A 57,671-nucleotide genomic window follows, 5' to 3' on the forward strand; every position below is an offset into this window, starting at 1 on the left:
CTGAAGAAAAAGGCTCCGGCAGAGCTCTTCCTCCCAGAAGGCGCCTTCGACTTCGTGCAGTTCTGGCAAAATCCTGCTAAGTTCACAAACGTTGCACTTGGCGCTTGAATCCGCCCTGCTTCTCTACCGAAATCTTTCAGGGCCGGGGCCATTAGCGTAGCAAAGACTAAGTCGACACTCGCCTATGCGTCACGCACGACCTGGAAAAAATCCTCATCGCCCATCTGTCCACCCTTGAGTGCAAGTTCGATATCGAGTGCACCATGCGTGCGGCAAAGAGGAACGCCGGTATGAAGATTGGCCTGCCAGGTAAGTGCCCTGAGTCCAAGCTGCCGAACCGCGTGCGAGCTGGTATCGCCACCGCAAAGCAGAACACGCGAGATGTGAGTAGCCTGCACAATCTGACGCATCATGACGCCGAGGAGTTCGCCCAGGGTTGACCCCGATGCCGGCCCGCTGACCGGCCCCATCGCACTGTAAAGCACGGTATCCCTTCCCTGCCCTATGGACTGAATAGCCTGAGCAACCACGGCCTGCTGACGGCTTGCATCTCCAAGGAGTTCCTCTGGATCGAGGGCGATGCCTGCGAAACCATGCGCTAGTGCCCAACGAAGTTGCCGTTCTGTAGCAACAGAGCAGGAGCCGCTCAGAGCCAGGAGAGGTCCTCGCACCTTCGGGGGCAATGACACGTCTGATCTAGAAACAAAATTCAAGCCGACATCGCGCCACGCCTCTACCAAAGCTGCGGTCAACCCTGAGCTTCCAACCGCAAACATCTGCTGTTGTCCGGCGGCCCGCCAGAGAAGCTTGCCTATCGTCCTCAGTTCGGGTGCATGCACTGTATCAAAGAGCACGGCATCCGCACCTGCGGTCGTGGCTTTCGCAAAGGCGCCGAATCCATCTCCTCTGCGAATGTTCCGGTAGTCCACATGGTCTATCCGGAGTGTCGTCTGTGCACAGAGATGTTTGCGCAGATCCGCTTCCCGCATCGGCGTCACAGGATGACGGCTCATCGCGTGCCGATCGATACGCAACACCCTGCCATCAGGGCCGGCAGCGTACAAGCGTCCTCGCCACACATATCGCCGAAGATGAGGAGCACCCACAACGATGGGCACCGTGTGTCCGTCAAAGCTCTCTCGGCCGATCTCCATCGCGCAGCCGATACTCCCGATCGACGGTGACGAGTCGAAGGTGGAGCAAACCTTGTAGTGCGTGATGGGAGCGCCCGCTGCCCGCGACGAACGGAAGACTGCGGGAAGGTTTTGCTTCATCCACTCCGGTGACTGGGAACGGCTCTCTCCGGCGATTCCATAGGCGCGGAGCTCCGGAACCAATGCCAGGTCTTCAACCGTCGGTGGAGCGAAAAACAACGCGGCAGGAATGCCACCGCGGGCAAGCTGCTCCAGCACATCAGTGGAACCAGTAAAGTCGTCGCCGTAATAGGTATAAAGCAGGTCTCGCATGCGACTCAGGCTCCGAAGAGCTCAAGGGCCTGTGCCAGCTCGTGATGGCGGGTTGCGAACGCAGCCAGAGAGACGCCTTCAACAGCAGCCTGCCAGGCCTGCTGCAGACTGCGCACACCTGCAGCCGGACCTCCGGGATGTCCCATGATTCCTCCGCCACAGGCATAGATCAGATCTGTGCATCCAAGGGCCTTATAGGTATCGGGCGCCTGACGCGCACTTTGTCCCGATGAGAAGACAGGCATGATCTCGCAGCCGGGCGAAGGCGCCGGAAACATCGGCGTAAGGCAGGCTCGGGCGGACGCAATGACCGACTCATCGCTCTCGCAGAATTTATTGCGCAATCCATTCACATGCGTGTGATCGATGCCGGCAAGCCGCCACAGCTTGCTGAAGGCAACGAAGCTCATCCCCAGGACAGGCGATCGGCCAAGCATTCCCCAGCCATTGCGATGGCCGTGGATCGGAACCTGTGCATGTGCGCGAAGAACCTTCATCGCCGGCAGACCGATAGAGTTCATGCTCACCATGACAGATAGTCCGCCTTCGGCGACAACGTGGTCATGACGCCGCAGCATCTCATCGATCTCCCCGGTCAGATTCGGCGCGTACATCACCTGCTTCCCTGTCCGCTCCGCAAACTCCCGCAAGACACGCATCACTGCCGAGACGCGCTCTTCAAACGGACAGTGCACTCCATCGGTCTGCAGCTCATCATCCTTGATGAAGTCGATGCCCGCTTCGGCCAGCACGCGTACTTGCGCAGCCGTAGTCTCCGGATCCATGCCGATGCTGGGCTTGATGATCGTGCCGATCAGCGGTCGCCCGTACACGCCTGTCAGCGACCGCGTGCCTTGGACGCCAAACTGTGGCCCCTGGTACCGCGAAAGAAATTCGGCCGGCAGTTCCAGATCCAGAAGTTTCAAACCGGAAAACGTCTTCAATTCCGAAAGATTGCCGGCAACAGTTGCGAGAAGATTCGGCAGTGAAGGGCCGATATTCTCAAGCGGCCATGAGAGCGTGACTTCTGCCGTACGCCGAACCCCATCCCAGTTCTTTGGTGTTCCGGCGCCTGGCAACGAGGGAACAGCGACCGCCTCTCTCTCGACGATGAGTTCGACCTGCGCGGCAAAGCGCTCACGCAAGGCCTCCGTCTCTCCAGGAACACGAAGAAACGTTCCCGTGGACTGCTCACCGGCCATGGTCTCCGCTGCCTGCTCCAACGGAAAGGCTGTTTCGATGAAGTAGCGTGCACAGATACGCGGATGAGTGCTCATTCGGACCCCTCCTCAGCCGCGATAAAAATAGCTCGTGTAGCGCTCATTCTCGACGCGGTAAAGCGGAACAAAGACAGCATCCCGCCCCGCATACCGTTCGGTATAAGCCTGTGGGCCCGCGGCCTTCAGATTGGATGGCAGCGGTAGCTTCGCGTGTGCCTCGGCGGCGGGGATATTCAGCGCAACATACTGCACCGGGCCGCGCATCAGGGCGACCACATCCGGGTTCCGGTCATCGATGCTTTCGGTGCGGAAGTCCTGGGGAAGCATCAGCTCCACGCGATCCCCCGCCTTCCAGCGGCGGCGCAGCGCATAGAACGTTCCAGCGGAAGCACTGGCCGTTTCCACCTTTCCGTTCACACGGATGGTGGCAGGCCGCTGCAGCCAGCCGGGAATACGAAGGTGCAACGCAAAGGTCGCTTCCCTGGCAGGGTACACAGTCAGCATTACGTGATCGTCGATGGGATACTGCGTCTCCTGGGTCAGAACGACAGCAAGATCCTTCACCTGGGTCTGTACGCGAGATGGCGCATAGAGCGTGACATACAAGCCATCGTCCGCACCGAAGTAGAGATTGAGCGGGTAATCCGCTACCGTCTGCACCAGCGTGCCGGAACAGCAGGGCTACTTCTGCTTGTAATAGACCTTCTCCGCGTAGGGCCCGTAGGTGGAGTAATACGGATAGCGGCCCTCTGAATCTGGCCGCTTCACTCCGAGTATTGTGTTGAAGAGAACGCGCTCCAGGTTGTCGGCATAGGCCGTGTCCTGCGGAACTCCGGTACGCAGCAGATACCGCGCAAGCTTGGTTGCAGCATAAGCGCCACAGGGAGTCTCAAAGTGATCGACCGTGCTGCTGAGCGATGCATACAGCTCGCCACGATGGGGAGTAATGAAGGTCTCGTTTGGTCCCCAGCCGCCGCTGGAGAACTGCTGCGTCATGGTCAGCAGCAGAAAGGCATGGCGCATGGCATCGCGGTACTTTGTATCTCCAAGCGCGAGATATGCGCTGCCTCCGGAAGAGAGCGCAATCGCGTGCGAGTACGCATGCTGGCCGGGGAAAGGATCTTCCGTACGGGCAAGCCGATCGAAGAACTCGCGGTCTAGCAGATATCGCACCGCATACTCGCGGAACGCCGGGTTCCCCGTGGCCTCGGCCGCAGCGAAAAGATTCTCCGGCATGATGTATGTCTCGTCATACGGAGGGTCTTTCTTACCGATACGATCGCGTCCCTGTGCCGGCAGAAGAGGCTTCGCTCCATCGAAGACACGATTCAAGAGGTCGTTCGTACCGGGAACCCTGGACAGCGTTCCCGCATCCAGCAGGCCGATCAAGTGCTTGTCGAGCGTGTAGCAAGTCCAGAGATTTGTCTCCGGCCGAAGGATACTGACATTCTGCGGTCCAAGCGTCGCTGCAAAGCCTTCTACGAGATCATGAGCTTTGGCGTGGCAAACCTCATCTCCTGTAGCTGCCCCCATACGGGCCATACCGGAGATGTACTGCCCAAGACTGTGGCCAGGAACGAAGCCATCGCGGTCATACCAGCCGCCCATATCGTCACCGGGCGCAGGCAGACCTGCACGCTGCCGATAGACCTTCAGCAGCCGGTCGTTCGAGAGGGAAAGGTAATGTGCCTTGAGCGCAAAGTATTGCTCGGCAAAGGGACCGCCCGTCAACTGTACTTCGCCGTACTGCAATTGGCGCAGCGGAGCACGATCGGCGCTCTGATCCACCGCAGCTTCAGCTCCGATCGCCGTTGCGGCAACGGTCATCGCGGAGGTCTTCAGAAATTCTCGACGGGTAAAGCTTTTTCCCTGTAGGTGTGGAGTAGGGCATCCGCATCTGTGGGCGTTTTCCGCAATGAAAACGCCGCTGCACTCCTCTTTCGGGCTACCCAGCAACAGGGAAAATGCTCTAAAGCTCACGGTCTCTCTCGTTTCCTGCTACGCAACGGAAGGATAAAACACGGTGAAGATGATTTGCCGCATGTGCTGACATTCAGAACACGATTCCGGGATGCGGAACTCCATTTATGTCAGGTTTTATGCCAGGTCTTCAGCCACATCCAGACCGCGTGTGCAGTCCACACGTGCAAAGATCACCGCAGCCAGCAGGATCATGGCGGCAATCATCCGCACTGGAAGATCGTAGTTCCCGGCAAACTTCACGACGTAGCCGAAAACGATGGTGCATACCCAGCCACCGAGGTTTCCCGCGGTATTCATCACGCCGGAGGCGGTGCCGCCAAAGTTGCCGCCAAGCCCCATCGCCATGGCCCAGGCCGACGGCAGCATCAGGTCCATCACACCGAAGCCCGCTGTCGCCAACACGATGATGCCTGTGTGTGTCTGGACCGCGGTCATGCCATACAACAAGCAAGCCGCAACACTAAGGCAGATTGCCGTCACCCAGCGATAGGATCTGCGCCGGCCAAAGCGTATGACCAGCCACTCCGACAGCACTCCACCTGTGAGATTGCCTGCCAGTCCCATCAGGAATGGCAGCGATGCCCAGATGCCCATCTCTGCCACAGTGAAGTGGGCACTGCGCACCAGCCAGGTCGTAAACCATCCAAAGAAGAACCAGCTCCCCCACGCATAGCAGAAGTAAGCCACTGATAGCAGCCATAGATCCGGTAGACGGAAGAGCCGCGACCACGGAACCTTCTCCTGCAGCTCTGAATCTTGATAGCCGGCCGAGGTGACTGTTGGGGAACCGATTTCAATCAGCTCCTCCATGTCAATGCCGGGCATAGTCTCTGGGCTTTCGCGAAACAGAAACAGCCATAGGGCAACCCAAACAAATCCGATCGCGCCCATGCACCAGAAGATTCCACGCCAGCCCACAGATCGCGCTAACGGCACAAGCAGCAGCGGCGCCAGCGCTCCGCCAAGCCTGCTGGCGCCCCACACGAAACCCTGCGCACGCGCATGTTCCTTTTTAGGGAACCAGCGGCTGATGACACCGGCCGCGTTCGGATAGGCTCCTGCGGCTCCCATGCCGAAGAGGAAGCGTGACGCCGCGATCTGCAGAAAACTGCGGCACCATCCCGTCATCGCTGTGAAGAAGCTCCACCAGGTGACGATGCGTGCGAGCTCTTTGCGTCGGCCGTGCCGGTCTCCCATGGCTCCGGATGGAATCTCGAAGATGGCGTTTGCCAGGATGTAGGCTCCGAGCACCCATCCCCACTGCTCTTCCGAGAGATGAAGATCGTTGCGGATGCCGCTCTCGGCAACCGGCAAAGCCAGCCGGTCCAGAAACGTAATGATGCTGAGGGCACACAACAGCATCAGCACCATGTGGCGCTTCTTCAAACAGCAACCTCCACAGGCTTGCCCAGCAACACGTCGCAAGCGTGCAGCACATCCCGAGCGCGCAACACGGCAAGCTCAGGCGAGCTCAATACGGGTATGGGCAAAGCGCCCGGTCCCATGGCCTGCACAACTCGCGCCATGCTGGCCTGCGCCAACACAACAACATCCACGTTCTTCATCTCCTCCAGCAATGCCTTCGACAGAATACGATCATGAGTCGCGGTATCGCCGGCGAGCACGGCTTCGAACGCTCCATCGCAGAGCGATGAGACCAACTCTACTTTCTTTCCTGCCGCATCAGCCTTGTCGTGTAGTAGCGCCAGCGTCGGCTCCAACGTGGTGCGCAGGGTCGCCATGACACCGATGCGGCTTCCACGCCGCACAGCCTCTTCGGCCATGGCATCATCCACGCGGATCACGGGAATATCCATCACCTGCCGCCCAATACGAACACCTGCCCCAATAGAAGAACAGGTCACCATCACAGCATCCGCGCCTGCGTCCTGCGCCGACTGCAGCGTGGCCAATAGACGCCGGATCGTCACCCGTCGCAGCGCACCATGGCGGATGGTGTCTTTGATCAGGCTCTCATCCACCATATGAAAGACATTGACCCCGCTCAGATGCTGCGAGCACAGCGCGCCAAAGATAGGCGTTAGCGTAGGGCTGGTATGAATCAGAGCGAGTGTCTGGGGCACGAGAAGGACTCCTTGCAGAAGGTAGGTCTGGTTCTATCTTGCCCTTCATCGGATGTAAAGCGTGCAGTGCAGAAATCCCGCAATCATTCCGCTATGATTCACTCCGGAATTCCATCTTGCGGAACTCCCATGCCCAGGGACAGGCAAAGAACCAAAGCTTTGAGAGAGATCACCGTTGCACTTGCCACTCGGCGCAACCCACGTGTACTTCTACTGTGAACTGTGGAGACACAATGATTCGCACTAACCGCCGCGAGTTTCTCGCCATGGTAACCGCCGCCGCACTTTCGCCGGCGGCAATGGCACAGGATGATCCGGCCGCTCCGTTTCGGACACCGTACAAATATCCAAAGCTCATTCTCGCTCCAGCCAATCCGTCCATTCCGAGTAATGCTCCCGCCGGAAGCGAGGTCTTCGACTCACGCGGAGTAGATGACCCAATCGTCTTTCGCGCCGGCGGCGCCTTCTACATGCTGTACATCGGCTTCGACGGAATCGGATATCAGACCGGCCTCGCCAGCAGCAATGATCTCGTGACATGGAAACGCGAAGGAAACGTCGGCCCACGCGATCCAAATTCGAAGTACACACGGTTCAACCTGGCGATCAGCACGATTCTGCGCGATAAGAACCTTCATGGACGCGGCGACGCAATTAAGGTCGATGGTCAGTATCTCGCGGCCTGGCATGCCTATCCTGCTGCCGGTTACGAGTCCGGTCCCGCCGTCATCGGCCTGGCGCGCTCTCGCGATCTTCGACATTGGACACTCACGGAACCGATCCTCCGCCCTGAAGAAGGAGCGGCGTGGGAACGTGGCGGCCTGTACCGTCCGGACGTCTTCGTCGACGAGTACGAGGGGAAGCGGACTTATTTTCTCTACTACAACGCGAAGACAGAAACCCTTCCGAAGGATGAGGGCGGAGGTTGGCATGAGCAGAGTGGAGTCGCTACCAGTACCGATCTGGTGCACTGGACACGATCGCCGCTCAACCCTCTTTTGGAGAATGGCCCCCGTGGGGCGGGAACTTATCCTAAAGGCAGCCCAATTGCCGCGAGCGCTCCTTCTGCCGACGCGCGTGACAGCCGCTTTGCCTCAAACCCGTACGTCATGAAGTGGGGTTCGAGCTATGCGATGTACTACTTCGGTTTCAACTACGAACGCCCGGGTCGCGCCCGTGAGCTGCTCGCATTGGGCCTCGATCCCTTTCATTTCCAGAAGGCGCCGGAGGTGCTGATCGATACCGGTGCGCCGGGTTCCATCGACGAGACGTTCGCCCATAAGCCATCGCTGATCTATCACGAAGGTGCGCTTTACCACTTTTACTGCGCCGTCTCGGGCAAATATCCAAATGAGGTTCGCGGCGTCGCCGTCGCACGGTCCAAACCATGGTGAGATTCACTCTTTTGAAGAACACGGCCATTACGGGTTTAGCGGCCTTGCCATTCATCGCCGCCTCTGCAGTGGCCCAGACACAGGCAATCCACGACAAGACAGTCGCGGCACAGGTCAGCAGGGTGCAGCGTTACACGGCAGCGGCCAAGCCATTCGCAGCCAACTGGGACTCGCTGGCGGCCTATCGCACACCGACATGGTTTCAGGATGCGAAGTTCGGCATCTTCATTCACTGGGGCGTCTACTCCGTTCCTGCCTTCGCCAACGAATGGTACTCGCGGAATATGTACGTCCCGGGCAACAAGGCCTACGAACATCACATCGCCACCTACGGACCGCAAAGCAAGTTCGGCTACAAGGACTTCATCCCGATGTTTCGTGCGGAGCACTTCGATGCCAATGCCTGGGTTGACCTTTTCCAGAAAGCTGGAGCGCGCTATATCGTTCCCGTAGGCGAACACTGCGATGGCTTCGCCATGTATGCCTCCGATGTAACACCGTGGAATGCCAAAGCCATGGGGCCGCATCGCGACATCGTCGGCGAGCTTTCCGCCGCGACGCGATCACACGGGCTGAAGTTTGGTGTCTCCTCGCACACCGCCGAACACTGGTGGTGGTATGGCCTTGGCCGCACCTTCGACTCCGACGTGCGGGCCATGAGCTCCACTGCGTCGAACGGACTGCCACCCACATCGCTACTGTACGGCCCCGCATCCCCAAGGAACCTTCCCGCGGCAGACGGCGCCGTAGACGATCGCAAAGAGCCTGATCCCGATCATCTTGAACGCTGGGCGCCTCCCAGCCAGGAGTTCCTGAACGAATGGCTGGCAAAATCAACCGAGATCGTCGATAAGTACCACCCGGACTTCATGTACTTCGATTGGTGGATTGGCCAACCTGCTTTCAAACCCGCACTGCAGCAATTCGCCGCTTACTACTATGACCGCGGCGCCGAGCGGCACGAACAGCCGGTGCTTACCTACAAACAGGAGTCGATGCCCGCCAACGTTGCCACCCTGGACATCGAACGTGGCAAGCTCGACACCCTTCGCCTGCTGCCCTGGCAGACAGATACCTCGGTCTCCATTCACTCCTGGGGATATGCAGAACATGATGAGTACCGCACGGCGAAATCACTCGTGCATCAACTCGTTGATACCGTCTCCAAGAACGGCAACCTGCTGCTGAACGTTGGACCGAAGGCCGATGGCACCATTCCCGAAGAAGCCAGAACGGTTCTGTCGCAGATAGGCGACTGGCTGCGAGTAAACGGCGAGAGTATCTACGGAACACGCCCCTTTACCGTCTTTGGCGAAGGCCCAACCAAAGCGCCAAAGAACGCAACCGAGAAGAACAACGATATCCAGAACTACACGGCTCAGGACATCCGCTTCACCGTCTCGCATGGCCGCAGCGAGCCATTGCTCTATGCCACTCTTCTGGGATGGCAATCCGAAACCGTCATCCACACACTCTTCGCAGGAAATCCATACCTTCCTGGCACGGTGTGTGCTGTCGATCTGCTAGGTGGCCAATCAAAACTGACCTTTCAGCAGCGGCCAGATGGATTGCACGTCACCATGCCGTCCGCAGAAGGACTAGGCGATATCGCATACGTGTTGCGCATCCATACGCGTTGCAAGTAAGCATGTCGACAAGTCCGGGATACCCATACCCTGGGTACCCCATCTCCCCTTAGGGACATGGGCATTCGAGCTACGCCAACAGACTGGGTGCCCCATATCTGGCGGCTTCATCGCCAGATGTGGGATGAGCGTCACGAAAATCCAGGCATTCCGCAAAACCCACATCTCGGCTGCGCCGAGATATGGGGCACCCAGTGCTTCAGGGATATGCAGACGTGGATCCCCCTGATCCTTGGACCCTACGCGTAAATTTAGTGATTGGTGGCGGTGGACAGAATCGAACTGTCGACCTACGGGTTATGAGTCCGTCGCTCTAACCATCTGAGCTACACCGCCGGCGCTTGGAAGGAACTGACGCACCAAGGTGGCGCAACCAGCTAAACTTCATTTTACGGCAAAACGCCGCGAACGGAAACCTGCATCCCGATGTCTACAAAACCACACGTCCTTGGTGTCATTCCTGCACGCCTTGCATCCACGCGACTCCCACGAAAAGTTCTGCTCCCTATCGCCGGCAGGCCTATGCTGGCGTGGGTCTATGAGGCCGCGAAGGCCTGCCCCGGGCTCGACGACCTGATCGTCGCCACCGATGCCGAAGAGGTCGCGGACTTGTGCCGCGAGAACGGATGGCCCGTCGCTATGACCGCCTCCGACCTGCCCAGCGGCACTGACCGCGTTCGCGAGGTGGCCCGGCATCACTCGGCCGATATCTATGTCAATATCCAGGGCGATGAGCCCCTGCTCAAGCCGGAGCACATCGATGCTCTTCTGGCGCCCTTCCGCAAGCCCGACGTCGACGTCACCACCATCAAGACGTTGTGCACGCCGGAGAATGTCCACAACCCGAATGCCGTAAAGGTGGTCACCGCTCTCGATGGCCGTGCGCTCTACTTCTCGCGCGCCACCATTCCCTACCACCGCGACCGTATCGGCGACGTACCGTACTGGAAACACATCGGGCTCTATGCATATCGTCGACAGACCCTGGAGCGTTTCACAGAGCTCGGCCCCTCCGCACTGGAACAGACCGAGCGCCTGGAACAGCTACGCCTGCTCGAAAACGGCTTTGCGCTCTACGTGGAGCCCGTCCACTTTGACACCATCGGAGTCGACACTGAGACCGACCTGAAGGCCGCCGAAGCTGTGCTGTTGAAACGCGAAGGTTAAATGCGAGCGGGGACCTCGCGGGTCCCCGCTCCCATGACAGACTTGCGCCGGATCAGATGGTGAGAATCTCTTTTTCCTTCGCCTTGAAGAGCTCATCGATGCGCTTGATTTCGGCATCGGTCAATTGCTGGACCTCTTCAGTCGCACGCTTTTCATCGTCAGCCGAAATGGCTTTATCCTTGGCGGCCTTCTTGATCTGATCGTTGCCGTCGCGGCGAATGTTGCGGATAGCGGTCTTGTGGTCCTCCACCGTGGAGGAGAGCTGCTTGACTACCTCTTTACGGCGGTCTTCGGTCATCGGCGGAATCGGCACACGGATGATCTTGCCGTCGTGCATCGGGTTGAATCCCTGACCGCCGGTACGGATGGCCTTCTCGATCAAGCCAACAACGCCAAGATCGAACGGCTGCACCACGATGAGCTGCGGCTCCGGCGTGTTGATCTGTGCAAGCTGATTGATGGGCATCTCGCTGCCGTAGTAGTCCACGCGGATGTTGTCGAGCATGTGCACGCTGGCTCGTCCGGTGCGAACGCCAAGAAGATGCGTGCGGAATTCCTCCACCGACTTCTCCATGCGTCGCTTGAGATCCTGGTGCAGATCCTTGAGCGCGGGGATATTTGCCATTACCGATGCCATACAGTCTTCCTCAATGCGCGGATGCGCAAATGTTGATTCTAGAGGATTGGCCTGATTTTGTGGGGCTTTGAATCGAATCCGAGTATTTTTGTTACACCCTGTGTCCATACCACACAGGACCTATGGAGCAGTGCCCTCCCCCTGATGGAGATCGATATGACGTCTGTCCCTCTCTCAGAGGAGGTTGAGAACAGAATTCGAGCCATGTTCTCAGGTGAAGTCGCTCGCGCGTCGGCGCGCAGCATGCTGCTGGAATACCAGACCGAAGCGTGGCACGGCGAGGTGGAGCGCGTCAGGATCGGGGTTCTACAAATCTGCCAGGGCAACCTGGAACGGATGCGACGCTTGGTTGACGTCGCCAAGAGAGACTACCGGGATTTGCTGATGCTGGCCGAATACATGCCGGCCGACGGCAACAAACCAATCAGCCAGCGAAACGCACGCAGAGAGACGCCCGACGAGTAGAAATCTGATCTTGGGCTGCGCCAGGTTAGACCAGGCCGGTCGACTGTGCCTGTTCATGGGCGTGGTAGCTGGAGCGCACCAGCGGACCGCTCTCCACATGCCGGAAGCCCATACGCAACGCCTCTTCCTTCAGAAACGCGAACTCCTGCGGGGTGTAATAGCGCTTCATTGGGATATGGTCTTTGCTGGGGCGGAGATATTGTCCGATGGTCAGGATGTCCACCTTGATCGCCGCCAGGTCACGAAATACCGCGAGCAGCTCATGCGTCTCCTCGCCCATGCCGACGATGATGCCGGTCTTGGTCACCTGATTCGGGTTCAGTTCCTTCGCCAGCCGCAGATAGTCTATGGAGCGTTCGTAACGGCCACCCGATTTGGCGACACGATAGAGCCGCGGGACGGTCTCGATGTTGTGATTCAGCACCTCAGGCCCTTCAGCGACCACCATATGGATAGCCTCTTCGGTGCCCTGAAAATCTGGCGTCAGCACCTCAACCTGGCACCGTGGGGCCAGCCCGCGAATCTGGCGGATGACCTCAACAAAAGCCCGGGCAGCGCCGACGTTGTCATCGTCGCGATTGACGCTGGTGATAACGGCATGCTTCAGGCCGAGCGTCGCCACAGCCTCCGCGACGCGGCGCGGCTCATCATGATCGATCGGTTCGGGCTTGCCGCTCGGCACCGCGCAGAATCCACAGCGGCGGGTGCAGCTATTGCCCAACATCATGAAAGTGGCTGTCTTATGATTCCAACACTCGCCGATATTCGGGCAGTGCGCACTCTCACACACGGTATGCAGCCCAAGCTCGCGCGTAAGCTTTTTCAGCGCATGAAAGGTCTCGCCCATGGGAGCGCGCGCCTTCAGCCACTCCGGCTTGGGAGCAGGCTTACGCGGAGAGAGATCAATCTGAATCAGGTCTGACGCGGCAACAGGAGCCATCACCCTCTATTGTAGCCCCAGCTTCTAGTGCACCCGATCGCGGACCTCTGCCCGGATCAGGTACAGGAAAAACACCATGCCGAACCCGGCCATCACGATCAGGCGAAAGTCGCGAGTGGCCGTGAAACCAAAGAGGTAACCAAGGGACAGCAGCAATGAGCCGGCGGTCACAATGGCCCATCCCCAGCGGCGCAGCCGCAACAGGCCAAAGACGCCGACGACCAGCAGGCTGGCGATCGGCAGCACAACGTACCTGCCCTGCTGGTTCCACGCTCCGTTGATCGCGCCAAAGACGCCGAACAGAGCTACCACCAGCATGAACACACAAATCATGGCCATGCCGGGCAGCATGCCCGAGACGCGAGGAGCAGGTTTCTGAGGAACATCACTCATAAGGTATGCAGATAGGCCAGCAGATCGGCCATGTCCTTCTCATTTACGCTTCCGCCCATGGCGGGCATCATGTTACGGCCGTGCAGGACCGTGGACTGTACGCGCTCGTCGGTCGCCGCCGCCCCGCTGGGCAGATATTTCTTCTGGTAAATACCCATAAGGGCCGGGCCCTGCAGAGGTTTGTCTTCGCGATCGTTGTGACACTGACGGCAGCTTGTCTGAAAGACCCAGTACCCGCGGGTCTGCTGGTCGTTCAGCTTCTGCAGCGAAGTCGGCGGGGCAAGGTGACGACACCCCAGTAATATGGTCGCGACAACAGCGGCCGTCAAAACAATGGATATCTTCTGCAGCGGCATGCCCTTCTATTGTCGCATCACAGTTCCTGGTGCATCACCGTTTGCGGTGCATCACCGCTTCCGGCTGCGGCATGCGCACACCGGGCGACGCAATCAGGTGCAATCGCCGCAGTACCTTGCGCGCCAATCCGGTCAACGGAAGATCAGCGAGTTGCCCCAGGCGGCACCACTCATAGTCGCGGATCGATAATGGCAGTTCCCTGACCAGAGTCTTGTCAGCCGTGAAGACCTCGACATAGTAGTTCGTATTCGTAATCGAGTGCCGGACGCGCAGCGTCGGCGTATGTTCTCCTGCTCCCTCCAAAGGGAGCTCCGGCAGCTCATACATTCCCGGCATCAGCGAAGCATCCGTGGGACGACGATGCAGCATCACCTCGATGGCGGAACCGCGCTTGCGCTGATGCAGCAGATAGGCCACCCGCCGGCTACGCATCTTCTCGCGCGCCTCGGTCTTATGCTCCCCCTTCGTAAGGCAGAAATCATAGACCGGACATTGCAGACACAGCGGACCTTTGGGGAGGCAGATCGTAGCCCCAAGCTCCATCATCGCCTGATTGTGGTCTCCGGGAGCGTTGGTTCCCGATCTCCGCTGCGGGACCAGGACAGCCGCCTGCTCGGCAACAAACCGCTTGCTTTCTGAGGTGGTCTCCTCTGGCCTGCCAGTCAAGCGAAGCAGGACACGCTCTACATTGCCATCCACCACAGCAATGCTTTCGCCAAAGGCAATACTGGCGATGGCCGCCGAGGTGTACTCTCCAATGCCGGGCAACTTGCGCAGCTCAACCGAGGTTGACGGCAACACTCCGTCCAGTTCCGCGGTGATGAACTGCGCCGCCTTGTGCAACATGCGCGCACGCCGGTAGTAGCCCAGGCCGCTCCACACCGCCAGCACGTCCGCCTCCGGCGCCAGCGCCAGAGAAACAATCGTGGGAAACTTTCTCAGGAAACGCGCATAGTGTTCCAGAACGGCGTTTACCCGTGTCTGCTGCAGCATCACCTCACTGACCCATATGCGATATGGATCGCGGGTCTCGCGCCACGGAAGTGCGCGCGCGTGCTGCTTGTACCACCTGGCGAGCACCCGCCGGAACTCGGCAGCCTGCTCGGAAGGTAAATCCGTATTCGGCATAACGACTGATTTTAAAGCTTCAACCCCAAAGGAAGGTTTTACCAAACAAGATATTGTTTCCTATATGAAACGAGGTGATTAAAGCAGGTCCTTCGCTCTCCCACCTGCGTTTCCAACTGGCAACTGTTAACTGGCAACTGCCGTTAGCAACTGGCAACTGCTTTTAGCAGTTCTGGTACTTCCAGTTTCTCTGCTTGCCTTCAGCAATCCAGGTCACGGCTTGTTCGATGCGCGTAGTGCGGGTGGCATCACGCTTGGCTTCGTTGATCCACTCCAGGTATTCGCGTTTGCAGGAGGGGCTGAACGCCTCATAGACCTTGGTCGCGGCCTTGTTCTTCTTCAGGGCTGCCGCAAACTCCGGATGGATCCCCGGCAGAGCCTTCGGCGCGGTCTTCTTCCGCTTCATCAGGCTCTCGCCGCCTTCAACTGCCGTGGCCGCCTCTTTGATCAGCTTGAGCAGCATCCTGTCGGAGGGAAGGTCTTTTACCGAGGTGATCCGTCCCAATGTTCCCATCGATCCATCCGACTCGAAGCCCGCCGCCTTCAGCTGCTCACGAACGCTGGAAGCCCAGACACCGAAGCTGCAATGCGCCTTGAACGCCGCCATGTTGGCAACGATCTTGCCGCCGGGAGTCGTAAAGAACGGCATGCTCCACTTGATCGTCTCCTGCACGTCGGGCAGCGCACGGTGCATGGTCTCGCGGATATGGTTCAGAATCGGCTGGGCAAAGGGCTGTGCCTTTGCAATGTAGGCATCGACGCGCGCGTCCATGCGCACCATCATACGGTCGGAGAACCGCAACCGGTCGGAAAACCGCAGCGGTTAACTAAATTCTGCCGCTACAGCTCATGCGGCCGGCGATCTGTTTCCTTCCTCTGAAATAATGTCAGAACGTGGAGAAGAAGCCGCCAAGCCGCCGTAGCGAGTCGATCGATAACTATCTGAAGGCCATCTTCTCCCTGGGTGGCGGAGATGATCATCTGGTGGGCTCCAAGCAGATCGCCGATCGCCTGGGAATCGCTCCCGCATCCGTAACCAACATGCTGCAGCGTCTTGCCGGGCAGGCACGCCCGATGGTGCGCTATGAACGACACCGCGGCGTGAAACTCACCGCCGTGGGACGAAAGAGAGCCCTGGAGATCGTGCGCCACCACCGGCTGATCGAGACTTTTCTCTTCGAAGTACTCGGCTACCCGATCGAGGAGCTTCACGACGAAGCCGAGCGCCTGGAACACTTCATCTCAGAGCGGTTCGAAGAACGTGTCGCCTCACGGCTCGGCAACCCGACACAAGACCCGCACGGACACTGCATTCCCGCACTCGACGGCTCCATGCCGCCGCAGCACCGCGCCGGCTGCCGCTGCTATGTCTAGACGAGTTGCTGGTTCCTAGTTCCTGGTTGCTAGTTTTCCTGGGGTATCACTAAATCCAAACAGCCCATACACCCGGTGTATGGGTAATCCCGCTACTTCACGGAAGGAAAAGTCAACCTCAGTCCATCTTCGGACGCCGTGAACTGCACCTCATCCAACGAGGGCACAATCCAGTCCGCCTGCGACAGCTCTTCCTCGGTATGCGTTCCCAACACCGCCAGAACCCTAGCTCCCGCAGCCTTGCCTGCACCCACCCCGGCGGGAGCATCCTCAATCACGATGCATTCCTCGGGAGCAAAGCCCAGAAGCGCGGCTCCACGCTGATAGGGTTCCGGATGGGGCTTACCATTGGTCACCATGTCGCCGGCGACCAATTTCTCGGGCCACGGCAGACCCGCAGCTTCCAGGCGAACCTCCAGCAGGCGACTGGTGCAGGAAGTGACAATGGCCCAGCGCTCCGGCGGAAGTGTAGTCAACAGATGTCTTACTCCGGGCAACACCTCGATATCGTCGGTGTCGGCCATCTCGAGGTCTTCAATCACCCGCAAGCCCTCTTCCGGATCGATATCGGGGCGGAGACTCTTCACCGTGTCGATGGCGCGCGCACCGTGGGGAACGTTATAGTTCTCGGCGTCGGGAACGCCGTACATCTTCGCCCACTGGCGCCAGCAGCGGTTCACGCTGCCGATGGAACTGATCAGAACTCCGTCATTGTCGAACAACAGGCCTTTGGCAAAAACGGTGATGCGCTCAGCCATGCAACACGAACTCCCGCGCAGCCTCCAAAACCTTGTTTACTGACTCCACCGAGCACGACTCGCAGTAGACACGCAGCAACGGCTCCGTTCCGCTGGCGCGCAGCAGCAACCAGGTCTCCGCTGCATTCGGCTTCGTCGCGGCCTCCGGATTGTCCAGGAAGAACTTGATGCCGTCCATCGTCTCCACCCGCAGTACCTTCATCCCAGCGAAGGCATCCACGCCAGCCTTGGCGCGGTTGATGGCGCTCTGCTTCAGGCTGTCATCGATATGCATGTCGATGCGGCCATACTGATGCTCGCCGTACTCAGCCTGCAGCGAGGCCACAAGCTCACCCAGTGTCTTCTTCTCGTCGGCCATAATATTGGCCAACAACAGGCTGTTCAGAAGGCCATCGCGCTCCGGCAGGTGCTTGGAGATACCCATGCCGCCGGACTCTTCTCCGCCGATCAGGATCTCCTTCTCCAGCATCAGGTCGCAGACGTACTTGAAGCCGATGCCATGCTCATTCAGCTTTCTGCCGTGCTTGGCGCAGATGCGGTCAATCATCTTGGTGGTGTTAAAGGCGCGCGTTACCTCACCCGGCCACTGCTTGCGTTCAATCAGCCACTTCAGCAGAACGCAGAAGATCTTATGAGCGTCCACCACATTGCCATGCTCATCAACGGCGCCGATGCGATCTGCGTCTCCGTCGGTGACCAGGCCGGCATCGCACTTCTCTGCGACGACCACCTTCTGCGTCAGCGCAATGTGCGGAAGAATCGGCTCGGGGTTGATACCCGGGAAGCTTGGATTGATCTCGCTGCGCATCTCGACATTGGGGATACCCGCTTTATCAAAGATGCCCTTGATCACGCCGCGGCCCGCACCGAACATCGTATCGATCAAAAAACGATAGCCGGACGCCTTGATCGCACCCAGGTCAACAAACTTCGTGATCGCCGCAATGTACTCCGGATTGAAATCGACCTCTTCAATCGGAGCCGGCTTCTCTGCTGCCGGAAGCGGAGCCAGCAGATAGCTCTCAATCGCAGTCATGATGGAGGGCTTACCGCTGCCGCCATAGCTGGCCTTGTACTTCACACCATTCCACTCCGGCGGATTGTGGCTGGACGTAATCATCACGCCGCCTGCCGCCTTGCGGCCGCGCACAGCGTAAGAGAGCGCAGGCGTCGGAGTAATGCCGTTTGCCAGAAAGACCGGAATTCCGGCGGACGCCAATACGTCGGCTGCTACTTTGGCAAAGCTCTTCGAACCGAAGCGGGTGTCATACCCGATGCAGACGCCGGCTGCCGGATCTTCGTGCTTCAGCACATAATGCGCAATCGCACTGACAGCGACGCGAACATTGGCATAAGTGAAATCATCGGCAATGACGCCGCGCCATCCATCCGTCCCAAACTTAACAACGGTCTTCGCTTCGCTCATCTAGATCAGCTCTTTCCTGCCGAGTTCCTGCAGCGCCTTAACTACTTTGCCGACATCCTGGGAGTGCTCACGAGTAGTAACCAATAGAGCGTCCTCGGTCTCAACCACGACAAGGTCGTTGACACCAACGAGAGCCACCGTGCGCTCCTTGGCATAGACATAATTGCCTTTGGCATTCAGAGCGATCACGCCCTGACCATCGACAACGTTGCCGTGCTGATCGCATCCGGGCGCGGCAATCGACCGCTGATGCTCATGCAAAGCTGCCCATGAACCGAGATCGTTCCATCCAAACTCCGCGGGAATGCAATAGATACCCGAGCTCTGCTCACCCTTACCCGATCGAGGCTCCAGTACGGCATAGTCGATGGAGATGTTCTCGCACTCCGGATAGAGACGCGCAAAGACCTCTTCAAACTCCGGAGTACCATAGGCCTGCGCAATCTCGTCCAGCTTCACCGCGACCTGCGGCACATGTTCGCGCAAGGCATTGGCCAGCGTGCGTGCTGTCCACAGGAAGATGCCGCTGTTCCATGAATAGCGCCCGGTTGCGACAAACTCAACCGCCGTGGGCTTGTCCGGCTTCTCCGTAAAGCGATGAACATGGCGCACAGGCAGCAGCAGGCCCGGCGCCGGCATGGCAACGTCGCCCTGCTCGATATAGCCATAACCAGTCTCCGGCCGGGTCGGCGGAACCCCCATGACAACGATGTTGTCTCCGGCTGCGGCGACGGCAATGCCGGCACGCAACGCAGCTGCAAAACGTCCGGCATCCTTCACAACATGATCGGAGGGGAAGATCCCAATGACCGTGTCCGGCTCATCACGCTCCATCAGAAATGCAGCGAGACCGCAAGCCGGCGCCGTATTACGGGCGGCCGGCTCACACAAAATGTGCCCCACCGGTACATCCGGTAACTGTGCGCCTATTTTCTCTGCGAGGACCGAGTTTGTGATCACCCAGATGTTCTTGCGTTCTGTGGTCAGCGCCAGGCGGTCCACAGTCTGCTGAATCATCGTCCGTTCGCCGTCAAGCGCCAGGATCTGTTTTGCTGTGGCCTTCCGGCTGCGAGGCCAAAAGCGAGTGCCACTGCCGCCTGCCAGGATGACAGGCACAAAATTGGGGGCTTTCGAAGATGTCTGTTCCATCAGTCTCCGCTGGAGTTTTTGCCTACGGCTACGACAGTTTCGCGAAGAATTCCTTCATGCGGGCAACACCCTTGTCAATGACGTCCTCAGAAACGGCATAAGAGAGACGTACATGCTCGGTGGTACCGAACGGCTCACCGGGTACCGTAACCACATGAGCTTCGCTTAACAGCTTAGATGCAACATCTGCCGCCGAGTTCAGTCCCCCCTTACCAAGAAATGCCTTGATATTGGGATAGACATAGAACGCCCCCTCGGGCACAGTGCAGGTGAGCCCCGGAATTCCCTTGAAGCCTTCCAGCACACGGTCACGCAGACGAATGTAGTCCGCCCGCATCTCCGCAATGCACTCCTGGCTCGCCGTCAGAGCGGCAATCGAGGCGTACTGCACGGGCGTCGCGACGTTCGATGTGCTCTGGCTCTGCAGCTTGCTCATCGCTGCAATCAGGGCCTTCGGTCCAAGTGCATAGCCCGCACGCCAGCCGGTCATGGCATAGGTTTTTGACAACGAACCCAGTACCAGGATGTGCTCCTTGCAGTCGGTAAACGATCCGCCGCTGATGCAGGCGCCGGTAAAGTTCAGATACGCGTAGCACTCATCCAGCAGGACGTAGATGCCCTTGGCATGCGCCAGACGGATGATCGACTCCAGGTCAGACGGAGCAATGATCGCACCCGACGGATTCGACGGAGTGTTCAGGATGATGACCTTGGTCTTCGGCGTAACAACCGCCTCGATCATCTTTGCGGTGATGCGGAAGTTCTCCGCCTCGCTGCTCTCGACATATACGGGAATGCCGCCCGCATACTGAATGATGTCCTTGAAGCTGACCCAGTACGGCACCGGCAGCACAACCTCATCGCCATGGTCGACCAGCACCTGGATGGCATTGAAGAGCGCATGCTTGCCGCCCACGGAAAAGACGCACTCCTCTACGGCGTAGTTGGTGCCGAAGTCAGCCTTGTGGCGCTCGACGATCGCCTTACGCACCTCGGGGATACCGGCAACAGCCGTATAACGCGTGTGGTTGTCCTCAATCGCTTTGATCGCCGCATCTTTGATGTGACGCGGAGTCGCGAAATGCGGCTCACCTGCGCCGAAGTCAGCCAGGTCAATCCCCTGCGACTTCATCTTCAGCGCTTCGGCCGTAATCGCCATGGTCGCTGAAACTTCGATGCGGTTGATGCGGTCGGTCAGAACCTTCTTCTGCGTTGCTGTTGCGGTGGTCATAGTACCAGTGTCGCAGATTACACAGTGGGAGCGAAACCCCTCCTGCGTTAGACTTTCGCCCGCAGACGATCCATCACCAGCCCCGGCACCAGGCTGCTGACGTCGCCGCCCAGTTGAAACACGCCCTTGATGAGCCGCGAACTCACATAAGTGTACTTTTCATGGGGCAGCATAAAGATGGTCTCTAGCTCAGGATCGAGCTTCCGGTTCATCATGGCCATCTGGAACTCGTACTCATAGTCGCTGATGGCCCGAATGCCACGCAGGACCGCCACTGCTCCCTGCTCCCGGGCAAAATCCACCAGGAGACCGTCAAATGTCTGGACGGAGACATTCGGAAAAGCCTCCGCAGCTTCGCGGATCATCTCCAGCCGCTCTTCCACCGTGAATAGCGGCGTCCCCTTGTTCACATTACGCAGAATGGCTACCACCAGATGGTCCACAATCTTCGACCCGCGTGCGATCAGGTCAAGGTGGCCGTTGGTCAACGGATCGAAGGTGCCGGGATAGATGGCTCGTACGGGCGTCATCGCACATGCAGCATACACGCTTATGCTGGAGATGTATGGCGAACGGCTTCCTTTGCTCGGTCTGCGGGCAGATTCATCCACCAGCTCCGACCAGCTACAGCATCCAGGCTCCCGATGCCTATATCGCCATTCCCGACGAGGAACGAGCCACCCGAGCCCAGATCTCGGCGGAGCAGTGCATCCTCGATGAACGGCAGTTTTTTCTTCGCGGACGCATCGTTCTGCCCATCCTCAATCAGCAGAACCAACCCGCGCCTGAGCTTCTGGACCCGCGTTCAGGTCCTGCCCTGGAGATCAGGATCGAAGCTCCCTACTTTGCCTACGGCTGCTGGGTGGAGGTAAGCCCCAGGAACTTCTTCCGCGCCCACGAGCTCTGGAAGACTGCTGGACGAGAGAACGAGCCGCCCTTCCCCGGTTACCTTGCCAACGAGCTGCATCACTATCCCCCGACGCTCGGCCTTGAGGTACTGGTAGCAACGCAACCGGTGGGAAGACGCCCCCACCTGACTGTCCTCGATCAGACGCACCCGCTGGCACAGGAACAGATGATGGGACTCAGCACAGAACGTATCCAGCAGATCGCCGAACAGATCCTGCATCACCCGAGGACATAGGACGGTTCGTGTTCGATACCTTCCCCGCCCGGGTGGCCCTCGGGGTCCCCAGAGATCTTTGTTCTCTGGGGTGATCGCTCGCAACGCGAGGGTGGGTAAAGAAGCCACAGATTCTTCGTTGTAAATCCTGAGATCCCCGAACCCACCCTGACTCCGTGAGGGTGGGGGCACCCGGTGGGGGAAAAAGTAGTTAACGCAACAACGCCGCCCCGAAGGCGGCGTTGTTGCACACACGGTCGATTACTTGCGTCCGCGGACGACTTCCTGGGCCGCCGCCTGGCCGTTCTCCGGCACCGCCGGAACATCTGCAGGTGCAGCGCCGATCTTCAGCTTGGCGCGCAGTTCGCTGTTGATCCGCTCAAAGGTGTCCTTGTTTTCCTTCAGGAAGCCGCGCACGTTCTCGCGTCCCTGACCGATGCGCTCGCCCGAGTAGCTGTACCAGGCGCCGCTCTTCTCCACAATGTTGTTGGCGACTGCCAGATCCAGCACATCGCCCTCGCGGGAGATACCTTCGCCGTACAGGATGTCGAACTCAGCCTCGCGGAACGGAGCCGCCACCTTGTTCTTTACCACCTTGGCCTTGGTGCGCGAGCCGGTAACAACCTCGCCTTCCTTCACCGCACCGATGCGGCGGATGTCGATACGTACTGAAGAGTAGAACTTCAGAGCACGTCCACCGGTGGTGGTCTCGGGATTACCGAACATGACGCCAATCTTCTCGCGGATCTGGTTGATGAAGATGAGCGAGGTGCGCGACTTGGCCACAGTGCCGGTCAGCTTACGCAGCGCCTGCGACATCAGACGAGCCTGCAGACCGACGTGTGAGTCACCCATCTCACCATCGAGTTCAGCCTTGGGCACCAGCGCTGCCACCGAGTCCACCACCAGCACATCAATGGCGCCGGTACGAACCAGGGCTTCCGTGATCTCGAGGGCTTGCTCACCATAGTCCGGCTGGCTGACCAGAAGGTTATCAACGTCAACACCGAGCTTGCGGGCATAAATCGGATCCAGAGCATGTTCGGCATCGACAAACGCCGCCAGACCGCCGGCCTTTTGCGCCTCCGCGATGATCTGCAGGGTGATGGTCGTCTTACCTGAAGATTCCGGACCGTAGATCTCGATCACGCGGCCACGAGGCACGCCGCCCACCCCGAGGGCCGCATCGAAGGAGATGGACCCGGTCGAAATCACCGAGATCGGGACGATGGCTTCACGCGCGCCCAAGCGCATGATCGATCCCTTGCCGAACTGCTTCTCAATGCCGGCCATCGCCAGCTCTACTGCTCTTGTGCGCTCATCCGCCACGTTGCTTATCTCCTCAGTCGGTCCCGCATCCCTCTTGCTGTTGCAGGAAATCAGAGTCTAGCAGCAAAGTGACAGCGCAAGCAAAGAAAAAGCGAAAACATTTTCGCCTCCTGCGGTGGAAAACCCGTACAAAACCCGCCGCGCTATGATTCGGAAACAACCATGGCCACCAAGTCCGCCAAGCCAGCCACTGCTCCTGCCATAAAATCTTCCGCCCTGAAGAAGGCCGTCGCAAAGAAGATCACTCTGAAAAAGAACTCGTACGATCCGCTCGCCCCGGAGAGAGTCACCGCCATCCTGGATGCCCTGCGCAAGGCGTACCCCAATGCCGTCTGCGCGCTGCACCACAACTCCGCATGGGAGCTGGTCGTCGCCACAGCCCTCTCCGCCCAGTGCACCGACGTCCGCGTCAATATGGTCACACCGGAGCTCTTCCGCACCTTCCCAACCCCCAAGGCCCTGGCCGAAGCGCCTTTGCCGGCCATTGAAGAGATCATCCGCACTACCGGCTTCTTCCGCGCCAAAGCGAAGAACATCCAGGGAGCCGCAAAGGCCGTGGTTGAAAAATTCGGCAACAAGGTCCCCCAAACCCTGGAAGAGCTGATCACACTCCCCGGCGTCGCCCGCAAGACCGCCAACGTCGTTCTCGGCTCCTGGTTCGGTATCGCCGTCGGAGTAGTAGTGGATACCCACGTACTCCGCATCTCACGCCGGCTCGAGCTGACCAAACATACGGACGCGGTAAAGGTGGAACGGGACCTGATCAAGATCCTTCCGAAGGACGAGTGGATCAACTATTCGCACCGGGTCATCTACCACGGCCGTCAGGTCTGCATCGCCCGAAAACCCCGCTGCACCGACTGCACCCTGGAAAAGCTTTGCAACTCCAATGACAAGACCTGGAGCTCGCACTAGTTTTTCTACAAACTTTTCCCAGTCCGGATGCCCCACCCTCACGGAGTTAGGGTGGGCGGGGAGTACCCCAAATTCCGGACGGATACCCACGACTCGCATTTCGAGGCCCCGGTTTTCGTGGCTCACTTTACCCACCCTAGCGTTGCGAGGGTGGGGCACCCCGGCAAGGAGATAGTCAAAAAACAAATACAGTTCGTCGATTTATTTTCAAATACATGCAATGAATAGTGAATTACACACTTTCAGAAATTACTTTCAGGCGAAGGCCAATACGACTGCACCCGCGGTAATCAGCAGACCGCCAACTACCTTCAACGGTGTCAGCGCCTCCCCTAGAAACATCCACGCAAAGACGATTACCAGCGCCACACTCAGCTTGTCGATCGGGGCCACACGGGATGCCTGTCCAAGCTGCAGGGCACGGAAGTAGCACAACCAGGACAGCCCGGTCGCAAGCCCCGACAGTGCAAGAAAGATCCAAGATCGGGTATTGATATGGCGCAGCTCACCATGCTTGCCCAGGCTGAGAGCGATACCCCAGGCAAAGACAAAGATCACGCTGGTACGTACCGCGGTCGCCAGGTTGGAGTCGATATTCGCCACACCGATTTTGGCGAGGATCGCCGTTGCCGCCGCAAAAACAGCTGAGAGCAAGGCCCATACCAGCCAGCTCATGCGGGCTGCTCCAGCGCAGACGCAATAGCCCTTGCAAGCGAGATCACATTAGCCTCCTTTGCTTCGACGGTCGGCAGGTAGCCAGCGTCACGTAGCGTGGCAGAGGTAATAGGACCGATGGTCGCCAGGATCGTTGACCCCGGTAGCCGCAAGCCACCCGCATCCAACGCCTGCAGCAGATGATGCACCGACGAAGATGAGGTAAAGGCGACAGCAGCGGGCCGGGCTGGGCCTGAGAAGAGAACCTGCAGCGAGCCAGGGGCCGCGGCAGGAATCACGGTTCGATAGGCCTCGGCAATCTCCACCGTCGCCCCCGCCGCTTCAAGTGTTGCAGGAAGAACGTCACGCGCCACGGCGGCACGTACCAGCAGCATACGTGCCCCAGGGGCATAAGGCAGCAGGACCTCGGCCAGACCTTCTCCAGTCGCCTTCTCCGGCTGCAGCGTGACCTCGAAACCGGCTTTCTGCGCTGCCCGTGCCGTGATACTTCCGATCACTGCCAGCCGCAACCCCTCCGGCAAATCTCTATGGAAACGCTGGCGAAAGACCTCAACGGCATTCGAGCTGGTAAACAGCAACCAGTCGAAGGTAGAGAGCCGGGCGATGGCGTTATCCAGTCCCGCAAAGCTCTCCGGCTGCGCAATCTCGAGCACAGGAACAATTACCGGCTCCAAACCAGCCGCCCGAAGCGCATCAGCCAGCTCAGAGCTCTGATGGAGAGCGCGGATGACGAGGACTCGATGAGTCATCACGAAACGAGTATGCCGTTAAACCGTTGGATGAAGAAGTTCGTTGGCCCCGCGCCGCGCCAGCTCTCCCGCGACAAACTCGCCGAAGCTCTGCGGGGTGTCCTCCTCTTCGGGAGTACGCGAGATTTGCACCATCCGATCGCCGTCCTCAGCAACGACGCAGGCCAGCATGCGGCGGAACTTTCCTTCTCCGGCGCAATGCGCTCCGATGGGCACGCTACAGCCTCCCCCTAGCGCTGCAAGCACAGCACGCTCGGCATCCACACACCACGCTGTCGTCCCACAATGCAGCACGCGAACCGTCTCATGCACCGCAACATCTCCAGCGCGAATCTCAATGGCTAGAGCCCCCTGCCCTGGCGACGGACAGATATCTTCCGGATCGAAGCGCTGGCGAACCCAGTCCGGCGGCATATTCAGCTTCTCCGGCCCCAGGCGATCCAGCCCGGCGGCAGCCAGAATCAACGCATCGCACTGCCCTTCCCGCAGCTTGCGCAGACGGGTGTCGATGTTGCCGCGGATCGGCACAAACTGGAAGTCGGGGCGATGCGCCAGCAACTGCGCCTTGCGGCGAGGGCTGGTCGTGCCGATGCGAGCGCCGATCGGCAGAGTATGCATCAGCAGCCACTCCGGGCAGATCAGAGCATCGCGTGAGTCTGCACGTTCAGGAATCGCGCCCAGTTCGAAGGCCGGGTTCAACTCCGTCGGCAAATCCTTGAGCGAGTGCACCGCCAGATCGACCTTACCGGCGGCAAGAGCCTCTTCGATCTCCTTCGTGAAGATTCCTTTGCCGTCGACACCTGCGGGTGCAACGAAGCCGGGTTCCTGCATCCGATCGCCGGTGGTCTTGATGATCTCAATGGAGACCTCGTGGCCGTGCGCGCGCAGCAGGCCGGCGACATGTTCAGCCTGCCAGAGCGCTAGTGCCGATCCACGGGAGCCGATACGAAGGTTCACTTGGACTCTCCTTCCTGTTGGGGAACGAAGGCGCGGCGCAGCGCATCCAGAGTCTCGGCATCGCCATCGCGTGCCGCTTCGCGCACTCCGGCCATCGGTCCATGGAGAAACTTGTTCACCAGGCCGCGGGTCAATGCCTCCACAGCCTGCTGCTGTTCAGCGGTAAGCCCCGCTAGTCTGGACTGCGCACGGCGCAACTCCGCCTCCCGGATCGCCTCGGCAGTTACCTGCATAGCCCGGATCGTGGGCACTGCATCCAGAGTCTGCAGCCGCTGTTCGTAGCGATCCACCTCGCGGGCTACGATCCGTTCAGCCGCCTGCGCTTCTTTGCTGCGCTCAGCCAGGTTGGCAGCGGCGACCTGCTGCAGGTCATCGATGTCATAGACGAATGCGCCGTCGATCTGGTTCATCGCCGGCTCCACATCACGAGGTACAGCAATGTCGATGAAGAACATCGGGCGTCCCTTGCGGCGAGAAAGCAGGTCGCGCCCCATCTTCACAGTGAAGACGGCCTCCTGCGATCCGGTCGAGGTCACGACGATATCCGCCAGATGCGCCTGTGCCGCAAGAGCATCGAAGTCCATCACCGAACCGTGAAACTCCTCGGCAAGGTGTTGGGCACGAGAGCGAGTGCGATTTGCAACGTACAGAGTTCCCGCGCCCTGCGCGATCAAATGCCTGGCCGCGAGCTCCGACATCTTGCCGGCGCCTACCAACAGAATCGTCTTGCCCTTGAGCGAGCCGAAGATCTTCTGCGCAAGGTCGACCGCAACGGAAGCAATCGATACTGAGGTAGAACCGATCTGGGTCTCACGCCGCACCTTACGTGCAACCGTGAAGGCACGCTGCAGCAGCGGCTCGAGCGTCGACTGCACCGCACCGACCTCGCGGGCGACGGTATAACTCTCCTTCACCTGGCCAAGAATCTGAGGCTCCCCGACCACCATAGAGTCCAGCGAAGACGCGACGCGGAAGAGGTGGCGTACGGCCTCACGCTCCGAATATTCGTAGAGGTGCGGCTCGATCTCCTGCTTGGAGATGGCGAAATATTCGGCAAGAAAACGGCGCAGGTCGGTGTTGTCCTCGTGGCAGGTCACCAGCTCCACGCGATTGCAGGTGGAGAGGATCATGCTCTCGTGTACGCCCGGCTGATGCAACAGCGACCGTGTGGCGTCAGCAAGACGGCCGGACGGGATTGCCAGGCGCTCGCGCACCTCGATCGGAGCCGTATTGTGGTTCACTCCCAGGAGCGCGATCTTCATGAGGTGAACCTGTGCACGTTCGAGAACTGGTTTGCCGCCCATGCCGCAATCATTACCAGGAAGACAAAGCTTGAAAGATAGACAGCCCGCCGGCCGCGCAACCCCGAGCTACGCCGGATCTGGATCATCAGAATGTATGCGACCCACATGCCGAAGCTGAGCAGGACCTTCGGATCGGCGAAGTAAGCCGGGCCAACCGTCTCCTGCGCGACCACCGACCCGATCAGCAGACCGCCGGTCATGCAGGGCAGACCGAAGAGCAACGACTTCAGCGCAATCTGATCCATGGTCTCGAGCGGCGGCAACCACCCGGCCAGGGATCCAAGGCCCTTGGTCTTCAAGCGGCGCTCCTGGACGAGATACAACACACTTGCCAGCAGAGAGACCATCATCGCGGCATAGGCGGCGAGCAGTAGCGCAACGTGCAGCCAGATCCAGCCGCTGCGTACCAGTGCGGAGTCCGCAAAATGCTGCCCGGGCACAAACGCAGCCACCAGCGCCAGCGTGAACGCGATGGGCAATGCGAAGACACCAAGCTGCAGCGTACGATAGCGCCAATACACCAGCAGAAACGCACCGGCAATCAACATGGCCATCAGCGCCTGCACCTCACGTGCCTCAACAGGCACGCGATGATGAGCGGCATTCATCGTCTCAGAGAGAGCCACGAACTGAAACAAGACGCCCATGATGGCAGCGGGCAGGGCGATATGGCGCCAGCGTGGGCGCTCATACAGCGCCGCCGGCAAAACCGCGAGGCTGGCAACCCCATACAGCAGAACCGCGACCCTGAGCCAGAGCAAAGACATGGCGAACTTCCAGTATATAAGGTCGCGGCCATCGGCTTTTGCTTTCACCAGCTTAGACACCGGAATTCGCGTGAGATCCCCGATCGAGCCTCACGTTCACATGGACAATGATGCGACCGGCGCAAAGCCGATAAAATCGCCGGATGCGCAGTTGGAAACAGGACCTGTGGTCGATGGTGAAGCTGGCGACGCCTGTCGTCCTGGCAGAGCTTGGCTGGATGCTGCAGGGCATCGTCGACGTCATCATGGTGGGCCGTCTTGGCCCGATCGGTATCGGCGCCGTTGCCCTGGGCAACGCGCTCTACTATGCGCCTTCCCTCTTCGGCATCGGTCTCATCCTCGGTCTCGACACCATGGTCTCGCAGGCCTATGGCCGTAAGGACTATGACGCCTGCCACCGCTGGCTGGCGCAGGGTGTTTATATCGCTCTGCTGGCTACGCCTCCGCTCATGCTGCTGGTGTGGGCGCTCGGGCAGATGGTGGGCCACTTCGGTGTCGCATCTGCCCTGGTGGAACCGACCTCACACTATGTCAGTACCCTGGTCTGGGGAACCTTGCCATTGCTGCTCTATGCGGCGTCACGGCGATACCTGCAGGCTGTCGGCCAGAGCCGCATGGTGACCATCACCTTCGTTGCCGCCAATATCGTGAACTGGGCGGGCAACTGGGTGCTGATCTACGGACACTTCGGCATGCCGGCGATGGGAGTACGAGGCTCAGCTCTTTCCACTGTGCTTTCACGCGTGCTGATGGCTGTCATGTTGCTGGGCTTTGCCTGGAAATATGAGCGCCGGCGCGGCCATCCGCTCTTTGCTCGCTGGGCAGGACCGCACTGGCAACAGATTCGGCATCTCGCCCGAATCGGCCTGCCTGCGGCACTGCAGATCATCCTGGAGATCGGCGCCTTCGGCTTTTCGACCGTGCTTGCCGGTAAGGTCTCCGCCATCGCCCTTGCCGCACACCAGATTGCGCTGAACTACGCAGCGCTGGCTTACATGGTGCCCCTCGGTATCTCTGCCGCTGCCTCGGTCGCGGTTGGCCACGCGGTAGGAGCCGGAGACCCCGAACGCGCCCGCAGCGACGGTTGGCTGGCCATGATCCTGGGCGTGAGCTTTATGGCTGTAGTGGCCGTGGTCTTCGTCGCGCTTCCCGGCCCGTTGATCGCACTGTATACGACCGATATCGCCGTCCTCAGAGAAGGCGCGCGCCTGTTGTGGCTGGCCGCAGCCTTCGCCGTCTTCGATGGAGTCCAGACCATCGGCACCGGAGCGCTGCGTGGCCTTGGCCTGACACGGGTTCCGATGCTGAGCAATCTCTTCGGCTACTGGGCGTTTGGATTGCCGGTGGGCATCGCGCTCTGCTTCAGGAAGAGATGGGGAGTAGAGGGTATCTGGATCGGTCTGACAGCCGCTCTGATCGTCATCGCCTCAGCCCTGTTCTTCTACTGGCGCAGCCGTTCGGCGGCGCTGGTAAACGGAGAGTTCGCCGCACAGCCGGCTACGTTGGAGACCCATTGATTCCGGCCCATGAAATACACAGGGCCGGACAAGTATTCTGAAGTCCCGTGTCAGAGATTTCACAGCCAGCCATGACGCCGTTTATGCGCCAGTACACCGCGGCGCAACAGGCCCACCCGGAGTGCCTGATCTTCTTCCGCATGGGCGACTTCTATGAGCTGTTCTACGACGATGCCATCAAGGTCTCGCGCGAGCTGCAGCTCACACTCACCGCCCGCGATAAGCAGAAGTCCGTTCCGATGTGCGGCGTCCCCTACCACGCCGCCGAAACCTACATCCAGCGCCTGCTGCGCAAGGGCTATCGCATTGCCATGTGCGAGCAGATGGAAGACCCGAAGACGGTGAAGACTATCGTCCGCCGCGAGGTCGTCCGCGTGCTCACGCCAGGCACCGCCCTGGATCCATCGCTCGGCTCTGACGAGAACAACTTCCTCGCCAGCCTGGCGCCTGTCGGCAAAGATAGCTTCGGTGTTGCGGTGCTCGATCTCTCCACCGGCGACTTCCGCTCCACCGAATTCCGTGGAGCCGATGCCTTCTCTCTCGCGCTCGATGAGCTTGGCCGCCTACGCCCGGTAGAACTTGTCCTTCCCGAAGGCTTTCATCCGGGTAAATCCGGACTGCTGCCGGACGACGAGGTCGAGCTTCCCGGACTCGAAGTTCGCACTCGCACTCCGGTCGAGGACTGGGTCTTCACCGCCGACTACGCTCTGCCTCTCCTGCAGGGCCACTTCCATACGCACTCGCTCGACGGCTTCGGACTGGCCGGCCATACTGCCGCCGCAGTCGCCGCGGGTGCGCTGGTGCACTACGTGCGCAGCACCAAGCAGGGGGAGTTGCAGCATCTCGATGGCCTGAAGTACTACCAGCGCGGCGGCTCGCTGGAGCTTGACGCTGTCTCGGTGCGTAACCTGGAGCTGGTCGAGCCCCTGTGGACGCAGGAAGGAGTGGAGAGCACGCTCTTCCATGCTCTGGATACATGCTGTACACCGATGGGCAAACGTCTCCTACGTTCTGCGCTGCTGCGCCCCATGGCGGATGCTGCCTGCATCAACCGCCGCCTCGATGCTGTCGATGAAGCTGTTGGTTCGCTTCGTCTGCGTGAGCAGTTGCGCCGCGCCTTGGATAACGTTCTCGATCTGGAACGCCTGCTGGCGCGCGTCTCCATGGACTCCGCCGGGCCGCGTGATGTGTTGGCGCTGGGCCGAACCCTGGGAGCTTTACCCACCGTACTGGCAGAGGCTGCAGCATTCAAAGCGGAAGGCTGGCAGACGCTGACCTCGGGTTTCGATGCCTTGACCGATGTCTATGCAGCCATCGTCAACACCATCGCTGAAGAGCCGCCCGTCACGCTCGCCGATGGCGGCTTCATTCAGCCGGGCCGCGATGCCGAGCTCGACGAGCTACGCACACTTTCGCAGTCCGGCCGCCAGTCGATTGCGGCCATCGAAGAACGCGAGCGCGAACGCACCGGTATCTCCTCGCTGAAGGTTCGGTATAACTCCGTCTTCGGCTATTACATCGAGATCACCAAGTCGAACCTGGGCTCCGTTCCCGCCGACTACGAGCGCAAGCAGACGCTGGTCAACGCCGAGCGCTTCACGACGCCCGAGCTGAAGGAGTACGAGACCAAGATCCTTACCGCGCACGAACGCTCGGTCGAGATTGAGAAGCGTATCTTCGCGGAGCTGCGTACCACCGTGCTGGCCGCTGCCCATCGACTGAGGGAGACCGCCCGCCGGGTTGCGGAGATGGATCTGACGGCCGGCTTCGCGCATCTCGCCGCATTGCGCAACTACATCCGTCCGCAGATCGAACCCGAAGGCTGCATCTACGAGGTCGTGAACGGCCGTCATCCCGTGGTCGAGCGCCGGTTGGAGCTCGCCGCCAGCGGACGGTTCCATCCCAACTCCATGCATCTGGACGGCGTGGAAGGCCCCTCGCTCTTGCTGATAACCGGACCCAACATGGGTGGTAAATCCACCTACCTGCGACAGGCAGCGCTGCTGGTCATTATGGCGCAGATGGGCTGCTTCGTTCCGGCCGAGCGCATGCGGCTCTCCCTGGTCGACCGCGTCTACACCCGCATCGGCGCCAGCGACAACGTCTCGCGCGGCCGCTCCACCTTCATGGTCGAGATGACCGAGACCGCCGCCATCCTTAACACCGCCACCGAACGCTCGCTCGTGCTGCTGGACGAGATGGGCCGTGGCACAGCCACCTACGATGGCCTCTCGCTTGCATGGGCAACGGTCGAACACCTCCACAACCGCATCGGCGCCCGCACGCTCTTCGCCACGCACTACCACGAGCTCACACTGCTGAGCGATCAGCTATCGAAGCTCGAAAACCTCCGGGTCGCCTGCAAGGAAACATCAACCGGCATCGTCTTTCTCCATGCAGTCGAACGCGGCCCTGCAAACAAGAGCTATGGTATAGACGTCGCCCGGCTCGCCGGTCTGCCCCAGACAGTCATCGATCGCGCACGTGACGTACTACGTCTGCATGAGAAGGCGGAGAACGCCTCAGTTCGCGGAGCGATCCCAGCTCCGCCACAGCCCGCCTTGCAGATGACAATCTTTACACCGCTCTCGCAGAAGATCGTCGACCGACTGCAGGAGACCGATATCAACTCTCTGACGCCGATGCAGGCACTCCAGCTTCTGGACGAACTCAAACGCGAACTGGAAGGACAGGCATGAGCAAACAGCCCGTGCGCGAACCCGTTGCGATGACTGTCGCCGGCGTGATGTCCGGCACCTCCGCCGATGGTGTCGATGTTGCTGTCGTCCGCATCTCTCCCGGCAAACACGTACCGAAGCTGAAGCTGCTGGAATACCGGGCCTTCCCCTATCCCAAGCCGCTGCGCAATTCCGTATTGGCAGCGATGGATGCCCAATCGATCTCAGCGGCGGAGATGGCGCGGCTGCACTGGCGATTAGGCGAGGTCTATGCCGACTGCATCGCACAAACCCTCACTGCCTCAAAACGCAGAGCATCACTGGTCGGCGTCCACGGACAGACGATCTACCACCAGGGCGATGCATCGCCCTATCTGGGCAAACCGCTGAAGTGTACCTGGCAGCTAGGCGAAGCAAGCTGCATTGCCGAACGTCTCCGGACCCCGGTGATCAGTGACTTCCGCCCCGCCGACATGGCCGCCGGCGGTCATGCCGCGCCTCTGGTACCAATGCTGGACTACACCGTCTTCGCGCACACCAGGCGCAATCGCGTGCTGCAGAACCTTGGAGGCATCGCCAATCTCTCCGCGCTTCCGGCAGGTTCCGATGCAGACAAGCTGCTCGCCTTCGACACCGGGCCAGCGAACATGGTGGTCGATGCACTGATGCAGCGTCTCTTCCAGAAGCCGTATGACCGCAATGGGGCTATTGCAAAACGTGGGGTAGTTCTGCGGCCCGTGCTGGACACGCTGATGCGCGATCCATACTTCACCGCAGCGCCACCGAAATCCACCGGGCGCGAGCAGTACGGCGCGGCCTTCGTCGACAAGCTGCTGAAGCTCTGCGTCAAGACCCGCAGCGAAGACATCATCGCCACAGCGACCGCGCTCACGGCTGAAAGCATCGCTCACGCCTACCGGACATTCGTATGGCCGCACCTCGGCATGAACGCTCCGCTTGCCGCGGGTACGGACTTTATCCCCGCCGGCGGTGGAGCAAAGAATGCCACCTTGATGCGGATGCTGCGGGAACGTCTCGAGCCGCTGGGCATCACCTTCATCCCCATCGAGAACTTCGGTCTGCCCGCTGAGGCAAAGGAGGCTGCAGCGTTTGCTCTGCTCGCTTGGCTCACCTGGCATGGCCTGCCGGGGAACGTTCCGTCAGCCACCGGTGCCTCGCGACCCGTCGTTCTCGGAAGGGTAACGAATGCGCATTAGAGGGTTCTCCAGGCTCCTCGCCACCTTGCCGCTCATTACTCTCGCGCTTGCAACAGGGTGCCGTACGAAGCCCGAAGGCAACATGGTCGTAATGGTCATCGAGTCGAGTCCGAATAATCTCGATCTCCGCATCGGCACAGACGCACAGTCAGAACGTATCGGCGGATTGATCTTCGACCCTCTGGTTCACAAGGACGAGCACTACAACCCGCAGCCGTGGATCGCGGAACGGTGGGAGCAGCCCGAGCCCACACGCATGGTCTTCCACATTCGTCATGGCGTCACCTTCCATGACGGCCGCCCGCTTACCGCCGAAGATGTGGCCTACACCATCCGCTCCCTTCAGGATGGTTCCATCGTCACCAGCAAGGGAGCCAGTCTCTCGGCCATCAAGCAGGTCGAGACGCCCGATCCCTACACCCTGGTGCTGCACCTCGATAAGCCCGATGCTTCCCTGCTCTTCAACCTCTCCGATGGTCTCTTCGGCATCGTCCCGCGCGGCAGCGGCAAGGAACTTGGAGGCGCACCTATCGGCAGCGGCCCCTTCCGTTTTGTTTCGCAGGTCGTTGACAAAGAGGTTGTCGTCGAGCGCAATCCTCAAAGCTGGTCCGGTGTGCCGAAGATCGAGCGTGTACGCTTCGCAGTCATCCCCGATGCGGTCACGACCGCTCTGGAGCTGCGCAAAGGCTCTGCCGACATTGCATCGAATGTCATCACGCAGGACATGGTCTGGGCGATGCGCAACGAGAAAGAGATCGTTACCGACGTCGGTCCCGGCTCCATCCTGAACTACATCAACTTCAACTGTAACGACGCCCTGCTCAGGCATCGCGAGGTGCGGCAGGCGATTGCGCTCGCAATCAATCGTCAGCCCATCATTCATGCCCTCTTCCGCGATCATGCGCGCCCCGCGGCATCGCTGCTACCGAACGGACACTGGGCACAGGCAACAGCGAGCGAACTACCCGACTTCTCCTTCAATCCCGAGCGCGCCCGCAAGCTTCTCGACGTGGCAGGCTTTCCTGTGCGGCAGAATGGATCACGCTTTCAGTTGACGATGAAGACCTCGACCGATGAAACGACCCGCCTGCTCGCAGCCATCCTGCAACAGCAACTGCGGGCTGTCGGAATTGATCTGCAGATTCGTTCGAATGAGTTTGGCACCTTCTACGCCGACGTCACCAAGGGAGCCTTCCAGATCTACGGCCTGCGTTGGATCGGTTCAAACGAAGATCCGGATATTTTTCGCTACACCCTCTCCTCAAAGAGCTTTCCGCCCAAGGGAGCGAACCGTGGCCATTACAGCAACCCTGAAGTGGACAAGCTGATCGCAGAAGCAGCGGTTGAGCCAGACCAGGCAAAGCGCCGTCCCATCTACGTTCACATTCAACAGTTGTTGGCAGAGGACGCCGCCGGCGTTAATCTCTGGTACCTGGACAACACAGTCGTCCATTCCCGCCGCGTCACCAACATCCATCCCAATCCCTCGGCGAGCTACGACTTCCTGCGCGAAGCCGAGGTCGTGCATTAAACCCATACACTGGGTGCCCCACATACGCGAAGCTTATGTGGGCATTCGAGCGAAGCTCGAACTGTTTTTGGTTTGTCATTTCGTAGCGGCCGCAGGGAGCGGAGAAATCTGCTCCTCTACCCATGCTTCCCCCACCCCTCTCAGCGGAAAGGCGGATCGAGCTTCGCTCGATACACCCACATAAGCTTCGCGTATGTGGGCACCCAATTCCTACTCCTCCGACATCATCGACTTACCACGCCATAGACGGAAAGTAATACCCGTCGAGATCCCATACGGATGAATGGCCCCATACGAAAACTGCGGCCACATCTGGTACTCCACATCCACCACCTTCACCGCAAAGCGCTTGTGATACCACTCCACGCCACCTCCGGGCGCAGCGACGAAGTAGTTACCGTTCGCGTAACCGAAGGGAAACTTGAAGTGCCCGATACCAACCAGCCCCTTGGCGTATGGCCGCACACTGCGGGTCATAAAGTTGAAGCGTGGACCAGCGAGATACGTTGACTGGTTGCTCCCATTGGGATCGTTATGGAACCGCAACCAGCGCGCCTCTCCTTCTATGCCCCAGCGATGGCTGATATTGGCATCGCCCCATAGGGTGAGACCGCCAAGCTGACGTTGACCATAGTCCGACTGGAAGATGCTGAGTCCGCCGCCTGCCATCACATGCGGACCCGGGCCTCTCCCCGCAGCAACGGCCTGTGCTTCCACTGACGCACTACATCCTAAAACCATCGATAGAGCCGCGATCGCGGCGAACCACAGCCGCATAATTACTGCCCCACCGTAAGCGTCACGTCGATGGCCTGTTTCGCTCCGCTGGTCGTTCCAACGCCGGTGACCTGGAAGGTATAGGAACCAGCCGGCGTTGTGTTGGTATGCAGAGCACCGGTACAACCGGTCGTTCCGCCGGCGACACCGATCATCGCCAGAGCCATCAGTAGGCCGCCCAGCCAGCGGCGGCGTTTACGCATACCCATGCCCAGTAGCCCAAGCACGGTTACGCCAGGCCACAGAATCGTGGCCAGAATCGGCGTGTCCGTATTGCGCACACTCGCAGACGCTCCTGCTCCTAGCGGGTTTCCGGTATCGATCTGGAGCTGTACCTGCTGCGTAATGTTCGCGCCCAGCTTCAGCGAGTTCGGCGAGAACGTGCAGGTCGCGGCGAACGGCAGGCCATTGCATCCAAGGTTCAGCGTGTCGGCAAAGCCGTTCAACGATGCGATGGACAGCGTCACCGTCACATGGTCACCGCTGGTCAGATTGACTTTCGATGGAGACAAGGCGAGGGTAAACTGCTGCGCCTGAGAAACAACTACATCGACGGAGGACGAAGCAGAACCGGCATACAGAAAGTCTCCGCTGTATGTCGCCACCACATGGTAGGTTGCCGCTGACGGCGATACGGTTAGAGTCGCAAGACCGTTGGTGTCCACTGCGGCCGTGCCAAGAGTTGTTGTACCCGAAGTGAAGAGGACAGCACCGGTCGGCATCGCCGGCCCCGTGCCCCGTACCACGGCCACCAGACTAACGGTCTGGCCGGTCTGCAACGAAGTAGCTGAGACGCTCAAGCCCGTGGTTGTTGGCCGTAGATCCATCTCCTGTGTCAACGTTGCGGAGCTCGACAGATTGAGCGTATCGCCGCTGTACTGAGCAGTAATGACGTGCTTGCCGCCAACCAACGTAGCGCTCGAGATACTGGCATTGCCATTCGCATCCAACGTGGCCTGTCCCAGCAACGAGCCGCCGTCAAGGAACGTGACCGATCCCGTGGGCTTGCCGTCCACATTCGTGACCTTCGCCGTCAGCACCACGTTCTCTCCCGTAAGCGCCGGGTTCAGGCTTGATACCAGTGCAACCTGACTGTTCTGCCGCACCAATAGCTGAATGGGTGACGAATCAGCCGCAGTATTCTTCGCATCGCCGGCGTAATGCACGATGAGCGTGTGTGGCCCGATCGTGAGTGAAGAAGTGATCAGGGTCGCTGTTCCGTTGGTCCCCAGTGTGGCAGTTGCGACAGACGTTGTGCCGTCGAGCAGAGTCACTTGCCCGGTCACATCGCCACCATTGCCGGTCACCTGAACCTGTACCGTGAGCGCCGAACCATAGATCAACGTTGTCGTGCTGGGATTCGCCTGCACAGTTGTCGTCGCAGAAATAATCTGCTGCAACAACACCGGAGAACTGGCTGATGCATTGGTGCTATCCCCACTGTAGATGGCTGTAATGGAATGTGTTCCTACCGCCAGGTTCGCAGTCGAAAAAATAGCCACGCCGTTCTGCAACGAAGCTGTTCCGAGAGACGTCGAACCGTCCTTGAAGGCCACCGTTCCTGTAAGATTGCTGCCTCCGCTGACCGTCGCAGTGAACTGCACGCCACGGCCGGCGATCGAGGGATTGTTACCGGACGCGACCGCAACCGTGATCGCCTGCAACACGGTCAAAGAAAGCGCATTTGAAGTTGCGGCAGCGTACGTGGCATCACCCGCATAGATTGCGGTGATGGTGTGAATGCCGGGTGTCAGGGATGACGTCGGCAGGCTCGCTACGCCGCTGCCGTTGAGGATTGATGCCCCAATCAACACGCCACCATCCAAAAACTGTACCTGGCCTGGCGGAACGCCACCATTACTGGTCGCAGTAGCCACCAGCGAAACCGGCTGCCCACTTACCGAGGGGTTCGCACTGGCAGCCACCCGCAGTGTAGTGGTTGCCTGCACAATCTCCTGCGAGATAGGAGTCGAGCTCGATGCGGTATTCTTCGCATCACCGGCATAATCCGCGGTGATGACATGGGTGCCAACACTCAGCGTCGAAATTGCGAAGCTCGCCTTGCCGGCTCCGTTCAACGTGACCAGACCGATTGGAGTGCCGTTGTCTTTGACACCAACCGTTCCAGCCGGAATTCCGCCCGAGCCGGTAACCGTAATGGAGAAGGTTACGACACTTCCTGCAATCGCCGGCGATCCGCTGCTTGTAATTACTGTCGAAGTAGTCGCCTGTCGTACCGTCACCGCCGCAATGTTAGAGGTGCTGGTTGCGTAGTTCGTACTGCCGCTATAGGTCGCTGTCAGCGTGTGCGAGCCAACAGAAAGTGACGTCGTCACCAACTGCGCCACGCCATTGGAAGGAACAGTCGTTGTCCCAAGAACCGTCGAACCATCATAAAAAGTAACCGTACCGGTCACCTGCCCGCCGGTGGTCTGCGATGGCGTCACCGTCGCAGACAGTTGTAACTGAGCCCCGGCATCGACTGTCGAGGCACTGGCCGACAATAACGTGGTCGTCGGGATGGTATCGACGGTAAAGTTCAGTGCGGTCGAAGTACTGGTGGAGTTGTTCGTATCACCCCCATAGGCAGCCGTGAAGGAATGTGCGCCGCCATTCAGACCTGTGGCTGTCCATGTAGCAATGCCACTGCCGTTGAGGTTCGCAGTGCCCAGGATGTTCGAGCCATCCTTGAAGGTCACCGAGCCAGTCACGGCAACCAGACCACTGTTGCTCACGGTAGCCGTCAAGGTAAGAGGCTCACCCGCTTTGATCGACGAAGGCGCCGCGCCGAGTGTCGTCAAACTCGTGTCCTTCTGGACTGTCTGCGTCACCACGTTGGAGACGGCATTGATGGTATTCGTATCTCCGCTGTAGGTGGCCGTAATACTGTGAGTACCGACGCTAAGAGTATTAACGGTTATCTGTGCAACGCCGGAGCCATTGATCCCTATGGTCCCCAGATTGGAAGAGCCATCCTGGAAGGTAATCGATCCAGTCGGAGAACCGGCAGCCGTTACGGTCGCCGTAAAGGTCACCGGCTGCTTTATGACAGTGGTTGTGTTGCTGGAGGCTAGATTCACTGTCGCTGCCTGCTTAACCACCTGCGTTACTGCGGTAGAGGTGCTGGGATTGTTATATTGATCGCCCTCATAACTTGCCGTCAGTGAGTGGCTCCCCAGAGCGAGAGTGCTGGTGACCAGCGTCGCCGCACCGGAGGCGAGGTTCACCGGCGAACCAAGCGGCGTCGAACCGTCATAAAAGGTAACTTTGCCTGTCGGAACATTGGTTCCGCTGGTCTGCACCTGGGCGGTCAACGTCACCGCCTGCGCGAGCGCCGATGGATTCGGGCTGGAGGAGAGATTGACCGTCGTCGGGTCCAGTGTGAGCACTTCGCCGCTCAACAAAAGTACCGCCGGCGCGTTGATGGCTGCCGACTGCACCTCAATGCGGCCATTGACTGGGTTTCCGATTACCTGGGGATTGAACTGCGCACCAACGACACAGTTTGTGGAACTGGCCAGAACAGTATTGGTACCGCACATGCCGGACACATTACCATCCAGCGATGCATTCGATACCGTAGCGACGTTGGTAATCGTCATCGTCGTGTTGCCGGCATTCTCGACAGTAATCGTCTGCGTCGGCGAGGTCCGGCCTACGCGGATCGCGGCAAAGGTCATCTTCGCAAGGTTCGTCGTGATCTTGCGGACACGGTTGTGGAACATATCCGCGATATAGAGGTTGCCGTAACCATCCAGAGCCATCGAGTACGGGCCATAGACCATGGCGGCATTGGCGGGTCCATCATCACCCTGGAAAGATTGGCCGCCGGTACCGGTAATGGTCTCGATCAGTCCAGAGACCGCATTGATGCGTCGCACGCGGTTATTGCTGGTGTCAGAGATCAACAGGTTTCCAGCGACATCGAATAACAATGCTCCCGGGTAACGCAGCTGAGCGCTCGAGGCTGCACTGCCATCACCGGAGAATCCCGGCACACCCGTACCCGCGACCAGTTGGATCACGCCGGAAGTGACACACCGCACCATGTGGTTGCCCTGGTCTGCGATGCATACATGGCCATCGGCAGCGACAGCGATTCCCCAGGGAAGATTGAGCTTTGCGGAAATGGCGGTACCTCCGTCGCCGCTATACCCTGCCACGCCGGTCCCGGCGAAAGCATTGATGGTTCCTGTTACCAGATCCAGCTTGCGCACCGCGCTGTTACCGGTATCCGCAATGTAAAGAATCCCCGCTGCCGGATCGACAGCAAGTCCGTTCGGCCCATTCAGATGGGCAGAGGTCGCTGCACCGCCATCCCCGGAGTGGCCTGCTGTGCCCGTTCCGGCGACCGTACGAATGATGTTCGTGCCAAGGTCTACCGCGCGCACCACGTGGTTGTAGTTGTCGGCGATGTAGAGGTTGCCAAGGCCATCCAGCGCCAGCCCAGTGGGATTGCTGAGTGAAGCTCCGGTAGCCGGACCGCCGTCCCCGGTGTATCCGGGATCGCCATTGCCTGCAATGGTGGTGATTATCTGGGTCTGAGCATCGATCCGCCGGACACGATTGCTGCTGGAGTCGGTGACATAGAGGTTTCCCGCGGCGTCCACCACGACGCCCTGAGGCAGGAAAAGGGTCGACTGCGTCGCCGGCATACCATCGCCACCATAGATCCAGGTTCCATTGCCCACCACCGTGGACATCGTGCCGGGCAACCAACCCACCAGAGGACCAGAGCCCGTTCCGCTTAAGAGAACCCACCCCATCACCGTGCCGCTGCCACTCTTCAGGACAATGCCGCCGGAGCGCAGTCCCGGCGATTGCGGCGCAAACTGCACTGAGACCGTACAACTCTGAGTCGGGACGTAGCTGTTACCGATAGTGCAACTGCCGCCGCTGACGAATGAAAAGTCATAACCGGAGAGCCCCTGTGTACCCACGGTAATCGAGCCAAGACTTCCACCAGTGGTCACCGGAACCGTGACGGTCTGGGTGCTACTGCCGGTCCCGACGGCAACCGCCGATGGGAACTGAAATACCTGTGCTGCAGAGGGAACCGCTGCGAGGAGAGAAGCAGCCAGAACGGGCAGAAACGCGCACACACGTTTCCACAAGGTGTAGAGAGAACCAAGACGGCAAGACTGCACGGAAGCCGGACCTCGAAACAGATAGCTCCAGCAGTGTTTTAACCCGGCGAATGTTCCTTTGTACGGGATATATATCGTTCCACGATACGTCAGGCACACAGCATCCGATGTTCGTTCTCAGCGGGATGTCATAGGTCGTCGGGGGAGAACCTGCTGAAGTGTTAACCAGGAAAGTACCACCGGTAACATTATTCCCGTCATCATTTTTGGGGATTACTGGGTATGCAGTCCCGATTTGGTAATTGCGAGGCGAACCTCGTCTGCCTGCATAAATGTGGCCCAGATCATCTCGGTGCGGAGGTTTTCGGCCATCAACACGCCGATTCCCTGGTCAATTCCCAGAACGTCGTCGTTATACCAGCGAGCCTGGGGCCGAAGGGCGTCAGTAAAGCCGTATCTTCCCCAGGCCTCCTTGCCATAGCGCTCTCGCAGCGACATCAGCACCCGCAGGCATTCCTGGGGCATAAAGGCCACAGATCCTGCCGTAGCGCACGGCACCACACTTCCGTCAATGTGGCCAAGCGCCGGCGGCCCTCCCCAGGCCTGGTAGCCGCGCTGTGAGTCTGAGGAAGTTATTCCCCAGTAGTCGTCGTTGTACCACTGCTTCATCGAGAGGCAGAACGCCCTGTGCGCCCGGGTCGCCGAGACGGAGTTATCGAAGTAGTTTGCAAACTTATCGCGCAGATTGCGGAAGTCAAACCAGGCATGCGAGAACTGGTGCGTAAACAGAGGATCGGGGCCGCTGATGTAGCGAATTCCCGAATAACTGGCAATCGGCCGCCGAAAGTATTGCCAGTAAATTCCATCGATTGGATGGGTGTTCGAGCCGATAGCTAACAACACCAGCATCATCAGTTCGCAGTAATGCTGCCAGCGAACAGCCAGAAAGCCGAACTCCGGTGTCCATCCCATGCTGAACTGCGTTTCCTTGTTCAGCATCCAGGGAAAGTCCACACGGTCGTAGATCTTCGTTGCCAGCTCTGCGATCTGGGTGCCCAGACCCGACGTTCTCTTGAAGTACTCCCGTGCCATCAGAGCGCCGCACAGAAAGATGCACGTATCGATCGAAGAAAGCTCGCACTTGAAGGCGCGCGTTCCCGTCTCCATATCGTTGTAGTGATAGAAGAAGCCGTGCTCCTGCGGCAGCTGCTCCCAATGGTACTGAAGCGTTCTCAGCACACGGAGGCGAATATCGTTGCGCGGCAGATAGCCGCGCCAGTCAGCAATACACAGCGCCGTCAGGCCGAAACCAGTCGCAGCAATACTGGAGACACGCCGGCTCTCTTTGCCGCGGGACGACGGGATCTGGGCCAGGGCGCGATCACGCACCTGACCGGTCTTATCACTTGCCTCTTCCCAGAAGTAGCGGCAGCCTGCCTGGGTCAGGTCCTCGAGGAATGCATCCTCAGGCGCGGTAAGCTCCCGCTTCTTTGCACTGCCAAATGGGAAGGCAAGCGCTGTCTGGTTTAGTCCCAGTCCGGCCGCGCCGGCGGCCACCAGTTTCAGCGCATCTCTCCGGTTCAACGAATCTCCACCAGCGCCAGGCCCTGCGCCGGAACATGCACCGTCAGCTTGCCGCCACGAACTGCAAGCCTCTCCGGCGCGGCCAGGGCGCCGGCTTTCTTCAGTGCTGCGATCTGTGCCTGGGTCGGCGTTGCAGGCCTTCCCATGTCGTCATATGCCTTCACTACATTGCCGTGGTTCGCATCAAGGCGCCATACTGTCGCTGAAGTTGCTCCCCTGCCCTTCACCACCACCTCGAAGGTCTTTTCGGGGACACTGTCATACGTCTCCTTTGTATACGATGCTCCAGTTCCCGCCGGGGGTGCGTAGTTCCACACCGCGATCGCAAGTCTGCCCGATTTCGTTTTGGTCGCTATTACATCGTCGCTATCGTCATCCAACTCCAGGCGCTGATCGCCCAATTTGTGCAGCAAAACAAATGCATTGAAGGCCGGTTTGGGAATTCCGCGCTCTGCGATTAGACCGAATCCACCATAAAACGGAGTCTTCACAACTCCCTGCTCCTCAAAGACATCGGAGAAGGTCCAGTAACTCATCATGTCGACCAGCCCATCGCATTGCCGGATCGTGTCGGCCAGCCACGGACCCATGTAGATGGAATCTGTGACATTCGGCTCATTCGCATAACTTGCGTTGTACTCACTCAAGATGAATGGAATATCCGGATAAGCCGATGCCGCAATCTCGTTGTGCACTTTGCTGACTGCGCGACACACCATGCTGTCGCGTGGGATCCGCTCCTCGGTCTTAAAGACGTCTTTCGCCGTGTCGTTGGCATAGACATGGCTGGAGACGAAATCCACCGGAACATTGGTCTGCTTGCAGTGCGCCAGAAACTCACCGGCATAAGCAGCCTGCGCGGTGGACGGACCACCGACGCGGATACGATCATTCACGCCCTTCAGGGCACGGGCGGTATGGTCATAGAGCTCGTAATAAGTCGGCATGGAGGGTTTGCCACCCCAGAAGTCGAGGTTCGGTTCATTCCATACCTCGAAGTACCAGGTCGCCACTTCATCGATGCCATATCGTGCGACAAGATGCGTGGCGAAGGCACGGATCATGTCGTCCCACAACGTATAGTCTTTCGGTGGAGAGATGTTCTGCTTGTACCAGAAGGCATGCAGTTGATTCGCATCGGCGGCCAGCTTCTTCGGCATAAAGCTGAGCTCGACAAATGGCTTTACCCCCTCCTCCAACAAACCGTCATAAATCTGGTCGATGTAGGAGAAGTTGTAGACGGGCTTTCCCTGCGCATCCAGATCGAAGAGACCAACTTCATCCATGAAGATGCCATGCGGACGTACGTAAGTGAATCCGGTTGCCTTTTTTACTGTTCGCAGATCCTGCCGATAACTCTCACGCAAACTGAGGATCGCTCGTCCTGAACCGAACATCGTCTCCCAGAAATGAGGCAACGGCGTTCCCTGGTTTCGTGCATTGATAACAACTTGTTCAAAATCCTGCGCCGGCATGGACGCGGCAACGGCTAATACAAGCACCGACAACGATTGAACCCAGCGAAGCATTGTCTCCCCTTACTTTCTTGGACGCAAAATAACGCCGCGACGGCAGAGACCGTCGCGGCGTTGCCTTCAAATTAGGCCTTTATCAGCGGGCTGAAGGCCGCTGCTCCCACCAGTTTCAGTCATGCTGTATCAGATCAATTGGATTTGTCGATACGCTCTAGAAGTTGAAACGGCCCGTGAACTCGATCACCCGGGCGCCAAGAGCTCGCTGTGCGATGCCGAACTGCCGGTTCGAGGTAACACCATCGGCACTGATGGTATTGGTGATGCTCGCCGGATCAAGATTGAGCTTGTTGAGGATATTGAAGAAGTCTGCACGAATGACGAACTTTGCATTCTCCCCGAGAAAGCCCCACTTCGGCAGACCAAACCCTTTCTGCCCCGACATATCGAGGTTGAAATATCCGGGACCGCGAAGACTGTTACGTCCGACACCGGGTACAGGAGGGATGCCCGAGCCGGCAGTGTAGTTTGGAATCGTGAAGTAGTTCAGCGCACCGCCGGCATAGTTGCTGCCGGTCTTGAACGCGTCATTGCTCTGGCTGGTGCCTGCGCCTCCCCGATAGCCGCCCGCGCGCAGTGAGCTATAGCCGCTGCCGGTATAAACGATATTGCCACCATAGTTCGAGTAGAGAGGCTGCCAGGGATATCCCGAGTGCCAGTTCATAATGCCGCTGAACTCCCAGTTCCCGGCAACCTTCTCCCGCCAGTCATTCCCGCGGAAAAGAACCGGACGGAAGGTGCCGTAGAGCTTGACATTGTGTTTCACGTCATAGTCCGAAGGACCGGTAGCAAAACGGATGTCATAGGGATACTCGCCGATGTAGTAGTCATTCGATCCGTTATCCATCGATTTCGCATAGCGATACTGCGCATCGATATCGAACATCTGCGAGAAGCGGTGATTCAACTCCACCCATCCCGCATTGAAGTTCGCATTGGCATCGTTCACGTAGAAGTACATGTTCTGGATGCGGGGATCCCGGATGTTTGGGTAATTCCAATTGAGATTCAACTGGCGAGTGTAGTGCCGGGTAGAGCTACCCTGGTATCCAAACGTCGCCACCCAATTGCCGCCAAGCTCCTGACTGGCCGTCAGGGAATAACCGTAGGTCACGGGAGTGGGTAGAGAAAGAGGGAAACCTGTCAAAGAGAGCGCTGTACCTCCAACAGGCAAGCCCTTGGAGTCAAAGGTCTGCCTCGCCGCGGGATTCGAGGGGTATCCATCAAAAGAGGTTGGGCTGCTTGGAGTTTGATACAGGATGCTGCCGCATCCGGTGCGAGCGTTTACATTAGTGCACTGCAGCGTGAGGTTTGTGACCAGCGGAGGATTGGCCCGGCCATTCAGCGTGATGGCTTCCTGCATACGGTTGTAGCCAATGCCGAAACCACCACGAATGACAAACGGCTTACTCCAGGCCATCTTCGGTGTGAAGGCGAAACCAACCTGAGGTCCCCAATTATTCTTGGAGGCGCTGTAGAGGTCGCCGCCAACACGAATGGAGGCCCCGGTCAGAAGCGCATTCCCCTGACCGAGGACAACATTGCTGAGATTGTTGTATTTCTCACGGACCGGTGTGTAGTACTCCCAACGCAGGCCGAGATTGAGGGTAAGATTCGGTAACGCCTTCCAATCGTCCTGGATAAAACCTGCCCAGATGTTAGAGCGGATGTATTTCTTGTTCGACGTCGGGGAACCGGTTCGAGGATCGAAGTTACCGCTTTCCTTGTAAGGTACGTCGTTTGCGACATCCCATAGATTGCGGAAGAAGTACTGCGGCCGAGCCGCGCCCGCCTGTACATCGTTGTCCTGTTCCCAGTAGAGATCCGCTCCTGCCTTGATGGTGTGCGAACTAATCGTTTTTGTCACTACGTCGCGGAAGTTATAGGTCGTTTGGTAAAAGACTCCAGGTCCGGGTGCTCCTGCAGGCTGAAGGATTGGCATGGTTCCCGGAGCATCGGTGGTAAGCGTAGGCAATCCCCATGGTTCCTGTGAGTTCGAGGTCACTTCATTGAAGTACCAACGAGTCACGTTTCCACGTACTTCATTCACGAGTGTCGGGCTGAAAGTATGGTTCCACAGCAGAGATGCGGCATAGTTCAAACGGTTCGAATGCCAAAGGTTTGCGGAACGAATCGGGCCGTTGTAGAAAGTTGAATTGCTCGGAACCCAATATGTCGTATAGGTCAGCAGGTCATGTTGCGTGATCTGCGCGTCCGCTCGACCCTGAAATTGCTGAAATGTATTTTGAACCGGGTTTGCGGTTGTGACATTGAAGACATCGGGGACCCCATCAAATCCGCCACCAACACCAGGTGTTCCGCTACTGACATAGGTTGGATCAGGAGTGCCAAGAGCGCTTGACGTCGGGGACCCAAGATCAAGTCCACCGTTAACATCATGACAACTTGCAGACGAAAGGCCGATGTCGCTACAGGTTCTTCCGTTGATCCCGACAGAGGAGACGCCCATCCCCTTGTAGTTATATAAGCGAGTGCCGATGCCATTCGCTTTACGACTCGCTAGAGTCTGGATGTATTGCGGCGTCTCATACCAATCATTGCCATAACTGATGCTGTTATTCCGCAGCGTCTCATAGGAGAAGAAGAAGAAGAGTTTGTTCTTCCAGATCGGTCCACCGACACTGCCGCCGAACTGGTTGAACTTACTGGAGTCGCGTAGTGTCTTCGTGTTCGGCCCGTTGTACCGTTGATACGCATTCAGTCCAGGCCGGTGAAATTTGAAAAAACCACTGCCATGCCAGCTATTGGAACCAGCCTTTGACACGACCTGCACCTGGCCGGCGCTGTTATGTCCGCTCTCAGCATCGTAAGGATTCGCAGAGACTCGAACCTCTTTGACGCTCTCTTCGTTCGGTGTGATCACGGCGGCGCCGCCCCAGGCAAGGCTGTTGACCGAGACACCATCGACCTGCATGTTATTTGAGGTATTGCGGGTCCCGTTCGCGCTCACCTGCGCCTGATTTTCTGTCTGAAAGATGCTGCTCGTCGTACTCGCTCCTCCGGGACCGGCATTCCCTGGAAGGTTGTTAGCGCCACCGGCGCCGGCACGGGACGAGTCACCAAACATGCCGGGAGCAAGTTGCAGTAATTGGAACGGATCGCGTCCAGTCGATGGCAGTGATTGTATCTGCTGTGTCGAAATCGTTCCGCCGATCTGCGCATTCTGCGTATTGATCAACGGCGTGGCATCAGTCACTTCTACCGTTTCCGTCACCGCGCCGATCTTCAGCACGATATTCAGACCAGTGGTCACTTCACCTTGCACCGTGACATTGGAAAGCTGCTCCTTCACGAAGCCGGGAGCTTCCACCGTCAGCATGTAGTTCGAAGGTGCAAGGCGCGAGAAAGAATACGTTCCATCCGCGTTTGAGGTGGTTTGTAGTGTACGGTTCGTCGCCTTATCGACCAGCGTAATCTTTGCGTTGGGAATCACCGCTCCATCTGGATCAGTGACCGTACCCTGCAGTCCGGCACGATATTGCGCCAGCACAACGGCTGGTATCAACAGCACAAGGGCCATGAGCATGGCCGCACGCATCATGCATTTCCCGTTATTCTTCATCCTGCCTCCAAAGAAGCCGCACCAGGAGCCGTCACATTCGGGAGCCGTCCATTATTTATGTGGGAGACGGCAGACTTTTCGGTACCTGGCCTGCAATTGGTCACACGCCCAGACACACGTCATGTGTCCGCTGGCAATAGCCGCGCACGTCATCACGCGGTTTCCAATCCAGAAAACCGGCTGGCAGGAAGATGCAGGGATTGTCAGAGTGGGTTGTCTTCTAGGACGACTTCAGAGACACCGGCCGCTACTACAAAGGATCGCTTCAAGCAGCGATCGAGAACTAGAGCATTTTCACTGTTGCTGGGTGTCCCGGAAAGGCGTGCAGCGGCGTTTTTATCGCGGAAAACGCCCATAGGTGTGGAAGCCCTGCTGTACACCTACAGTGGAAATGCTCTAGCGCACTACGCCCATCTGGTCGAAGGGCCAGAAGACCAGCACAGCTTTACCGTAGATGTATTTCCGGTCCACAGCGCCGAACTCGCGGCTGTCGCTCGATACTGAGCGGTGATCACCCATCACCCAATAACTCTCCGGACCAACCGTCTGCAGAGTCACGGAACGCTCATCACGAAAACGCGCGGGCACATATGGCTCCGGCACGAGGTTGCCATTGACATATACACGGCCACGACGAATCTCCAGCGTGTCGCCGGGTAACGCAATGACGCGTTTGATGTAACTTTTCGAAGGATCGCGCGGATAGTTGAACACTACTACATCGCCACGATGAATATCGCCGACGCGGTACGCAACCTTATTGATGAACAGGCGGTCCTGATCTTCGAGCCGCGGCAGCATCGATGTACCTTCCACCACAACGGGCTGGTAAAGGAAGACGATGATAAATGCCGAGATTGCGATGGAGATGACGAAATCGCGAATCCATCCGGTCACCTGACGGCCCGGCTGCTGCGGCTGACTCGTTTTTAACTCGTCTTGCATGACCACCTGAAATATTAGACGGGAGATAGCACTAATCTACTACTTCAGACCCAGTCCCGGCTTCATCAGCCGGCCATCCAGGCCGTCGGGAGACCATTCCTTCACAATCTCCCGCGCAATTTTGGCAATCGTCCCCTCTCCTTCATTATCTGTCGTCCAGCTCGTGTCCTTGTTCTGCCAAGTGAAGATGCTGATCACAATCGGTCCCGATTTGGCCGCGACGATTGCTACATCATTCCGTACGGCATTGAGGGAACCGGTTTTACTGGCAATCGCCGAACCGGCCTCACTGGAGTCCAGTGTCTCCAGATAGCGCGGGATCGTATTGCGGTAAAACTGGTTCCGTAGCATGTTCAGCGCAGTCTGGCAGATTGCCTCATCCTGGGACTGGGCCGGACCTCCCAGGTCACAACGGCCGATCTTCTCCATCACCGTCGCCATCTCGCGCGCCGTGGTCTTTCCCAGGCCGAACTTCGGCTGATCCTCGGGCATGGGCTCGGTAGCGGGCTTCATCACCTTCTTATAGAAATGTGTATCTTTCAGGCCGAGCGCCAGAATACGGTCATTTACAGCCTTTACCCCGAAGCGGTCGATCGCCAGATTGGTGGCCGTATTGTCGCTGAGGATGATCATCAGGGAGAGAACGTCCTTCAGAGTCAATTCTTTGGGAGCATCCAGGAAGGTCAGCACACCGGAGCCGCTAACCGCATCGCCCGGCTTCAAGACGATCTTTTCGTCCCATTTAGCCTTGCCATCACGGATCTGCTCCATGGCTTCATACAGCATCGTCAACTTAATGACGGAGGCGGTTTGGACGGGTACATCCGCATCCACCGCAATCACTTTGCCGGTGTTAAGCTGCCGTGCGTAAACGGCAACTTTGCCATGGTGCGCCGCGATCAGCCCACGGATCGGAGCGGGAACCGATACATCGGCAATACGCTGCTGTGCATACATCAGCGATGTGGTGGCGAGACAGAGGCAGGTCTGAATCCAAACTTTCCGGAAGTAAAACATAAATGGCACCTTAACATAACGAAGGATCAACCAACACTTTCTGGTGCTATAGCCATCTAACCCAGAGTATCTTTCCGTCCACTCGCATGTTCGTTAGAAAGGACTTCGTATGTCTCGTTCGTTTTCTCTCGTAGCCACCCTTATTTTGGCCACGGTCGGTTTCACCGGATGCAAGAGCTCACAGCCCCCGACACCTCCAGGGCAGTCGCCTAACAGCGCCAGCTTGCCGGTAAATGGTCAGCCGGCGCCCAGTGGTACAGCGCCCGCAACTGCTACCGGCAACTCTGCTGCTCCGGCCCCGCCGCCGGCGGCTCGTACTGCCCGTCCCGCTGCGCCGGCCGCCCCTGTCGTCACCACGGTGACCGTTCCGGATGGCACACGAGTGGGAGTCCGCGTAAACCAGACCATCTCCGCCAGGAACTCCAATGTGGGTGACGGCTGGAGCGGCGTGCTGAACGCCCCGATCGTTGTTGGCGAGACCACCGTCTTCCCGCGCGGCACCGAAGTAAGCGGCACCGTAATTGCAGCCAAAGGACAAGGACGCTTCAAGGGCGCGGGAGCCCTCGGCATTGAGCTGAGCCAGATCGGCGGAATGCGCGTCTCCTCGTCTCCCTACGAAGTTGCGGTGAAGGGTAAGGGCAAGCGCAGTGCCGGATTCATCGCCGGCGGCGCAGGTCTGGGCGCCCTGATCGGCGGCCTGGCAGGCGGCGGGAAAGGTGCAGCGATCGGTGCTGCCTCCGGAGCCGGAGCCGGAACCGCTGGCGCGGCCTTCACTGGAAACAAGGATGTCACGATCCCCGCGGAGACCCTCATCAACTTCACCCTTACGGCCCCTCTGACGGTCCGTAAGTAGCCAGAACAGAAACCATTACGGGCGCGGAGAATCTCTCCGCGCCCGCTACACTTAATAGCGTGAAGGTCTCCGCAAAATTCCTGCTCTCAGCCACCAGCCCATCGCATTTCCCGCCACCCTCGGTGCCTGAGATCGCATTTCTGGGCCGTTCCAATGTTGGTAAGTCCAGCCTGATCAATGCATTACTCGGAACCACCATTGCCCGGGTCTCATCTACTCCCGGTCGTACACGGGCCATCAACTTTTTTGCCCTGTCCACATCTGCAAATGCGCCTGCAAAGATGATCTTTGCCGACCTGCCCGGCTACGGCTACGCCAAAATCTCGAAGTCCATCTCCGCGGAGTGGCCCTCGTTCATTGAGCCATACCTTACCGATCGTGAGTCACTGGCGCTCTCAGTCTGCCTGGTCGATACCAATATCCCGCCACAGGCCAGCGACCGTATGCTGATCGATTTCCTGCAGCAACACCAACGGCCGTATCTGGTCGTCGGGACCAAGGCAGACCGTCTCTCCAATAACGCCTTGGCAAAGTCGATTGCGGTGCTGAAACGGGAACATCAGATCGATGATCTCGTGCCGTGTTCAGTTAAGAAACCGGATGGGACAAAGGCTCTATGGTCGCGCCTGCTGGCAGCGCTGCCGTCGTAGAACATTTTCCCTCTTGGTGGGTATCCCGGAAGAGGAGTGCCGCGGCGTTTTCATTGCGGAAGACGACCTGGAAAGCTGGCGATCTACCATGTCGAATACATGCTGCCGTCGGTGCCGATCTCCTGCGATCCGCTATGGACATCCTGAATACCTGTATCCGTCTGATCGACGGAGTTGTAGGTGCCGTCGGAGCTGGTCTGCCAGGTATCGCTGCGATGAGTAAAGGGATCGACCGGCATTGTCTTCAGATACCCCGCCTGCACCAGGTCCTCCAGTGTCTGCGGACCTTTCTCCTTGTCGACGGTGTAGGAGTCGATCGCCTGACGCATGGTCTGCAGATCTTCCTTCAGGACAGCTTCTTTGGCCTTCTTCACCGCATTCTGATATGCGGGTATAGCCATGGCCATCAGCAGAAGAATGATGGTCATCACAATGATGAGTTCAATCAGAGTGAAGCCGCTCTCGGGGTTCCGCTTCCTTACCATTCGGAATACCTCGATCCGTCAAGAGCTGTGCCCGTGCTGCGGGTATGCACATCGAAGACATTTTGGCCGCCCCAGCTATCGCTGCTCGGGTCATCCTGCATGGAGCGCAGCCCCCAATCGGTATTTCCGGTCATTGGATCTTTAGGAATCTGCCTGAGGAAACGCACCTTGTGCCCCTGTACATCCACGCCATTGACCAGGGTCTCCAGGTCGGGCGGATAGTTCATGCTCTCGAGCTTGGTCTGAAAAGCGCCGCGATCGGCAGCGTCTTTATAACGATCGATCGCCGCACGCATCTCCCACAAATCGCGCCGAAGCTCCCGCTCTCTTTGACGCTTGAGCTGGAAGCGCGCGATCGGAAGCACGGCAGACGCAAGGATGGCAATGATCGCTGTCGCTACGATCAGTTCCACCAGGGTGACACCCGCCTCCCCTTTACGGTTTGGAGCATGCTTCGGCATGACTTACTTCACGTGCACAATGGCCTGAGAACCGACAGCCGGCAGGTTCACCTGCGCCGAGTTCTGCGCACCCACCTTCGTTAGCATGAGGTTGGAATCACCGGCGGCAGTGGCCTTGAAGGTCAGCACGCAGATACTTCCCTGCCCATCGACACCCTTGGTCGAAGGCGGACGGGAGGCGGAAATCGTTACCATGCCATTGCCTTCATCGCGATGCGCCAGAGCCACAGCCTGACCGTCACGCCCCAGCATCTCTCCGCTGTCTACGTTCACTAGTTGCAGGACCTGCGGATTGAACTGCATCTGCAGCGGTACCGAGTACAGGTCACGAGCGTTTGAAGCCATCACTGCGACCTGGAAAGTACTGCCGACCGCCTGAGTCGCATTGCCCGGCGTAATTGCAAAGCTGACAGGCGCCGTCACCGGAGCCGAGGTCGTCGCCGTACCGTCCTGTTGAAGCTGCTGCAGAGCTGCATTTGCGGCAGCAGCAGCCGTGGTGCGCTGCGCGGGTGCGGCAACCGGTCCAACACCGGGATTAGCTGCGCCGGTTGTTCTGGTCGACGCATTATCCTGGGCTGATTCGCGGCGCAGTTCAATCGACTGGCTGGTGCCCGTATCGATGGCGCGCGTATTCATGCGGCTGAGCAGGCTCTCCCGCACCAGGTGCGGAATCAGCAGGAAGACAACCTCATCCTGCGACTGGGTCTTTGACCTGGAACCGAAGACATACTTCAGCAGTGGCAACTCCCCGAGCCCCGGCGTCCCACTCACACTCAACGAATCCTGCCGCGTCAGAATACCTGCAAGAATGCTGGGCTCGCCTTCCTTGAGCTGAATCACATGCTCCACCGAACGCTGGCTGATGATGGGCTGGGTAACGGAACTGATGGTCACCGAGCCGCTCTGGGAGGTGACCTCGATCTTCATCTTCAGCGTGATATCCCGATCCGTATGCACGGTCGGAGTCATATCGATGTTTACACCAACATCGATATAAGTGAACTGCGTGTTCACGAGCGCGCTGACGGCGGTCGTCGTACCCGAGGCGAATGATCCGGTCGCGATGGGAATCTTGGAACCGATCTTCAGAGTCGCTTTTTGTCCATCGGTGGCGCGAATACGGGGGTTCTGCAGAATGCGCGTGTCGCTATCCGTGAGCAGCGCATTCACCGTGCCGGTTCCAATGGACACATTGAAGTTGTTCCCGTTGAGATGGGCCAGCTGATTAAGGGTAAGGCTATTGTTGGTGTTCGAAGAGGAGGAGTTCGAGTTGGAACTGGAATTCGATGAATTGGTACTGGAAGTACTCGACGCAACAGGGGTAACCGCAAAGGACTGCGGAAGCGTAATACCCAGATTACGAACCTTCTCGCGATTCACTTCCAGTACGGCTACATCGACCACGACCTCCGGCTTGGTACGGTCAAGATCGCTCAGAAGCTTCTGCGCCAACAGAAGCTGGTCAGGCGTGGCCCGCATCACGACGGCATTCTGGCTGGGAATGGCATAAACGCCGACGTTCTGCCCTGTGCCGAAGACGTTGCGCAGAGCCGTGACAATTTCGTTGGTGTCGGCGGTCTGGGTGGCATTGGTCAGATAGAAGGTCTGGACAGCCATCTCGTCCAGGTCCTGACGCTTATTACGGGTGTTTTGCGCCACCAAGATGGTGTTTTCTGTCACCGGCTTCCAGAAGGTACCGGAGATGGCGCCCACAATGCGCAGGGCGTCATACAGTGACACATTATTCAATTCCACCGGGATACGCGTGGAGGTATATGCCGGATCAAACAGGACATTCAGGCCCGCGGCCTTGCCGATGGCCTGATAGATGTTCTTCGTATCTTCCACCATGCGAAGCGTGATGGGGTCATTCGAGATGGGCTTGAGAGCGACCGGCCCGCCCAGGCCGGCAATTTCCGCCTGAGTGGCCAGAATTCCACTCTCCAACGACTGCTGTTGCGGTGTCGGGGGAGCGGTCGCCATCTTCTGGGTTATGTCCAGTTCCTGCTGTGCGGTCTGGTTCGCAGGATCGATCTGCAGCGCACGCGTGAACTCCGTAAGAGCCCCTCCGACGTCGCCTCCCTGCCGCAAAAGACGTCCACGGTCTACATGCGCCGTTGCCGCCTCAAACCGCAGACGTTCCGTTTTCAGCTTGTAGCGAATATCTTTCGGTTTCTTTGCCAGCGCCTGGCGATATGCCTCATAGGCCGCGTCGAAATCTTGCCGCTCCTCGGCCCGCTGTCCCCGTTTATAAAACGAGCCGGCAGACTGGGCATGCGCTGCCCCTCCGGTGAGGGCCAGAACGGTGACGACGAAGGCTACGTTGCGAAGGGACGTGAAGCTGCGATCCATGTTTCTATAGAGGCTCAAATATGTGGGTGAAATCGGACCGCTCCCCGCTTCCTGATGGCGAAAGTATAGCATTCCGTTTCTCTTAGACGCCGACCTTGCCCTTGAAGCTGGCTGCCAAAGACCTGGCCAGAGTTGGAATCTTTTGCCGCGTGTTAACATCAAACGTCCAGATGCCCCGTTCTATAAGCCAACCCGTTCCCGGAGCAGTTAAGGCGCGCCCCATGCGCCCGCGTGATCCCGTGGCGACGGGAGAGCGGGACGCCGCGCAGAACCGCGCCGCCAGCCACAATTATTTTCTGACCGACCGTTTTGAGGCCGGCGTCGCCCTGCGCGGTACCGAGGTCAAATCCGTCCGCGAAGGCAAGGCCAATCTGAAAGACGCCTACGGTCTGGTAAAAGACGGAGAAATCTACCTCCTTAACGCGCACATCGGTCCCTTCTCTCATGGCAATGCCATGAATCATGATTCGCTGCGGACTCGCAAGCTGCTGCTGCACAAGGAGGAGATTCGCAAGCTAGTAAGTAAGACGACGCAGAAGGGGTTTACGCTTATTCCGACCCGCCTTTATTTCAGACATGGCCGCGTGAAATGTGAGTTGGCTTTGGCCAGGGGTAAACAGGATTGGGACAAGCGCGAGACCGAGCGGCGTCGGGAAGCCGACAAAGAAGCCCGTGCTGCGGTGGCGCGGGGCCAACGGCGCTAGATTGATTGTCGAATTGCCGACATTCTGTCTACGATGGAAATTTCTTATCCGGCGTTAGAACATTTCCCTATATGTATGGTGAAGGGCTTCCGCTTCTATGGGCGTTTTCCGCAATGAAAAACGCCGCTGCAGGCCTCTTCCGCGATACATAGCAATAGCGAAAATGCTCTACCATGAGGAATATGCAGACCAAGCTTTTTTTTGAGGATGCCGCATCCTCCGCCTCCCCCCTGCTGACCGTTTTCGCCCTCGACCAGAACACGGAAAAGGAAGGCGACCCGAAAATCGCTCTACTCTCTGTGTCTGCCGCCGTACAGTCGGCAACCGCCGCCGTGCTGAGCTCCGGAGAGTTCAAGGCAGGGGTTGCGGAGACTCTGCTGCTGCATAACCCGGCTGGCTTGAAGGCTGCCCGGCTCCTCATCATCGGTGTGGGCAAGGTAAAGTCTCTTTCTGCCGTCGAGCTACGGAAGGCCGCAGGCACGGCTGTGCGTTTTGCCAAACCTCGCGGTATCCGCGACCTAGCAATCATCTTCCCTGAGGGCCAGGACCTTGCGGTTGAACCAGCCCGTTCGGCACAGGCCATCGTTGAAGGCGCGATCCTGGCCGACTTCGATCCGGACACCTATAAGTCCGACCGCAAGGACCAGAGCATCTCTTCCCTTGCTCTGTATGCCCCCTCCGGGGCGCGTGCGGCCGTTGAAACCGGCGCCGCCGAGGGTGAAATTATCGCCTCCGCGCAGAACTTCGCCCGCTCGCTGGTCAATGAACCGGGGAACAAACTTACCCCCACTGTTCTGGGGCAGCGCGCTGCGGAGATGGCCAGAACGGCTGGTCTCGCCGCTGAAGTGTACTCGACCGACAAGATGAAAGAGCTGGGTATGGGCGCCTTCCTCGGCGTGGCCCAGGGCAGCTATGAACCGCCTGCACTCATCGTGCTGACCTACACGCCTCCCTCGGCTCCCGCAGCGGACGCCCCGGTCTTTGGCCTGGTTGGCAAAGGCATTACGTTCGACACGGGCGGTATTTCAATCAAGCCGGCTGACGGCATGGAAAAGATGAAATACGATATGGCCGGCGCTGCCGCCATGCTGGGCGCCATGCAAGCCATTGCCGCGCTCAAGCCGCCGTTCAAAGTCATCTCTGTCATCTGCTCCTGCGAGAACATGCCCTCAGGCCGCAGCTACAAGCCGGGCGACATTCTCACCTCAGCCAGCGGAAAGACGATTGAGATCAACAATACCGATGCCGAGGGCCGCCTGGTGCTGGCCGATGGCCTCTGGTATGCCAAGCAGCTTGGCGCAACCAGGCTCGTCAATGCAGCCACTCTCACCGGAGCCTGCGCTGTCGCCCTGGGCTTGATCAACGCCGGCCTGTTCACCAACGATGAGGCCACCAGCGCAGCGTTTGCGAATGCTGCCAAAGTTGCCGGAGAAGGTTTCTGGGCACTTCCCAGCTCGGACGAGTATCTGCAACTGATGAAGTCTGCCATCGCCGATCTGATGAACACCTCCAACACACGTTGGGGCGGAGCCTCCACGGCAGCCGCCTTCCTAAAGGAGTTCGTCGGTGATACCCCCTGGATCCACCTCGATATTGCCGGTCTGGCCTGGCAGGACGCAGACAAACCCTGGATGCCGAAAGGCCCGTCGGGTTTTGCCGTACGCTCCATCGTGGAATGGGTTCGTTCGACACAGTAGAAACAAAAAGTAGTAGACGCGCCTCAGAATGTTGCAACAACCCACGATTCTTTTCGTCGATGACGAACCCGTCCTGCGCGAGCTTCTCCCCCTGTGGCTCGCGCAGCACGGATACCGCGTGCTAACAGCCTCGAGCGGAGAAGAGGCCCTGGCGATTCTGCAAAACGAAGCTGTCGATGTTCTGCTGACCGACTACAACCTTCCCGGCATCAGCGGAGCACAATTGATCGAACAGGTTCCGCACAAGCCTGCGCTCGTCCTGTATTCCGATGCGGCCGATTTTCCTGAGAAAGAAAAACACCGCCTCAGAATTCGGGAAGTGCTTTCCAAACCTATTCGGCGCGAAATCCTGCTCTCCGCGCTT

49 protein-coding genes and 1 tRNA gene (1 of these 50 running past the window's edge) are annotated in these 57,671 nt (G+C 58.8%); 16 read left to right on the plus strand and 34 right to left on the minus strand.

The window, feature by feature from the left end; translation table 11 throughout:
* Positions 1-182 precede the first annotated feature (182 nt).
* From OHL21_RS11310 to OHL21_RS11330, 6 genes are all read right to left on the minus strand, one after another.
* A complete protein-coding gene (locus OHL21_RS11310; RefSeq protein WP_263417380.1) occupies positions 183-1,466 on the minus strand; it encodes a four-carbon acid sugar kinase family protein in 1,284 nt (427 codons plus the stop codon).
* Positions 1,467-1,471: 5 nt separating this feature from the next.
* A complete protein-coding gene (locus OHL21_RS11315; RefSeq protein ID WP_263417381.1) occupies positions 1,472-2,743 on the minus strand; it encodes a ribulose-bisphosphate carboxylase large subunit family protein in 1,272 nt (423 codons plus the stop codon).
* Between the two features lie 12 nt (positions 2,744-2,755).
* Complete coding sequence (locus OHL21_RS24475; protein WP_399258124.1) at positions 2,756-3,346, minus strand: hypothetical protein; 591 nt, start codon at positions 3,344-3,346, stop codon at positions 2,756-2,758.
* 21 nt (positions 3,347-3,367) lie between these two features.
* Positions 3,368-4,666 carry a beta-L-arabinofuranosidase domain-containing protein gene (locus OHL21_RS11320; protein ID WP_399258127.1) on the minus strand — a complete coding sequence of 433 codons (1,299 nt, stop codon included), beginning with the start codon at positions 4,664-4,666 and terminating at the stop codon, positions 3,368-3,370.
* 117 nt (positions 4,667-4,783) lie between these two features.
* On the minus strand, positions 4,784-6,055 hold the full coding sequence (locus OHL21_RS11325; protein WP_263417382.1) for an MFS transporter: 1,272 nt from the start codon (positions 6,053-6,055) through the stop codon (positions 4,784-4,786).
* Positions 6,052-6,753, minus strand: a complete 702-nt coding sequence (locus OHL21_RS11330) for an aspartate/glutamate racemase family protein (protein WP_263417383.1) — start codon at positions 6,751-6,753, stop codon at positions 6,052-6,054. Before OHL21_RS11330 ends, OHL21_RS11325 begins: the two co-directional genes overlap by 4 nt.
* A gap of 233 nt (positions 6,754-6,986) precedes the next feature.
* On the opposite strand from OHL21_RS11330, the gene OHL21_RS11335 reads away from it, so the two are divergent.
* Both OHL21_RS11335 and OHL21_RS11340 read left to right on the plus strand, forming a co-directional pair.
* On the plus strand, positions 6,987-8,147 hold the full coding sequence (locus OHL21_RS11335) for a glycoside hydrolase family 130 protein (protein ID WP_263417384.1): 1,161 nt from the start codon (positions 6,987-6,989) through the stop codon (positions 8,145-8,147).
* A gap of 11 nt (positions 8,148-8,158) precedes the next feature.
* Positions 8,159-9,793 (plus strand): alpha-L-fucosidase, encoded by a 1,635-nt coding sequence (locus OHL21_RS11340; protein WP_263417385.1) that lies wholly within the window; start codon positions 8,159-8,161, stop codon positions 9,791-9,793.
* 259 nt (positions 9,794-10,052) lie between these two features.
* Here OHL21_RS11340 and OHL21_RS11345 read toward each other — a convergent pair.
* Positions 10,053-10,129: transfer RNA gene (locus tag OHL21_RS11345), tRNA-Met, on the minus strand.
* Between the two features lie 90 nt (positions 10,130-10,219).
* Here OHL21_RS11345 and kdsB point away from each other — a divergent pair.
* A complete protein-coding gene (gene kdsB / locus OHL21_RS11350; protein ID WP_263417386.1) occupies positions 10,220-10,960 on the plus strand; it encodes a 3-deoxy-manno-octulosonate cytidylyltransferase in 741 nt (246 codons plus the stop codon).
* Positions 10,961-11,012: 52 nt separating this feature from the next.
* Here the strand turns inward: kdsB and frr are convergent, their stop codons facing one another.
* Positions 11,013-11,597 carry a ribosome recycling factor gene (gene frr, locus OHL21_RS11355; protein WP_263417387.1) on the minus strand — a complete coding sequence of 195 codons (585 nt, stop codon included), beginning with the start codon at positions 11,595-11,597 and terminating at the stop codon, positions 11,013-11,015.
* Between the two features lie 204 nt (positions 11,598-11,801).
* Here frr and OHL21_RS11360 point away from each other — a divergent pair, with 204 nt between their 5' ends.
* Positions 11,802-12,062, plus strand: coding sequence for a hypothetical protein (locus tag OHL21_RS11360; protein ID WP_263417388.1), 261 nt, complete (start codon positions 11,802-11,804; stop codon positions 12,060-12,062).
* Positions 12,063-12,087: 25 nt separating this feature from the next.
* Here OHL21_RS11360 and lipA read toward each other — a convergent pair whose 3' ends face one another.
* The 5 genes from lipA to OHL21_RS11385 form a co-directional block, all read right to left on the minus strand.
* Entirely contained in the window at positions 12,088-13,002 is a 915-nt protein-coding gene (gene lipA, locus OHL21_RS11365) for a lipoyl synthase (protein WP_263417389.1), read from the minus strand.
* Positions 13,003-13,026: 24 nt separating this feature from the next.
* Complete coding sequence (locus OHL21_RS11370) at positions 13,027-13,395, minus strand: hypothetical protein (protein WP_263417390.1); 369 nt, start codon at positions 13,393-13,395, stop codon at positions 13,027-13,029.
* Complete coding sequence (locus OHL21_RS11375; protein ID WP_263417391.1) at positions 13,392-13,724, minus strand: c-type cytochrome; 333 nt, start codon at positions 13,722-13,724, stop codon at positions 13,392-13,394. The genes OHL21_RS11370 and OHL21_RS11375 overlap by 4 nt, the downstream gene beginning before the upstream one ends.
* 61 nt (positions 13,725-13,785) lie before the next feature.
* Complete coding sequence (locus OHL21_RS11380) at positions 13,786-14,880, minus strand: A/G-specific adenine glycosylase (protein ID WP_263417392.1); 1,095 nt, start codon at positions 14,878-14,880, stop codon at positions 13,786-13,788.
* Positions 14,881-15,043: 163 nt separating this feature from the next.
* A complete protein-coding gene (locus tag OHL21_RS11385) occupies positions 15,044-15,652 on the minus strand; it encodes a YdeI/OmpD-associated family protein (protein WP_263417393.1) in 609 nt (202 codons plus the stop codon).
* Positions 15,653-15,774: 122 nt separating this feature from the next.
* On the opposite strand from OHL21_RS11385, the gene OHL21_RS11390 reads away from it, so the two are divergent.
* Positions 15,775-16,254, plus strand: coding sequence for a metal-dependent transcriptional regulator (locus OHL21_RS11390; protein WP_263417394.1), 480 nt, complete (start codon positions 15,775-15,777; stop codon positions 16,252-16,254).
* A gap of 92 nt (positions 16,255-16,346) precedes the next feature.
* On the opposite strand, the gene OHL21_RS11395 is transcribed toward OHL21_RS11390, so the two are convergent.
* The 5 genes from OHL21_RS11395 to coaD are packed head-to-tail and all read right to left on the minus strand — an operon-like array spanning position 16,347 to position 21,348.
* Positions 16,347-17,012 (minus strand): HAD-IA family hydrolase, encoded by a 666-nt coding sequence (locus OHL21_RS11395; protein WP_263417395.1) that lies wholly within the window; start codon positions 17,010-17,012, stop codon positions 16,347-16,349.
* Positions 17,005-18,438, minus strand: coding sequence for a phosphoglucomutase/phosphomannomutase family protein (locus tag OHL21_RS11400; protein WP_263417396.1), 1,434 nt, complete (start codon positions 18,436-18,438; stop codon positions 17,005-17,007). The genes OHL21_RS11395 and OHL21_RS11400 overlap by 8 nt, the downstream gene beginning before the upstream one ends.
* Positions 18,439-19,587 (minus strand): mannose-1-phosphate guanylyltransferase, encoded by a 1,149-nt coding sequence (locus OHL21_RS11405; protein ID WP_263417397.1) that lies wholly within the window; start codon positions 19,585-19,587, stop codon positions 18,439-18,441.
* A 28-nt stretch (positions 19,588-19,615) separates the two neighbouring features.
* Positions 19,616-20,818: a pyridoxal phosphate-dependent aminotransferase gene (locus tag OHL21_RS11410; RefSeq protein ID WP_263417398.1), complete on the minus strand. Its 1,203-nt coding sequence runs from the start codon at positions 20,816-20,818 to the stop codon at positions 19,616-19,618.
* Between the two features lie 47 nt (positions 20,819-20,865).
* Positions 20,866-21,348 (minus strand): pantetheine-phosphate adenylyltransferase, encoded by a 483-nt coding sequence (coaD, locus tag OHL21_RS11415; protein ID WP_263417399.1) that lies wholly within the window; start codon positions 21,346-21,348, stop codon positions 20,866-20,868.
* A 35-nt stretch (positions 21,349-21,383) separates the two neighbouring features.
* On the opposite strand from coaD, the gene OHL21_RS11420 reads away from it, so the two are divergent.
* On the plus strand, positions 21,384-21,962 hold the full coding sequence (locus tag OHL21_RS11420; protein ID WP_263417400.1) for a DUF2199 domain-containing protein: 579 nt from the start codon (positions 21,384-21,386) through the stop codon (positions 21,960-21,962).
* A 240-nt stretch (positions 21,963-22,202) separates the two neighbouring features.
* Here the strand turns inward: OHL21_RS11420 and recA are convergent, their stop codons facing one another.
* Entirely contained in the window at positions 22,203-23,270 is a 1,068-nt protein-coding gene (gene recA, locus OHL21_RS11425) for a recombinase RecA (protein WP_263417401.1), read from the minus strand.
* A gap of 162 nt (positions 23,271-23,432) precedes the next feature.
* Here recA and nth point away from each other — a divergent pair, with 162 nt between their 5' ends.
* Positions 23,433-24,185: an endonuclease III gene (gene nth, locus OHL21_RS11430; RefSeq protein WP_263417402.1), complete on the plus strand. Its 753-nt coding sequence runs from the start codon at positions 23,433-23,435 to the stop codon at positions 24,183-24,185.
* 255 nt (positions 24,186-24,440) lie between these two features.
* Here the strand turns inward: nth and OHL21_RS11435 are convergent, their stop codons facing one another.
* The 5 genes from OHL21_RS11435 to OHL21_RS11455 are packed head-to-tail and all read right to left on the minus strand — an operon-like array spanning position 24,441 to position 28,637.
* The gene (locus OHL21_RS11435; protein WP_263417403.1) at positions 24,441-24,860 is read right to left on the minus strand and encodes an EamA family transporter; all 420 of its coding nucleotides are present in this window, start codon (positions 24,858-24,860) and stop codon (positions 24,441-24,443) included.
* Positions 24,857-25,609 carry a uroporphyrinogen-III synthase gene (locus OHL21_RS11440; protein ID WP_263417541.1) on the minus strand — a complete coding sequence of 251 codons (753 nt, stop codon included), beginning with the start codon at positions 25,607-25,609 and terminating at the stop codon, positions 24,857-24,859. Before OHL21_RS11440 ends, OHL21_RS11435 begins: the two co-directional genes overlap by 4 nt.
* 18 nt (positions 25,610-25,627) lie before the next feature.
* On the minus strand, positions 25,628-26,566 hold the full coding sequence (gene hemC, locus OHL21_RS11445; RefSeq protein WP_263417404.1) for a hydroxymethylbilane synthase: 939 nt from the start codon (positions 26,564-26,566) through the stop codon (positions 25,628-25,630).
* Complete coding sequence (gene hemA / locus OHL21_RS11450) at positions 26,563-27,828, minus strand: glutamyl-tRNA reductase (RefSeq protein ID WP_263417405.1); 1,266 nt, start codon at positions 27,826-27,828, stop codon at positions 26,563-26,565. The genes hemC and hemA overlap by 4 nt, the downstream gene beginning before the upstream one ends.
* The gene (locus OHL21_RS11455; protein ID WP_263417406.1) at positions 27,825-28,637 is read right to left on the minus strand and encodes a cytochrome c biogenesis protein; all 813 of its coding nucleotides are present in this window, start codon (positions 28,635-28,637) and stop codon (positions 27,825-27,827) included. The genes hemA and OHL21_RS11455 overlap by 4 nt, the downstream gene beginning before the upstream one ends.
* Positions 28,638-28,780: 143 nt before the next feature.
* Here OHL21_RS11455 and OHL21_RS11460 point away from each other — a divergent pair, with 143 nt between their 5' ends.
* The 4 genes from OHL21_RS11460 (at position 28,781) to OHL21_RS11475 (ending at position 35,580) form a co-directional block, all read left to right on the plus strand.
* Complete coding sequence (locus OHL21_RS11460; protein WP_263417407.1) at positions 28,781-30,154, plus strand: MATE family efflux transporter; 1,374 nt, start codon at positions 28,781-28,783, stop codon at positions 30,152-30,154.
* A 71-nt stretch (positions 30,155-30,225) separates the two neighbouring features.
* Positions 30,226-32,853 (plus strand): DNA mismatch repair protein MutS, encoded by a 2,628-nt coding sequence (gene mutS / locus OHL21_RS11465; protein WP_263417542.1) that lies wholly within the window; start codon positions 30,226-30,228, stop codon positions 32,851-32,853.
* On the plus strand, positions 32,850-34,049 hold the full coding sequence (locus tag OHL21_RS11470) for an anhydro-N-acetylmuramic acid kinase (RefSeq protein ID WP_263417408.1): 1,200 nt from the start codon (positions 32,850-32,852) through the stop codon (positions 34,047-34,049). Before mutS ends, OHL21_RS11470 begins: the two co-directional genes overlap by 4 nt.
* Entirely contained in the window at positions 34,039-35,580 is a 1,542-nt protein-coding gene (locus tag OHL21_RS11475) for an ABC transporter substrate-binding protein (RefSeq protein WP_263417409.1), read from the plus strand. Before OHL21_RS11470 ends, OHL21_RS11475 begins: the two co-directional genes overlap by 11 nt.
* A 210-nt stretch (positions 35,581-35,790) precedes the next feature.
* Here OHL21_RS11475 and OHL21_RS11480 read toward each other — a convergent pair whose 3' ends face one another.
* The 7 genes from OHL21_RS11480 to OHL21_RS11510 form a co-directional block, all read right to left on the minus strand.
* Positions 35,791-36,357 (minus strand): outer membrane beta-barrel protein, encoded by a 567-nt coding sequence (locus OHL21_RS11480; RefSeq protein ID WP_399258147.1) that lies wholly within the window; start codon positions 36,355-36,357, stop codon positions 35,791-35,793.
* Between the two features lie 2 nt (positions 36,358-36,359).
* Positions 36,360-41,459 (minus strand): Ig-like domain repeat protein, encoded by a 5,100-nt coding sequence (locus tag OHL21_RS11485; RefSeq protein ID WP_263417411.1) that lies wholly within the window; start codon positions 41,457-41,459, stop codon positions 36,360-36,362.
* A gap of 258 nt (positions 41,460-41,717) precedes the next feature.
* Positions 41,718-43,028 carry a glucoamylase family protein gene (locus OHL21_RS11490; RefSeq protein ID WP_263417412.1) on the minus strand — a complete coding sequence of 437 codons (1,311 nt, stop codon included), beginning with the start codon at positions 43,026-43,028 and terminating at the stop codon, positions 41,718-41,720.
* Complete coding sequence (locus tag OHL21_RS11495) at positions 43,025-44,557, minus strand: GH39 family glycosyl hydrolase (RefSeq protein ID WP_263417413.1); 1,533 nt, start codon at positions 44,555-44,557, stop codon at positions 43,025-43,027. The genes OHL21_RS11490 and OHL21_RS11495 overlap by 4 nt, the downstream gene beginning before the upstream one ends.
* 157 nt (positions 44,558-44,714) lie before the next feature.
* A complete protein-coding gene (locus OHL21_RS11500) occupies positions 44,715-48,143 on the minus strand; it encodes a TonB-dependent receptor (protein ID WP_263417414.1) in 3,429 nt (1,142 codons plus the stop codon).
* Between the two features lie 396 nt (positions 48,144-48,539).
* Positions 48,540-49,088: a signal peptidase I gene (lepB, locus tag OHL21_RS11505; RefSeq protein WP_263417415.1), complete on the minus strand. Its 549-nt coding sequence runs from the start codon at positions 49,086-49,088 to the stop codon at positions 48,540-48,542.
* 39 nt (positions 49,089-49,127) lie between these two features.
* On the minus strand, positions 49,128-50,105 hold the full coding sequence (locus OHL21_RS11510) for a serine hydrolase (RefSeq protein ID WP_263417416.1): 978 nt from the start codon (positions 50,103-50,105) through the stop codon (positions 49,128-49,130).
* Positions 50,106-50,214: 109 nt separating this feature from the next.
* Between OHL21_RS11510 and OHL21_RS11515 the strand changes: the two genes are divergently transcribed.
* Together OHL21_RS11515 and yihA are read left to right on the plus strand one after the other, a co-directional pair.
* Positions 50,215-50,958 (plus strand): hypothetical protein, encoded by a 744-nt coding sequence (locus OHL21_RS11515; protein ID WP_263417417.1) that lies wholly within the window; start codon positions 50,215-50,217, stop codon positions 50,956-50,958.
* 59 nt (positions 50,959-51,017) lie between these two features.
* Positions 51,018-51,608 (plus strand): ribosome biogenesis GTP-binding protein YihA/YsxC, encoded by a 591-nt coding sequence (gene yihA / locus OHL21_RS11520; protein WP_263417418.1) that lies wholly within the window; start codon positions 51,018-51,020, stop codon positions 51,606-51,608.
* An 83-nt stretch (positions 51,609-51,691) separates the two neighbouring features.
* On the opposite strand, the gene OHL21_RS11525 is transcribed toward yihA, so the two are convergent.
* The 3 genes from OHL21_RS11525 to OHL21_RS11535 are packed head-to-tail and all read right to left on the minus strand — an operon-like array spanning position 51,692 to position 54,906.
* The gene (locus OHL21_RS11525) at positions 51,692-52,093 is read right to left on the minus strand and encodes a type II secretion system protein (protein WP_263417419.1); all 402 of its coding nucleotides are present in this window, start codon (positions 52,091-52,093) and stop codon (positions 51,692-51,694) included.
* Complete coding sequence (locus OHL21_RS11530) at positions 52,087-52,554, minus strand: type II secretion system protein (RefSeq protein WP_263417420.1); 468 nt, start codon at positions 52,552-52,554, stop codon at positions 52,087-52,089. The genes OHL21_RS11525 and OHL21_RS11530 overlap by 7 nt, the downstream gene beginning before the upstream one ends.
* A 3-nt stretch (positions 52,555-52,557) precedes the next feature.
* Positions 52,558-54,906 carry a cohesin domain-containing protein gene (locus OHL21_RS11535; protein WP_263417421.1) on the minus strand — a complete coding sequence of 783 codons (2,349 nt, stop codon included), beginning with the start codon at positions 54,904-54,906 and terminating at the stop codon, positions 52,558-52,560.
* Positions 54,907-55,076: 170 nt separating this feature from the next.
* On the opposite strand from OHL21_RS11535, the gene smpB reads away from it, so the two are divergent.
* The 3 genes from smpB to OHL21_RS11550 form a co-directional block, all read left to right on the plus strand.
* Positions 55,077-55,610, plus strand: a complete 534-nt coding sequence (smpB, locus tag OHL21_RS11540; protein ID WP_317889973.1) for an SsrA-binding protein SmpB — start codon at positions 55,077-55,079, stop codon at positions 55,608-55,610.
* A gap of 182 nt (positions 55,611-55,792) precedes the next feature.
* Complete coding sequence (locus OHL21_RS11545) at positions 55,793-57,307, plus strand: leucyl aminopeptidase (RefSeq protein WP_263417423.1); 1,515 nt, start codon at positions 55,793-55,795, stop codon at positions 57,305-57,307.
* 28 nt (positions 57,308-57,335) lie between these two features.
* A protein-coding gene (locus OHL21_RS11550; protein ID WP_263417424.1) for a response regulator crosses the window boundary here: on the plus strand, positions 57,336-57,671 show its 5' portion. The gene runs 24 nt beyond the window's last position; 336 of the gene's 360 nt are visible here — the first part of the coding sequence; it begins with the start codon at positions 57,336-57,338; its stop codon lies beyond the right edge, outside the window.

Source organism: Terriglobus albidus, assembly GCF_025685425.1.
Lineage (GTDB): Bacteria > Acidobacteriota > Terriglobia > Terriglobales > Acidobacteriaceae > Terriglobus > Terriglobus albidus.

What these genes read in the sequence shown, in the direction of transcription:
- OHL21_RS11545 (WP_263417423.1), top strand. Translation starts at nt 55,793, where the DNA reads ATGCAGACCAAGCTTTTTTTTGAGGATGCCGCATCCTCCGCCTCCCCC.
- OHL21_RS11385 (WP_263417393.1), bottom strand. Translation starts at nt 15,652, where the DNA reads ATGGACGCGCGCGTCGATGCCTACATTGCAAAGGCACAGCCCTTTGCC.
- OHL21_RS11370 (WP_263417390.1), bottom strand. Translation starts at nt 13,395, where the DNA reads ATGAGTGATGTTCCTCAGAAACCTGCTCCTCGCGTCTCGGGCATGCTG.
- OHL21_RS11475 (WP_263417409.1), top strand. Translation starts at nt 34,039, where the DNA reads ATGCGCATTAGAGGGTTCTCCAGGCTCCTCGCCACCTTGCCGCTCATT.
- OHL21_RS11470 (WP_263417408.1), top strand. Translation starts at nt 32,850, where the DNA reads ATGAGCAAACAGCCCGTGCGCGAACCCGTTGCGATGACTGTCGCCGGC.
- OHL21_RS11405 (WP_263417397.1), bottom strand. Translation starts at nt 19,587, where the DNA reads ATGGAACAGACATCTTCGAAAGCCCCCAATTTTGTGCCTGTCATCCTG.
- OHL21_RS11410 (WP_263417398.1), bottom strand. Translation starts at nt 20,818, where the DNA reads ATGACCACCGCAACAGCAACGCAGAAGAAGGTTCTGACCGACCGCATC.
- OHL21_RS11315 (WP_263417381.1), bottom strand. Translation starts at nt 2,743, where the DNA reads ATGAGCACTCATCCGCGTATCTGTGCACGCTACTTCATCGAAACAGCC.
- OHL21_RS11515 (WP_263417417.1), top strand. Translation starts at nt 50,215, where the DNA reads ATGTCTCGTTCGTTTTCTCTCGTAGCCACCCTTATTTTGGCCACGGTC.
- kdsB (WP_263417386.1), top strand. Translation starts at nt 10,220, where the DNA reads ATGTCTACAAAACCACACGTCCTTGGTGTCATTCCTGCACGCCTTGCA.
- OHL21_RS11380 (WP_263417392.1), bottom strand. Translation starts at nt 14,880, where the DNA reads ATGCCGAATACGGATTTACCTTCCGAGCAGGCTGCCGAGTTCCGGCGG.
- nth (WP_263417402.1), top strand. Translation starts at nt 23,433, where the DNA reads ATGGCCACCAAGTCCGCCAAGCCAGCCACTGCTCCTGCCATAAAATCT.
- OHL21_RS11495 (WP_263417413.1), bottom strand. Translation starts at nt 44,557, where the DNA reads ATGCTTCGCTGGGTTCAATCGTTGTCGGTGCTTGTATTAGCCGTTGCC.
- OHL21_RS11335 (WP_263417384.1), top strand. Translation starts at nt 6,987, where the DNA reads ATGATTCGCACTAACCGCCGCGAGTTTCTCGCCATGGTAACCGCCGCC.
- OHL21_RS11535 (WP_263417421.1), bottom strand. Translation starts at nt 54,906, where the DNA reads ATGGATCGCAGCTTCACGTCCCTTCGCAACGTAGCCTTCGTCGTCACC.
- OHL21_RS11435 (WP_263417403.1), bottom strand. Translation starts at nt 24,860, where the DNA reads ATGAGCTGGCTGGTATGGGCCTTGCTCTCAGCTGTTTTTGCGGCGGCA.
- OHL21_RS11310 (WP_263417380.1), bottom strand. Translation starts at nt 1,466, where the DNA reads ATGCGAGACCTGCTTTATACCTATTACGGCGACGACTTTACTGGTTCC.
- OHL21_RS11440 (WP_263417541.1), bottom strand. Translation starts at nt 25,609, where the DNA reads ATGACTCATCGAGTCCTCGTCATCCGCGCTCTCCATCAGAGCTCTGAG.
- hemA (WP_263417405.1), bottom strand. Translation starts at nt 27,828, where the DNA reads ATGAAGATCGCGCTCCTGGGAGTGAACCACAATACGGCTCCGATCGAG.
- smpB (WP_317889973.1), top strand. Translation starts at nt 55,077, where the DNA reads ATGCCCCGTTCTATAAGCCAACCCGTTCCCGGAGCAGTTAAGGCGCGC.
- coaD (WP_263417399.1), bottom strand. Translation starts at nt 21,348, where the DNA reads ATGACGCCCGTACGAGCCATCTATCCCGGCACCTTCGATCCGTTGACC.
- OHL21_RS11525 (WP_263417419.1), bottom strand. Translation starts at nt 52,093, where the DNA reads ATGGTAAGGAAGCGGAACCCCGAGAGCGGCTTCACTCTGATTGAACTC.
- OHL21_RS11420 (WP_263417400.1), top strand. Translation starts at nt 21,384, where the DNA reads ATGGCGAACGGCTTCCTTTGCTCGGTCTGCGGGCAGATTCATCCACCA.
- OHL21_RS11500 (WP_263417414.1), bottom strand. Translation starts at nt 48,143, where the DNA reads ATGAAGAATAACGGGAAATGCATGATGCGTGCGGCCATGCTCATGGCC.
- OHL21_RS11530 (WP_263417420.1), bottom strand. Translation starts at nt 52,554, where the DNA reads ATGCCGAAGCATGCTCCAAACCGTAAAGGGGAGGCGGGTGTCACCCTG.
- OHL21_RS11510 (WP_263417416.1), bottom strand. Translation starts at nt 50,105, where the DNA reads ATGTTTTACTTCCGGAAAGTTTGGATTCAGACCTGCCTCTGTCTCGCC.
- OHL21_RS11480 (WP_399258147.1), bottom strand. Translation starts at nt 36,357, where the DNA reads ATGCGGCTGTGGTTCGCCGCGATCGCGGCTCTATCGATGGTTTTAGGA.
- OHL21_RS11460 (WP_263417407.1), top strand. Translation starts at nt 28,781, where the DNA reads ATGCGCAGTTGGAAACAGGACCTGTGGTCGATGGTGAAGCTGGCGACG.
- lepB (WP_263417415.1), bottom strand. Translation starts at nt 49,088, where the DNA reads ATGCAAGACGAGTTAAAAACGAGTCAGCCGCAGCAGCCGGGCCGTCAG.
- frr (WP_263417387.1), bottom strand. Translation starts at nt 11,597, where the DNA reads ATGGCATCGGTAATGGCAAATATCCCCGCGCTCAAGGATCTGCACCAG.
- OHL21_RS11455 (WP_263417406.1), bottom strand. Translation starts at nt 28,637, where the DNA reads ATGTCTTTGCTCTGGCTCAGGGTCGCGGTTCTGCTGTATGGGGTTGCC.
- mutS (WP_263417542.1), top strand. Translation starts at nt 30,226, where the DNA reads ATGACGCCGTTTATGCGCCAGTACACCGCGGCGCAACAGGCCCACCCG.
- OHL21_RS11400 (WP_263417396.1), bottom strand. Translation starts at nt 18,438, where the DNA reads ATGAGCGAAGCGAAGACCGTTGTTAAGTTTGGGACGGATGGATGGCGC.
- OHL21_RS11395 (WP_263417395.1), bottom strand. Translation starts at nt 17,012, where the DNA reads ATGGCTGAGCGCATCACCGTTTTTGCCAAAGGCCTGTTGTTCGACAAT.
- OHL21_RS11360 (WP_263417388.1), top strand. Translation starts at nt 11,802, where the DNA reads ATGTTCTCAGGTGAAGTCGCTCGCGCGTCGGCGCGCAGCATGCTGCTG.
- lipA (WP_263417389.1), bottom strand. Translation starts at nt 13,002, where the DNA reads ATGGCTCCTGTTGCCGCGTCAGACCTGATTCAGATTGATCTCTCTCCG.